The organism is Oxobacter pfennigii, from assembly GCF_001317355.1.
Lineage (GTDB): Bacteria > Bacillota > Clostridia > Clostridiales > Oxobacteraceae > Oxobacter > Oxobacter pfennigii.
The window spans coordinates 173,014-230,684 of the sequence record NZ_LKET01000021.1 but is presented as its reverse complement, the minus strand read 5'-3'; the positions used below and the strand labels follow the sequence as shown (position 1 = coordinate 230,684).

Genomic DNA, 57,671 nt, shown 5'->3' with positions numbered 1-57,671 from the left:
CTGTTCCAGGCCAACAGGATCTCCGCTTGGCATTTTTTGCAGCACAAACCAGAACAGCGCGCCTTCAATAGCCGCCATGGCCGTAAACAGCCCCAGTATCTTGTATATCGTACTCCTTGCTGCCAACATCAATACTGATAAATGTCGTTTCATATTCATAGCTCCTCGTCTATTATTGCCACAGTTTATCGACCAGCGAAATCGCTTCTTCTTTAGAAACGCCCATTTTTTTCATGGCATTTATAATGGCCCTTGCGTCGCTCTCCAACAGCTGCCTGCGTATACTCTCCACCTTCGCCTCATCCAGCACCGCATAACTTTTCGCGCCGGAATGAGATTCGATTATGGCTTCCTCTTCCAATAACCGGTACGCCTTTTGTACTGTGTTGGGGTTGACGCCTAAGAGCGCCGAAAGGACGCGCCGGGATGGCAGTTCCTCCCCATCCTGGATGCTTCCGGCGATGATGCCCTGCTTGATGTGCCGGACGATCTGCATATAGATGGGAGTGCCATCTTCTATAATGAATTGTTCGAAAGAAATCATGGCACACGCCCCTCGGTCTTAAAATCAAACCGTATTACTCATATAATACAGCTTATGACTGTATTATATGAGTAATACGGTTAATTTGTCAAGCAGATATATTAATTTCCTGATATTCATGCAGAGCTTTTAAACCTCTTCATAGAGAGGATTGGGGTTGGCGAGTGAGAGGAAGGGATACTTCAGAACAGTGGGGCAAAAGATTGTCATCACTACCGTGACATCGGAGTCACCAGCGCTTTCGCAAAAGAAGATGAAAAAATAACCAATAACGGCAAAGGCAGGCAGCTTAATCTGCTGTCTGCCTTTGCCAAATACCACAGTTCATAAAATGTTCCTATGGTAAACCGCATAACTTCAGCGCCTTTTTATTATGGTATTATTAACCTACTTATTTTTCAAATCTTCAATTTCTTCTTCTACTTCTGCTGCGCCTTCTATGTAGAATTTTTCTTCTTCGGGATCCAACTCTTTTAACAGCCTTAAAAATTCTCCCGCATGAACCCTTTCTTCATCGGCAATATCCTTTAACACTTCTATTGCCAAAACATTATCTGTAGATTCTGCCAGCTGCATGTATAATTGTATAGCTTCATATTCAGCAGCTATCATAAATCTTATTGCTCTTATAAGCTCAGCTTCTGTCAGTTTCCTGTCTTTTGCGAGACCGGAAAAGGAATTTCCAAAATCAGGCATATGTGTCCCTCCTTTTAAAATAATTATGTTTTTAGCATATCATGACGATTGCACTATAATAGTATTATTATAGGTACATTTTGTCAACCGATGAGCCCAATAAAACAAAACACCTAATTTATTTTTTTATCCTCAACTTCCACCCTGCAGGAAGTATTGTAATGAGTAATTTTATAATCGATTTTTTTGAGATTCTGCTTTAATTCGTTAATTTGCTTCATAACTTCCTTACGGTGTTCTATAAGCATTTGCCTGCGTGCTTCCAGCGTCTCATCACCAACAAAGCACCATTGCACATATTTCTTTATTTGCTTTATTGACATGCCTGTATTCTTCAAGCAGCAAATAACTTCTAACCACTCCATATCGTTTTCGGTAAAAAACCGATTGCCGGAATTATCTCTCTTAATAAAAGGCAGTAGACCTTCTTTATCATAATAACGAAGCGTATGTATGGTAAGGCCTGCTTTTTTTGCTGCCTGCTTAATAGTATACCCCATATTACATAATCCTCCTTTTATTTTATAAAATAATATTAAATCATAAACAGACTTATAATTTATACATTTATCAGCAATACTTTTAGTACCTTGAGCTCCGATAAACTAATTATAAATATTGCTTGCCTTAGAGTAAACTCTATGGTGTATATTATATTCTATGAAATAGTAAAATTATTGTATTTTAATATCTTGGAGGTCAATACAATGGAAAAATCAAAGGTTTATTTTACCGACATGCATGTTACCTACAGGGAAAATTTGCAGGAAAAGCTTACCAGGCTTATTAAAACTGCCGGAATACAAAACATTGATTTCAACAAAAAATATACGGCAGTTAAAATACATTTCGGAGAACCGGGAAATCTGGCCTTCCTTCGCCCCAATTATGCCAAGACGGTTGTAGATATTGTAAAGGACTTAGGCGGCAGGCCCTTTCTTACAGATTGCAACACTTTGTATGTAGGCAGCAGAAAAGATGCATTGGAGCATTTAAGTTCTGCCTATTTAAACGGCTTCTCTCCCTTTTCCACCGGATGCCACATTCTTATAGGGGATGGATTGAAAGGAACCGATGAAGCTCTTATCCCCGTTAATAATGGTGAATATGTAAAGGAAGCCAAAATCGGCCGCGCCATTATGGATGCGGATGTATTCATTTCACTTAATCACTTTAAAGGCCATGAGTCGACGGGCTTCGGAGGTGCTTTAAAGAATATAGGAATGGGCTGCGGTTCCCGGGCAGGAAAAATGGAAATGCACAGCAGCGGAAAGCCCACAGTCGAACAGGCTTCATGTATAGGCTGCGGCATGTGCGCTAAAAGCTGTGCTCACAGTGCAATAACCATAACAAATAAAAAAGCATCAATAGACCATAGAAGATGCGTAGGCTGCGGAAGATGCTTAGGAGTCTGTCCTACGGATGCCGTTGAACCTGCTTCTGATGAATCCAACGGCATATTAAACAAGAAAATAGCTGAATACAGCTATGCAGTCCTTGAGGGACGCCCTCATTTTCATATAAGCCTGGTTATTGATGTATCACCATTTTGCGATTGCCATTCTGAAAATGATATACCCATAGTGCCGGATGTAGGAATGTTTGCTTCCTTTGACCCCGTTGCATTGGATATGGCCTGTGCTGAAGCAGTTAACCGCCAGCCTGTAGTGGAAGGAAGTCTGCTTTCAAAACAAAACCATAAGCATCATGACCATTTTACAAATCTGGCGCCTGACACCGATTGGAAGGTGGCAATTGACCACGCTGTAAAATTAGGTATAGGAAGCAAAGAATACGAGCTGATTACCATTTAGAATAGCTTTCTTCTTTAGGTTTTCCGGCCTCAACAAGGTCTTTGCTCATTATTAGAAAAAAGCTTTGCAGAAACAATAATATGCCGGTACCCGTCAAAATCCACTCGATAGGAATAAAATCGGCGGCAGGTCCGAATATAAGCATACCTAAAGGCATCATGGAGCTTGATATCATACCCATTATTCCGAATACCCTGCCTAAGAAATCAGGCTCCACCTTTTCCTGTAAAAGAACCGTCGATGGTGTATTGAATATAGGCACTGATATACCTGCAATTGCCATAATAATAAGGTATATTGAAAATAAAGGCACCACACCTAGTGCAATTACACAAAGTCCGGTAGTAAAACTTGACAGCACCATGGTGTGTATTTTATTTTTAAAGCCTCCCCAGGAAGCAATGAGAAGTCCGCCCAGGGTCATTCCCGTAGCGAAACCAATTTCTATGGCTGTCAATCGCCATACATCCTCCCCGAAACTCCTTGTGACCTGCAGTGGTGTTAAAAAGGCAACGGGAGCTATTAAGAAAAAGTAAAAAGCACAAAATACAAAGAAGGTCCTGACGAAAGGATGCTCTTTTATATATGCAATTCCTTTCTTTAAATCCGAAAAATAGCTTACCTGCTCTGTATTAAGAGCTTTATTGTGGGAAGGTACCTTGAGAAATAAAATAAGCACAAGTATAGCAATAGCAGCCGTTATGACATCGATGAAAAAAATAGATTCAATGGATGCCACACTTAAAAGTACACCGCTTAGCATGGGTGATACAAGCATGACTACCGACTGTATGCTTCCGTTTATACCCCCCACCTTTGTAAGCTTATCCTCTGGTACAATCTGAGGTATAAAGGCTCCGTTAGCCGGCATTTGAACACTGGCGCCCAACGACCTTAAAAAAGACATTAAAAACATGAGCCATATTGACCCATGTCCCATTAAAAACAATATTGCCATTACAAGGGTTGATACTGCTATAAATGCATCCGATAAAATTATAAGCATTTTGCGGTTATAACGATCAGCCCACACACCTGAAAAAGGTGATAAAAGAAAAGTAGGCAAAAACCCGCATATGATGGAAATAGTCATCATAAGTCCGGATTTTGTATTAAGTGTTATGTACCACATTATGGCATACTGAACCAGCGAGGAACCAAACAACGATATGGTCTGGCTTAATACAAACAAAACTATATCTTTTTTCCAATTATCTCTCATAAACAGGTTTCACTCCATTTCAAGCTTATCCATTTTTAAATACCAGTCTATTATAACATAAAATTTACCTGGTAAATTTCTTATTATTATAGCCTTATAGTATATAAAATAAGCGATATGCTCCTCCTTGTTTGGCCCCAGTCGGCATAGTCCAAGAAATAATTTGAATTCCAGTATTTCATCAAGGTTTGAGCTATATTCAATAGAAGCTCTTGATATGAGAATGAGTATTTCTATAATCTTGGTTCTTAAAATCTCAAGATCATAGGTACCACTTAGCAAAATATAGTCCAAAGTTTTATCTAATATTACTTTAGTTCCTGCTTTATCCCCGCATTTAATCCTAATTAAGAATTCATTTTCCATATCAACAAGATAGTCTTTTACTTACTACTCTTTATGGTATTGACAATAAATAATTATTTTTATTCCTCCATAAAAAATTTCAAGCTGTTGATATCACGTTCATGATCAACAGCCTGATCTAAACAACACAAAGGAGGTAGTGTTATGTTAGACAAATAACTTTTCTAAAACTAAAGCATATTTTTAATCATTTTTTATTGGCCCTATCTTGTTCTTACGGTATGCATTGGTAAAGTTCCTGCACAGCCTGTCCTGCCCCATTAATGCCTTAGTTGTTATAAGTGAAGTATACAAATCACGGTTAACAGGATCCATAATTGCTGAATCCATTCCAACAAACATTGCTATGGTTAAAAAATGCTGGTTTATAACTCTCCTTAACGGCATACCGAAGGATATATTGCTTAATCCCGATGTAATCTTAATCGTTGGATATAATTCTTTGATTTTTGTAAGAGCTTCTACAAAACTTGGCAATGATTTATTATCTGCTGACATCGCCATTACGAGTGGATCTACGTGAATCCTGTCCGGTGCAATATCATATTTGGCTGCCTTTTCTACTATCCTCTTTGTTATATCAACCCTTGTTCCGACATCGGATGGAATTCCCTTATTATCACATGTCAATGCTATAACCTGCCATCCTGTTCCCTTCATCAGAGGAAATATTACTTCACATTTATCTCCTTCTTCTGATACAGAATTTATTATACCGGGTTTTTTGGCATACTTAAAAACCTTTTCTATCATTCTTGGGTTAGGGCTGTCAATACATAGGGGTTTATCTACAGCATTCTGTATAATATCCATCATCCATTTGAGAGTTGCCACTTCAAGTTCCGGCACTGTGCTGGCACAAACATCGATATAGTCAGCTCCTGCCTCAGCCTGCATAATAGCAAGATTGCGGATAAATTCTTCATTTTTTTCTTCAATTGCTTTCTTTACACTTGGTATTGTCCCGTTAATTTTTTCTCCAATTACTATCATGTTTTATTCCTCCTTAAGTTAATTTTATTATTACGGCACAGCAATCTTTATAGAATAAAACTGCCGATAAATACTATATCAGCAGTTTTATCCGAGTGTATATATGAAATGATTATTATGGTGACTTTTTTACTTTATCCAATAGGCTATTTAACCCAACCCTGGCATATCTTTACACCTTCTGCAGCATTAGTTGTGAAGGCATCTGCGCCTATCTGAACACAAGCTTCTTTAGTTACAGGGTTTCCGCCTATGATTATTTTTACACTGTCCCTTAATCCTGCTTCCTTTAATGCATCAACCGTATCCTTCATAGCTTCCAGTGCCAGCGTTAATACACCGCTCATTCCAACTACTACAGGTTTTACTTCTTTAACTTTTTCAACAAATGAACTTGATGGCTGGTCGATGCCAAGGTCTACAACTGTAAAACCTGCTGCCTCAGCCATGCTTTTGAATATGTTCTTGCCTATATCGTGCAGGTCGCCGGCAACTGTTCCAAGTACTATTGTAACTACACTTGAACTATTATCAGTTCCCAATACAGGCTTTAATGTGTTGATAGCACTAGTTAAAAGCTCTCCTGCAAATATGAGATCACCTACAAAGTATTCGCCTTTTTCATAGAGGTCACCTACAATCGACATGCCGCTCTGGCAAGCTGCAACAACCTTTTGGGCTTCTTCTTCCGAAGGTTTTGCAGCCACAAAGTCATTGATCATTTCAAGAACCTTTTCTTCGTCCAGCTCTCCCACTGATTGTGTTAAGGTTTTTAAATCCATTACTTTATTCCTCCTTAAACTGCCTTATTTATATAGAAGATCTCATTTTTACAACAATAGATTCATGACAAACTGGAAAATAATATCTTCGGATTTCAGCATCTTATCTTTCATGGCTGCAATATTTCTTTCATCCGTATCGTTATTTTCTTCAACAATCTGTTCCCATGTCTTTAAGTATTTACTGTTCATAAGCTTCCCCTCCTTTTAATATGTAGCATTGTCACGTAAATAGTCTGATAATGCTATTATATTTTCACGCATATTGCCTTGACAGGTAATAGCACTCTTATCAAATTCAAAATAGTAACGGCCGCCAGGAGCCAGAATATCAACATATTCTTTTGCCTTTTCAATGACCTCTTCTTTAGTTCCAATTTGCAGTATGGATATAGGATATAATCCCGATATGATCTGTTTATCTCCTAATTTTTCCTTAATGATTTTAGGATCTCCGTATTCAAAACGCAGCCTTACATTTTCCGGTAAATCCCTCAGATGATCCAGATAACGCATCCAGTCACCTTCGCAGAAAATTCTTACACCCATACCAGATTCCACAAAGGTTTCTACCATCTTTTTGAAAGTAGGGTAATAAAATTTTTCAAAATCCTTTGTCCGCATAAAGCCCGGCATGTGGGTTGTAATGGAAGTCGTACCTAAATAATGAGGCTTTGATGGGGTAGCTTTTTTAATAAGAAGCTGCAAAACCGCATCGCAGGCTTCAAGCACTTGCTCAGGGTATCGCCTGACATCAGTCAGTATATTTCCAAAACCTCTTATAAAATCCGCCAGGAAATCAAAGGGACACTTAACACCACCGCTGTCAGAGTTAGCGGGCGGTTTTAAATAGCCATATTTTGCGATTGCATCACTTTTAATCTTTTTCATTACCGTTTGTTCTTCCCGATATGCAACAATGCCTTTTGCCATGTTAACCGATCTTGTTACAGGATCTGTATCAAGTGCAGGAAACAAAGTCGGCAAAATCTTTTCTAAGATAACATCAAAAGGAGACTTAATAAAAGCCTCATAATCCTCAGCTTCCATACCAGCCAATTCCGGATGCTGCATAAAACCGGTTTTACTCATCTTGTATGAACGTGAAGCCAATACCTGATAAGGATAAGGTATAATCGTAGATGCAACCGGCACAATATCCGTGAAGACCTGGGAACAAAATTCATCGCAAGCCTTTGACAACAGACCAGCCGTATCCCACTGGGATTCAAACAAATCATAGCCCGCAAACTGAATTGCAAATGGATTGTACACATAATGTCCTAATGGAACTCTCTTTGGTATCTGACCTGTATATAATTTGTCGAAAAGGTCATACCTCTCTTTTTGTAGTTTTTCTGCATTATTGACCATTTTATATCCCTCCTTAGTTTAATCTCAATATACATCACGCCATATTTTAATGTCTAATCAAACATTTGCTTATAACTATAAACATTTGTTTTTTTAAAAAATCTATTGTACATTTTGACAAATTCTATTATACTTTTTCTGAACTCCTTATAGATTCAAATCGCAATAAATACAATAACTATTCCTTTTTCATCCTTTTATTCTTCTTTGATAAATACGCAGTTAGAATTGAATTAAGGCTTTGTGTCATGCATTAGTTTTATCCTTGTAGTAATGCTTCGACTCTGAAATTGATTTTATATGGAGGGGATAAAATGTCTGGCCTTTTAGAAATTTATCAAAAGATTGGTGCAAGGAAAAAAATATCTACCAGCATTTATTTGACAATAGCTCAGGCTATTATAACGGGAATTTTGTCTCCGGAGCAAAAAATAGACGATATAAATATTGCACAGGAATTAGATGTAAGTCAAAATTCCGTCCGAGAGGCATTAAAGTTGTTAGAGTTTGATCACTATTTAAAGTTTTCTAAAGGTAAAGGATATGTAGTTGAAAATGTGACATTAGAAGATATTATAAAAATCAATGAAATGTTAAACGTCCTATCTTCAGCCTCTATAGAGTTAATCAACATACATGACCATATCTCTTCTATCATGCTGTCAGAAAGTTTAAACCGGGAGCAAGAGACAACAAACCACGAACTTGATAGAAAATTTCATATGACCTTAGCTCTTTGCACAAAAAATAATGAAGTTATGAAGGCAATGCGAAATGCCTTTGACAGGCTGATGTGGGGAATTAATGTATTGCAGCTTAATGATTTAAGCTCAATTATCATCGAAGATCATGGAAAAATCGTAGAATATTTTATCAACAACAAAAATGCCAGCAAAGAAATTTTATCCGATATTATGATAAAACATTATAATTTACATCTTGAAGACATATTTGCAAAAAATAGGGAGTGAGCTTAGCATGGAAAAAATAAAATCTGATTATCTTAAAAATGTAAAACAACTTCAAATAAGTGATGCTATCTATACTACCCTGAAGGAAAGTATCATCCAAAATCAGCTGGATTCTAACTTTCGATTGAAAGAAGAAGAGCTTGCTTCGATTTTAAATGTAAGCAGAACTCCAATTCGGGAGGCACTGCAGCTCCTGGAACAAAATGATTATATAATCTCTGATACCAAAAAAGGATATATAGTTAAAAACCTTTCAATTAATGAAACTATTGATATAATTGAATACCTTCGCTTTTTGCGCCGCTCTGCCGCAGAAATTACCGCACTCCAGATCACAAAGCAGCAATTGTTATTTTTGGAACAAAAAAGGCTGACTGATATGCAATTATATATGCTTAATGATCCTGAGCAAGTATCCAATGTATATAAATGCCATCAGGATTTCCATTTATCCATTGCCAGACTGACAAACAATAACTTTCTTTACAACGAAAGCTTACGCATGCATGAAAAATTATTGATGATTCATTACTATTACACAAATGATATGAAGAGTGATTTCCCTGCCAATACCCATTTGGAAGAACATAAAAAGCTCTTGGAAGCCTTTAGAAACCGCGATTCGAAAAAAGCCAGGGAAATTGCTAATGAGTATTCGAAAAATATATTTGTCATTAAAAGAATGTATAAACTAAAACGAAACTTTGATCATATAGAAGTGGTAAAGTAATTTGTAGCTGAAAATAATAACACTGAAATTATGCCTCCATCATAATAACTGCATATATACTTATAATTCCGAAAGTTTATAATCGGCTAAAGAAAAAAGAGCAATTTCTTTCCTTCAGCCGATTATATAAAGGCTTTATAAATATACGGCAATGTAAAGCCCGTTGAGAAGCAAAACTGTTATCAGAAGTAATGCTGTGCCCATTAATCCATATTTAAACATATCCTTGATAGCTAGCCCGCTCATAGCAAAAGTAGTCCCTGCGGCTGCGCCTGACCATGGGAACATAACTCCTATTCCTAAAATTGAAATACTCAATCCAAATATAAAAGGATTATATCCTTTTTCTACGATTACTGGTATCAATGATTGTACTATAATAAGGGTCGCGGCTGTTCCACTAAAATTGTTAGTCAGGGCAATCATAACAAGAAAAGCAAGCCCTATAATAAAGTAGACTGATAAACCGTAAAGCGGCAATGCTTTTAGTATTGTATTGAACACCCCATATTCACTTAATGCGTTTCCTAAAACTGCACCGCCTGTAGCTAACATGGCTACATTCCATTGTCCGTTATCCAAAAGCTCTTTCCATTCTAATACAAATTTCTTTTCTTTCAAATCAACAGGGATAGTAAACAATAAAATCAAGCCAATAATAGGAACTTCCCATAGAGATATGTTTTTCGGTGCAATTATCCAAAGTGCAATCATAAATAAGAATATAGCCAGAGTGGCTCTTTTTCCCCCTCTAAATCTATTAGTGTTATTAGTAGATTTCTGCTTTTCTTCTTCATGAATATTTAATGGGACATTGCTAATTTGTTTTAAAAATAAATTCCACATTAAAACAAAATTGATTAGTAACATAAACAGGGAGATAGGGAAGCCTATCTTAAACCAATCAATAAAGCTTACTGTTGTATATTTATCAATAATGGACAATGCTATGACATTATGCGGCGTACCCATTATTGTAGCCATTCCTCCGCTGATTGCTGAAAATAAGGTGCCTAAAACAATAGCTTTCCTAAAAGAGCTTTTCACATTTTGCGATTCTATCTCTGAAATTCCTTTATTATTGATTAAATTTACTAATGAAATACCAACGGGCAGCATTATCCCTATAACTGCTGTATCGCTTATAACTGTGGAAATTAGGTAAACCGATGCAAGGTATCCAAAAGCCAGATGCTTTGCCGATTTAAGAAAAAATTTATTCCTTTTTACAATTCGCACTAATGAATCTGTAAGTTCATATTTTTGAAAAGCATATCCCAATAAAACGATACTTGCAATCCAAAAAAATACCGGCTGTGCATATAGTACCAATGTTTCCTCCAATGTACTCATATTAGTCAGCGGAAACACTATTAATGGCAGCAATGATGTTATGGCATAAGGAACTACTTGAGTCATCCACCATATAATTACCCAGATAAATGTACCGGTAGCGATACTGCCTTCAATAGTCAGTATATTTTTCGTAATCAGGAATATCATAAAACCGGCTAAAGGTCCTAAACATAAGGCTAAGAGATTTTTAAGCAATATATTGCTTTCATATCGAACAGTACTTGCTTCCATTTATCATTATCCCTCCTTGCTTTTGTTTTAGTCGAACTGGCTTTTTGCAGCATAAAAAAATTCTTATACAAACTCCCTGTAAGTTTAGTAAATATTGTAAAAAGGGAGGAGAAATAATTCAACCTCCCTTTCATATGTTCACAATAAACTTGATTGAAGGCGCAAATAGCTTTTAAATCACTCCGACAATTTTAAACCATATAATCATAACAGGAATCATGACTATCCATATACCCATATACCATCCGCCAATTTTCATAAAATCATTTTGAGAGAATTGTCCATATCCATAAGCCACCAGCGAATGTGTCATCTGGTACATGAGGAAGTAGCCCCCGTAACCTAAGAAAAAAGCCAGCAGTCCAAACATAGGGTTCATGCCCATATTAGTATATACTGCCATAATTATTGGACCAAATGCCCCGATAGCAACTACCAGTGACGGAATGAAGATATGTACGACATATGCTATAAGTACCAGTATGAGTGCTGCTAAAAATACGTTACTATTGTACAGATATGGTCCTAAGATATTTCCTAAGAATTCGGCAAGGCCGGTTTTCTGAAGTATGGCGCCCAATGACATTGCACATGCCACAAAAACTAATGAACCCCAATCCAATCCTTTTAAGTCTTTTGTCCCGAGGACTTCTATTCCCGGAAGAAACATAATTGAAATTCCGACGAAGGCCACATTCATAAAATCAAGTTTAAATAAATCTCCGGTTAGCCAAAAGAACAGAACCGCGCCGATTAACACTGCCACTATCTTTCCTTGTTTGGTCATTGAACCGGCCTCATTCTTAAACTTCTCTTTGAGTTCCCTGGCTTCTTCTTCAGTGAGCTTAGTCTTCTCAGGGGGAAAGACCTTTGGAATTATTAACCATAGTAAGATCGCACCTATTATAACAAGAGGCAGTATATATGAAGTCCACTGAAAATAGGTAACTTTTATCCCTGCCTTCTCCAGGATGCCGATAGTGGCAACTGTCGAAGCTCCTGCTGTCATAAATGGACCTGATGAATGAAGAGCCAGTACTCCTATGCTGGAAAAAAAGCCTCTTCCGATATTGCTCATTTTATCAGTTGGCATTCCGAAAACCTTCAGCAGCATAGTACTGATTGTAGCTACAAGAACAAGCCTGGCTGTACCCGAAGGTACGATAGCAGCCAGAATTACCGGCAGCATTACAACCATAAACAAAAACACTTTATAGCTGGGGTTCACTTTTGACATTATCTTAAAGGCTAAAAACGTATGAAGGTTGGTTTTAGTAACGGCGTTAGCCATCAAAAATGCAAATATAAGAAATATTAAAGTAGAATCTGAAAAACCTGCAAAAGCTGTTTTCATATCTACTACACCGAACACCGTAAACATAACCATACCTACTAACCCTACCAATGCTCCGTCTATGACGTTTCCTATCCACCAGAAGACCATAAACAAAAATACGCCCAAAGCCCTTTGCGCCTCAGGACTTAATTCATTAACGCTCGGCATTAAGTACATTGGATATAAAAATCCAGCGACACCTAAAATTAAACAGGCCATCTTTTTTATCTGATTTCCATCCGTCTTTGGTTTTTTTTCTACCTGTGAAACCGTTGTTTCATTTACCATATTTTGTACCTCCCTTATATTTGAATATACTGTTGTCTATTCAATTTCAGCCTCATTTTAAATCCCCGGGGTATCCAGCTTAACATGGTTTTAATATACACTACATAATATTTTAATGTCTAATCAAACATTTGCTTATAGATTTAAACATTTGTTTTTTTTGAAATTTATTGTATATTTTCTGTAATTATATGTCGTGTTGTCCCTTCTCTCGTTTACATAAAAATGACACCAACCATCGATTATGGTTGGTGTCATTTAATGATTTTTATATTTTCCATTATCTGATTTCATGGTTCAAATCACAGAGCTTTTTAAGCCCATTTAATAATTTACTCAATCCATTTGGGATTGCAACCCTCACATACTTTATAACTTATATTCTTTTCAATATCCTAGGCTATAATAACCACACTTAAGAGCAATATCATGAAAGGAATAAAGTATGGTCTTATCATCAGGTCACGGGCTAAGAACGGCCCATTTTGCTTCATTAGGAGCGCTGTCACACTATCTATGGTAAAAAGAGTTCTTATGATTTTTTATTGCTTTTAAAGATATTGACTTCATTTACCTCTATCATCCGTCAAGCTCCCACTTCCTGTAACAGGGATAACCTCACCAAGAAATTTTGGTTTTGGCTTAATCAATTTCGCCGTAAAAAAGTCTTTGTTCCTCGCGGCAATTTCCCGCAGTTCATTTTTTAGCATAACCCCATTATAAATTCGCTTGTCCGCTGAAACTCCGTAGGCCTCAATACCCAGTTCCCTCGCAATAAATAGAGCTCTCATAAGGTGATATTTTTGAGTTACTATAATAATCTTTCTCACCTGAAAAATGTCCCGAGCCCGATAAAGGCTGTCGTAAGTGTTGAATCCTGCATGATCCATGAATATATCGTCACCGGGGATTCCTTTTGCCTTTAAGAAATCCTTCATGGTATTGACCTCATCATAATCCTTCCGGCCATGATCACCGCTTACAATTATCTTTTGAGCTTTTCCTTTTTCATAAAGCTCGTAGCCGGTGGTAAGCCTGTCTCTTAGCATTAAAGAAACATTTCCGTCCGGGAATACCAAGGCTCCAAGGACGATGATTGCATCCGCCTCCGGAACCTCCTCATGACTTAAAATATACTTACTTCCTCCATTTTTTATGTACTGATTAACAATAAGTACAAAGGCTGTCGAAATGACACAGGCTATGCTTAAATATATCAATAGTTTTTTTATTCTTTTTCTCACAGACATATCTCCGTTAGCCCCCTTTTATGAGTTTGTATATGATCAAAGAACCGTCCCTTGACACGCTCCCTTCACTATAGTAACATACTATGGCACAATTAAATATTCCAAAGTGACAACCTTTAAAAAAAGTTGTCACCGTCTCAAGGCTTGATGATACAAGTATCAGCGAAACAGAGACAAGAATGACAGTAATTATATACTTGTTTTTATTTATTCTTTCTTTTTATATATAAAAAGAAGTAAAAAAGCTGCCTTTCTTGTTTCTTGTCACTACTGTATATTTCAGCACCTAACAGACATTTATTCCGGTAACTTTCAGACAGTATATCGGAAGTTGTAGAAGATATAATAAGCATAATGACAGGCGATATGATTTTTGAGGGGGGAAACTTTCAAGTGTATTATGAAAATATAAAAATCATTATTGCACCAACTATCGATTATGGTTGACGTCATAATGATTTTATATTTTTCATTATCTTTTTTATAATCAACTCACAGAGCCTTTTTAAGCCGCTTAATAATTTACTCAATCCATTTGGGATTGTAACCTTCGCATACTTTATAACTTATATTCTTTTCAATATCCCAGGCCATAATAACCTGACACTTAAGAGTAATATCATGGAAAGAATAAAGTATTGTCTTATTATCCGGTGATGCATTATAATATGCCCATTTAACTTCAATGGGTGCACTGTCGGGAAGTTTTGGCACCGCTTCATACTTATTTATTTCTTTTATATTTCCGTCATTAATATTTACAAGATAATATAAATTTTTTGATGAATCTTCATAATAGGTTCTTGCAATGCATAAGGTATTATTACTAAACCACTTTTCTATTACCGCCCCGTATTCCCCTGTTCCCTTCATAAGCTCTTTATAGGTGTTATCTGAAGGATGGTATAGCCCTGAAGAATAAGTTTCACCATCCATAACTGGGGTATATTCATCACTGAACTCCCATAGTGATAATGCAAGTACATCTTGTCCGGGAGCCCATTTGAATTCTCTTGTTCCTTCTCTTAAATCCATGGAACCTGAGGTTATGTCCAGCCATTTCATATTTTTAATATCATATATTCTTAAAAACCCCATTGGGCTGGTGCCATATTCAACTGCAAGATATCTTCCCGAGGGAGAAAAAGCCACCTCTCTGGCATGGGTATTAGTATCCAGCGCCTGCCTTTCTTTTGTTAAAACATCATATATATAAACGTTATTGTCGAAGAATTCCTCACCGCTATACCTTATATAGGCGATTTTATTATTTTTTATATCAATGTCATATTCACCTACCTTAAAGTCTATAAGGGCGCGTTTCTCCTTGTTTTCCTTTATGTCTCTTATAATCAGATATCCTGAATTATTTATATATGCAATTGTCCGGTTGCTGACAGCCTCTAATCGGATGATTTCACCTGCCGGATATTTGTTATATATAATACCCTCCTGTGTGTCCCTTTGTCTTCTTGCCTCGCCTATAAGCTCATAGGCCTTTTCCCTAACCATGTCCTTGCCTTCATTATTTTCTTGGGTGTCTATTATATAATGAGGTACTTCCCCGTCAAAGGGCCTTAAATCCGGCACATCGGCACTTATAAACTTCGTAGGATAACTAAACCTTATACCGGTATTCTTTAACCTAATTTCTTCAATATCATCCATGTAGGAATACAATAATCTTTCTTCACTTCCAATCAACGTCCTTATACCGTTATGCTTTAATAATGCGCAAAGCTGTGCGGCTGCAGATGTACAGCCTGGATCCGTAAGCGTATAAAGATTGCCGCTAAAGGCTTTTAAAGAAGGTTCAAGTGAAGTTTTAAGGTCATCAAAACCTGGTGTTTGCCGGGATAAATAAAGCAGAGGTTTATTTATAAGATAGGTCAGTAAATAAGCGGCATGGTATGGATTTCTTCCGCTGTTTCCTCTTAAATCAAGGATGAGATTATGGATATTTTTATCTTTTATATCCAGAAAAGATTTATCTATGGTATCTTTAAATTCATCTATATCCATATCAAAGGATTTAACTTTTAAAACCGCAAAGTCCATTTCCAGATGGATTTCAAAGATTATATCTTTGGTATCGTTATCAGCTCTGAACTTTTTTTCATCAAGAGCCTCCATATCCAATGCATTATAATATAAATACCTTACCTTGCCGCTTTGAGAATCCACAAAAGTTACTTCATATATGTCCGCATTTTCAATAAATTTATAATACAGATTATTAAAATCAGAATTTATAATGTAATTTTTATAGGGCATATTACCGTTATCCGAGGATATATTCTCTTTGAGCGTATCTAAAATATCACGGCTGTCCCTGCCGTTTATAGATAATATCCTTGCATGCTTATACATATAATTGTTGCCGTGATCAGAATAAATTCCATCACCGGTGGTGTACATATACAAAGGAAAGTATTTTTTATGGTAATACCTTTTATCTTCAAGCTCGGCTGAATAATTTAAGACTGTATTTCCGCAATTGAGCCTTGATACAATGGGAGCTAATACCTTGTAAAACTCATACTCCGTCATATTTTCATTTATTGCCTTATATTGAGCTTCAAATATTTTATTAATTTTTTCTTTATCTGTAAAATCCATTGGATGCCTTAACTTTACGGTCTCCTCAAACTCTTTAAAATCCTTCCTTAGCTCAGACACTTCAAATATTTTATTACCCCACTCATCCGCAGTTATCTCTTTGTCCCCGGTTACATCACTGCATGAAACAAGTAAAATCATTCCCGTCAAAAGAAGTAATATAAGCCTTTTCATATAATACACTCCTAAACGAGTTTTGTTTTCTTCCTGATTATACCATGTTACTCATATATTGTTTTAGTTATTTTATAAAGTTACAAAAAACAAAGTATGGGATGACTTTATGCCATCCCAGCAAGTGAGAAGTTGAATTGTAAAAAAAGAAGCCTGATATATTTATATTCAACAAATTCGATATTAGTCTAAGATTAATGTGCCAGTTTTTTCTGCTGATTTCTTGCCACTACGGATAGCAGATAATTAGGAACAAAATAAGTGATGGCAATCAAGCTGAATATGGCAAATATCTGAGGTGTGGAATTATACCGGCCGATAATTATCATTCCTTTTCCCGTCAGCTCTTCGGTACCAACCGCCCATACAAAGGATGTATCCTTCACAATAGTAATAAACTGTGAGACCATTGGCGGTATCATATTTTTTATAGCCTGAGGAAGCACTATATGAACAAGGGTCATCCAGTAATTAAAGCCCTGGGATCTGGCTGCCTCCCACTGTCCTTTATCTATGGAGTTTAATCCTCCCCTGACTATTTCAGCTATTATCGCCGTTGTAAATACCGATATGGCCAGAACCCCTGAATAAATGGGTTTTAATGGAGTCATAAACCTTGCCATAAGTATAAACAATAAAAGCGGAATGTTACGGATTATATCTATATAAACCGCACTTAATCTTGCAAATATTTTATGGCCGGAATATCTGGCCACCCCGAATATTACACCTGTTATAGTGCTTATAACTATGGACATTACCGCTATATACAACGTTGTAAGCAAACCCTGGCCTAAGAATCGGAAAACCTCAGGTTTAAAAAGCTCTCTAATCATGCCGATACCTCAGACTTTCTCTCAAGTTTTCGTGCATACCGCGCAAGAGGCAAACAAATGGAAAGATACAACAAGCCTGTTACAACATATGCCGGACCATAGTATATATTATTGCTGGCCCAGGAATCGGAACGATACATTAAATCTCCTCCTGCTACCATGGCCAAAACCGAAGTGTTTTTTACAAGGTTTACCGCCTGGTTGGTAAGGGGAGGAAACACCGTCTTCATGGCCTGGGGAAGTATTATATACCTCATAGTCTCCCAAAAACTAAAGCCCTGGGAATAGGCAGCCTCTGTCTGGCCTTTTGAAACTGCCTGTATACCGGCACGCACTACTTCGGCAACATAGGCCCCGTGGTACATTCCCAATCCCAGTACTCCAATTGTAAAAACCGGAAGCATAATCCCAATATGGGGAAGTCCGTGATACAGGAAAAATACCTGTATCACCAGAGGTGTATTTTGTATAAATTCAACATATACACGGTTAACCCCTTTTGCTGCCTTTAAGTGGGAGGTACCCAGCACACCGAATATGGTACCTATGACCAAAGCCAGTACCAGCGCCAATGCCGAAGAGATCAAAGTTACTGAAAATCCGTCTAAAAAGATGCGCCAATCTTTAAATAATGCCTGCCATTTAAACCATGCAAAAGGACTTACCACTATTTAATCTCCCACTTTTCGATGAGCTTGTCTAATTCTCCTGAGCTCTTCATTTCATTTATTGTATCGTTTATTAGTTTAGCCAATCCATCGTTGCCCTTCTTTGAGGCAATACCGTATTCCTGCGGTGCAAAACGGTCGGGAAGGATTGTAGTTGTATCGTCAAGATATCCAAAGAGTATGGCGCCATCTACTGAGAAACAATCAACACGTCCGGCATCAAGAGCTGATTTTATTTCAGGATAAGTTGCAAATTCCAAAAATTCAACTTTTATTCCTAACTTATCTGCTTCTGCCTGAACAGCTGCTTTACTTGTTGCACTCTGGGCAACACCTATTTTCTTGCCGTCTAGTCCTTTTAAATCGGTTATTCCGGATGATTTTTTAACCATTAAAGCTACGCCGTCTACGAAATAAGGATCCGAGAAGTTATAGCTTAATTTTCTTTCTTCAGTAATTGTGAATGTAGCAGCTACTAAATCAAGCTCGCCGCTGTCAAGAAGAGGTCCGCGTGTTTTAGCGGTTACACCGTCTACCTGTATTTTTGTTTCATCGCCAAATATTTTCTTTGCTATAGCCCTTACCAGGTCGATTTCAAAACCGTCCACTTCATTTGTTGCCTGGTCTCTGTAACCGAACTTAGGCACGTCCACCTTTACGCCGGCTTTAAGTACTCCCCTGTCCTTTATGGCCTTGATATCAGCCGGATCAGAAGCCGCAGCCTGTGTCGGCGTTGCAGTTCCTGAACCGGAACCGCCGCAGCCTACAACTCCTATAGCTAAAATAAGAGTCACTAAAATGGTTAATAGTTTTTTCATGTTACTCCCTCCTAAATTCTTTTTTAATTATGATCTTAATATTTTGCTTAAAAATAATTTTGCTCTATCGTGTTCGGGATTTGTAAAGAAATGCTCCGGAGAACCCTGCTCCAGTATTTCTCCTTCGTCCATAAAAATTACCCTGTCAGCCACCTGCTTTGCAAATCCCATCTCATGGGTTACTACCACCATGGTTATTCCTTCACCGGCCAACCCGGCCATAACGTCCAAAACCTCCTGTATCATCTCGGGGTCCAATGCTGATGTAGGCTCATCAAAGAGCATGATTTTGGGTCTCATATTCAATGCTCTGGCAATTGCTACCCTTTGCTGCTGACCGCCTGATAACTGTGATGGATATACATTAGCTTTATTTTTAAGACCTACCCTGTCAAGGTACATCATAGCCGATTCTTCAGCCTCTGACTTTGCCACACCCTTTAAAAGTATAGGGGCAAGAGTAAGGTTTTCTAAAACAGTTTTATGATGATATAAATTAAACTGCTGGAATACCATGCCTATGGATTGCCTTACCTTGTTTACAGGGGCTTTATGAGCTGTAATTTCCACTCCGTCTACTATTACCCTTCCTTTAGAAGGCTTTTCGAGATGGTTTATGCACCTAATCAAGGTGCTTTTCCCCGAACCGCTGGGACCTATTATTACAAGCTTTTCCCCTGTCCCTACAGTCAGGCTGACATCCTTTAATACATGCAAGTGCCCGAAATGCTTGTCTATACTTTCCATAATAATCATTTTTTCATCTGCTGCCATTTCATCACCGTCCTTTCTTAGGTATTGCTGCTCAAATCACAACTAAAATTTTGAATAAAGTAAAATGCTTCATTGCGGTTTATTTATTTAAGAAAACACAACAAATCTTTAAACCCTCTAAATTCCCTCAGTGTCTTCTATATGTTTTTTGCATACTATGTACAAACTGCAAGTTTTTATTATGCAACTTTCATTTTATAATAAATATGTCTATAGAGCAATAAGTAAATTTATATTCGCATAAATAAAAAAAGCCGCAAACACACCTTCAGGAATGTTTACGACCCCATTGCCGTAAATTCTTTATCCACTTACTTACTGTAAAGAATTATACTATTTTATACCAGCTATGTCAATTGCATTTGAAACTATAACAGCGAGGAAAACAGCCTTGCACAGGCCTCCAAGAATCTTTCAATTTTAGACACCTTTTCAAAATCCTCGTATGTCATTAGGGTGCTGTCTTTGATATCTTCGATCATGATTTTCTCCAGGGTAATTGTAGTTTCTTCATCATATATTACGGCATTGACTTCATAATTAAGTTCAAAGCTCCTTATGTCCATATTTGCTGTGCCGATGTTTGATATTCTGCTGTCGATTGTTATAACCTTGGAATGCAAAAATGCATTCTTGTTGTAAAAGTATATTTTTGCTCCATACCTTGCAATCTCCTGAAGATAAGTCCTGGATGCATATTTAACCGTTATATGGTCAGTATTGGCCGGGAAGAGTATGACAACTTCAATACCGCTTAATAGAGCTATTTTCAATGCCTCCATAATGCTTTCGGAAGGAATGAAATAAGGAGTAGCAATGAATATATGATGCTTTGCCATAGTTATCATTTTAAATATGCTCTGCATTATGGAAGGGAATTCCGAGTTAGGACCGCTTTTTACAAGCTGCATGGTTTTTCCAGATTTATTTTTAAATTCCGGGCAATACTTATCCTGATCCTCACCGCTTAAAATATCCAAATTCGTATTGTGCTTGACAGTCCAGTAATCATCCAGAAAAACTGCCTGTAATCCCAATACAAAATCACCTTTGACCATTATGTGTATATCCCGCCAATAGCCTAATCTTCCTTTGCCAAGATACTCATCTCCTATGTTAATGCCTCCGACAAACCCTACCTTTCCGTCAATTACGACTATTTTTCTGTGGTTTCTGTAATTTATCTGGGTGTTTATGGTTCGCAATATTGGAGCAAGGAAATATGAATATACCCCTACGTCCACCCCGGCCTCTTTTAGTTCTCTTATATATTTCTTTTTAAGCCTTATGGACCCTACCCTGTCCATTATAAACCTTATTTTTACTCCTTCTTTGGCCTTTTTTATTAATATATCCTTTATTTCACTTCCGATTTCATCGCTGCTCACGATATAGTATTCAAGGTGTATGTGATGCTCCGCCTTCAAAAGTTCCTCTTTTAAGCATTTAAACTTTTCATTTCCGTCTTTGAATATGGTTATATCATTTTGTACGAAAAGAGGAGATTCGCTGTTATTGATTAAAAGCTCCACAAGGGGCACCAATTCATCAGTTTCCATGCTTTTTATCATTTGCGGTATGTATTTTCCTGCATTATCGGAAGAACTATTACCCAGTATGTTTCTTTTTCGCTTCCAGTTTCTTCCCAAGAACAGATATAGAATGAGTCCCAGGGGAGGAAGTAAAATAAAAATTAAAATCCAGGCTATGGATTTTTCCGGTCTCTTCCTTTCAAGGGCTATCACCACAATTGAAACAATTGCATTTATGGCAAATAACACAGATATAACATTTAATTCAGTGAAGATATTCATTCTTCCACCTCTTAAGTAAATAATGGCTAATATAATTATTGACAACAACTATAGCATAAATATCCGAAGCCTGTCTCAATTTTAACTCATCATAAAATCAGGAATAATATAGTGAAAAAGTGGCATATACTTCCGCCCAGCACAAAAATATGCCATATGGCATGATGAAATTTCATTTTGCGCCATATATAAAATATGGTTCCTACGGTATATAACCCTCCGCCTACGGCAAGAAAAGCAGTACTTATAAAGGGCATAGACTGAATAAGAGGCTTTAATACAAATATTACCATCCATCCCATAAATATATATAAAAGAGTAGACAATATGACGAATTTTTTGACCCAAAATATTTTAAATACTATCCCTGCAATGCTTACACCCCAGACTATAGCGAAAACGGTCCAGCCGATAGGTCCGCGAAGTGAAATAAGGGCAAGGGGCGTGTATGTGCCGGCTATCAATAAATATATAGAACAGTGGTCGATTATTTCAAATATATCCTTGACCTTACCCTTAGGAAAGCTATGAAAAAGGGTAGATGACAAATAGAGGATCACAAGAGTTGCTCCATAAACAGCAAAGCTTACAATATGCCATGCGTCACCATAAAAGCATGCAAAGATAATCAAAACGGATAAGGCCGCAATAGCCAATCCCGCGCCTATTCCATGCAATATGGCATTTGTTATTTCTTCTGCCCCTGTAAAGTTTTCTATATTATCCATAGTTTTCACCAGCCTTCAAACCAATTACTTTTTTTAATTTTATATAATATTATTCTATATTATATAAATATTAAAATCTACTTTCCGGCTATCCAAATATACATGCAGAGTTAAAGCGTTATTATAATGATATATTTTTATCATTGTAATATGCGGTTAACTTCCATTGATTCATGTGATAAAATTATATCATATAAAGTTAAATTATTATCAAAATACAAATTTACATTTAAAGAAGACAGCTGGTATCCGCATTGTTGATTAATAAGATGAGGGGGAAAATCATATGAGAATTGGTGAATTTGCCCGGAAGCATGGCATTACTCAAGACACTATAAGGCATTATCTGGAGATGGGGCTTTTGGTGACTGAGAAAAACGGCGGCCACCTCAGATTTACTGAAGATGACAGCAAGGATATGGAAATGATAATTGAGTTAAAGCAATTGGATTTTTCACTGGCGGAAATCCGAAAAATATTAGGCTTTCAAAGGCTCTCAGGCCCTAAGACATACGAATACAGGAATCATTACCTTTCATTCCTGGAAGATAAGAATCGGCAAATTGCAAAAGAATTACGGAAATATACCAAGATGAGTTCCTATTTAAATAATAAGATCAAGGCATTTAAAATGGATGAAGCAAAAACGGCCAAAAGGCTGGGATTCCCTATGCCATCTATAGGCTTATTGAGGTGCCCCGATTGTAATGGGCCATTAAATTTATCTGACGGGACAATAGAAAAAAATATGATTACGGCTGCAAATGTTAATTGTAAATGCGGTTACAGCGCCGTCATTCAAAATGGCATATATGTGGATGAAAAGGCAGTAAGAAAAAGGACCATAAACGGTAAACCCATGCCATCCAAGAAAGAATATCTAGAAGCAGCTTCACCAAATTATATAAATTTTCTTTACAAAGGAATATCCATGATAATAGATAATATACAAAAATATGAGAAAGAACCCGGCTATATTATGGAATTGGAGGCCTGTGTAGGATTTTTTCTGATGCAGTATATAAAACATTTACCTAAGAATTCCACTTATATTCTTATCGATTATGATAAAGACAGGATAATTGATTTAAAAAGGAATTTAGAAGTTTATCATGAACATAAAAATTTTATTTTCTTGTGCTGTGATTATGATAGGCTGCCTCTTGCAAATTCCTGTATTGATATAATGATTGATTTTTGGATGACAAACAGTTTCGCCCGGTCAAATAATCAACTTATATTTGATATAGTACTGCCGTTTTTAAAGGAAGGAGGCCTTCTCACCGGAGCATTTCCTTTTCTTAATTCTAAATCCAAAGATTTTATAAGTATTGAACCGGAATTAAAAGATTATTTCAATAAGGACAGGATGATAGGAAAATTGGAGGCTTCCGGCATTGCAGAAATAGATTCAACGGATATAGGCCCGGTTTTCGAAAACAATCAATATAATTTGTATATTAAAGATAAGGAACTGTATCAGGAAATTTATAAAGGTCAAAAAAGAGATGTTTTAGCATCGAAGTCCATCGACATAAGGTCAAAACTTAAAAAAACGCAAGCTTTTAAAGCTGCATGCGGGCGCAAAACCATATGAAATTAAAATAAAAGCATTAAAACCTGGGGTTAACCCCAGGTTTTAATGCTTTTATCACTTAATAATCGACAATACAAACTTGACATGGTGATAACCCAAGGATATAAAATATGGATTGTAAAATATAGTTAGATATTTAACAAACAATATTAAATGTCAGGTAATTTCAGCAGCCCCGCTGCTGTTTATTGCACACAAAATATAACAAGGAGGAGATTTCTATTGAAAAAAATAAGAAAGATTTTGGTACTATTGCTTTGTACTGCATTATTATTGAGTATAGTTGGCTGCAGCAGCCAACCGGCAGGAAAATATAAAGCCGGCACGTATACTGCATCTGCAAAAGGCATTGGCGGAGATGTAAAGGTCTCAGTTGAATTTTCCGATAACGATATACTGGAAGTTAAAGTCCTGGAACACAAGGAAACACCGGGTATCAGTGACCAGGCAATTGAGAAAATTCCACAAAAGGTCGTGGCTGGACAAACGCTGGCCGTAGATTTGATAGCAGGAGCTTCTGTGACATCCAAAGCTCTCCTAGATGCCATAGAGGATTGTGCCAAGCAGGCCGGCGGAGATATCAATGCACTTAAAACGGCATCTCCTGCCAACAATACCGCCAAAACTGAAACCAAACTTACCTGCGACGTTGTCATAGTCGGCGGAGGAGGAACCGGTCTTGTTGCTGCGGCATCCGCCTATGAAAATGGGGCAAACGTTATATTAATTGAAAAACAGGCCTCTGTCGGGGGATCCACCGCCCTTTCAGGCGGGGGTATAGCTGCTACCGATACTCGTTTCCAGCGTGAAAAAGGCATCAAGGATACCAAGGAAGACTGGATGAACCTTTGGAAGGAAAGGCAAAACACCAGCAGCCCCGGCAGCAAGTATCCGGATTATAACCGTGTAAGCCAGTTTATGGACGAAGCCGTAAAGACAACGGAATGGCTGGTGGACTATGTACAGCACTTCTATGCAAGAATTGAAGGTTTTGGTCTTGATCCCGTTGCCAGGCTTCACTTTGCTGAAAACGGCGGCGCCGGTTTAATTAAAAATATTGAGAACTTTATACGCGGTAAGGGGGTAAAAATTATAACTGAAACCAGGGTAACCGAGCTTATTACTGATGAAAACGGCGATGTAACCGGAGTAATTGCAGAAGGCGCGGAAGGAAAGGTCACTGTAGATGCCAAAAAGGTAATCTTGGCTTCCGGTGGATTCGCAAGGAGCGAAGAACTTATGAAGCGCTTTGTGCCTGAATTATCAGATTATGTGGATTTAACAGCTGCAGCAGCAGGCAGCATGGGGGATGGCATAATGATGGCAGAAGCCGTCGGAGCAGAGCTATATGAAGATCCGTGGGTAATCGGCCTGGGTATGACAAGCCGTGTTCCGGAATTAAACGCAGCAAAAAATCCTTTTGACTGGGATTGGAGTAAAATATTAGTCAATAAAGAAGGAAAGCGTTTCATGAATGAAGAAGAGCATTATGCCGTTGTTACCAATAAAATTACCGAAGCCCTTCCTGTATGGATGATAGTTGACTCATCCAACAAGGATGTGGCAGCATTGCTGGCATCTGTAAAGACAAGCAGCGAATTCTCATCCGGCCAGACTATTGAAGAACTGGCAAAAGCCATGGGAGTACCCCCGGATAATCTTAAAGATACCATCGATACTTATAACAACGGCGCTGCTACAGGCAAGGATGAATTCGGAAAATCAAAAAATTTCATTATACCGGTAACAACTGCACCATTCTATGCAATAAAATATTATCCCAAGACCATGGGTACATTTGGCGGTGTCAAGACTAATGACAACTATCAGGTTCTCCGCAAAGACGGTTCTGTAATAAACAACCTGTATGCAGGCGGAGAGTGCGCTAACCGCGTTATGTACAATCAGGTTTACATGTCAGGCAGCGCAGTCCAATTTGCGCTTACAAGCGGACGTATAAGCGGCAAGCATGCTGCACTGGCCATAAAAGAGGGAAAATAAATAATTTGGTGAAAATCATATATTATAAAACACCTGCTAATTAAACCGGCAGGTGTTGATGTAAAGAGGAGATAGTGATGCCCTTAACTTCACTATCTCCTTTTTTATTAATTGGCTTTTAATATGCTGACCAGCCTGAATCAGCAACTAAGGTTATTCCATTTACAAAACTGGACTCATCCGATGCCAAAAATAATGCCACATTTGCAATTTCTTCCGGAGACCCGGACCTTGGATTGGCTGCCATACCAGCCGTAGCCCTTTCTATTCCAAAAGCACTGGGTTTGGTTATTCCGACACCTATCTCAGTATCTACACCGCCGGGACAAATAGCGTTGCATCTTATACCTTTTTTTGCATATTGAAATCCTATATTTTTAGTCAATCCGACCAGCCCAAACTTTGATGCCGTATATGCCGCTCCTGCTCTCGAACCCTGCAATCCTCCAATTGATGCCACGTTAATTATGTTGCCAGAGCCCTGAGTAAGCATAACGTTTATAGCCTTTCTGCAGGAATATAAGGGGCCAGTTAAATTTACACTGATTACTTTATCCCACATTTCATCGGTAACCTCTCCTGCAGGCATCATTTCATCCATAACGCCTGCATTGTTAACCAATATGTCTATTTTTCCAAGTTTTTCTACAGTAAAATCTATCATGTTTTCCATGTCTTCTTTTTTTGAAACATCGCCTTGAAAAGCAAGTATTGTACCTCCTGCCTCTTGTGCTTTCTGAGTAATTTCAGCCAATCTTTCTTTTCTCCTTGCTACTGCAACCACTGAAGCTCCTTCATTTGCAAAAAGAAGCGCTATTGCTCTTCCCATCCCTGAACTGGCTCCCGTTACAACTGCTACTTTACCTTTTAATCTCATGTTTACCACCCTCCGTAATAAATATGATTCTTTCAAATTAGGTTTGCCTATAAACTGAATAATATAAAACTTTTAATTTAGATCCTTATACCTGTCAATATCAGTATATATTTTACATACCACAGTATCTATAATAATAATAGCTTTTTTTGTTAATTATATATCATTATTAAAAGTATTTTTAATTATTGAAACAGCTATTCTAGTTTATGCATTTGACATATATTAATCCATAATATGTATTGAAAAACATGGAAGTATAGTTAATAATATAACATATAATCATTAACGTATTTGCCCCAGTCAAAAACAAAAATACAGCTTAAAAGATGGTGAAGGTGACATTTCTATGAATGAGCAGTTGACAAAACGCAAAATTCAAGCTGAAGGCACAAAACGTAGGATATATGAAACCTCCATATATCTTATAAAACAAAACGGATACAATAATGTATCCATTGATGAGATATGTATGAAGTGCGGAATTACAAAAGGTGCGTTTTACCACCATTTTAACTCCAAGGAAGACATTATAGTTGGTATAGGAACAGATATGAATTATGATATGCAGGATTACTATGAAAATATATTGTATGAAAAAGATAATATAAGCAAAATATTGGCTTTAACGAAATATTATTTTAAATTCATATCTGCTATTGGGCTTGATATTTCACGTCAGTTGAATAAAATCATAGTTGACGGTAAGCACGGCTATTTCATCTCCGGAGATAAAAATATTGAGAAAATACTATGGGATTCCATCATTGCCGGCCAAAAATCCGGAGAAATAAAGAAGCACCTTTCTGTTGAAAACATAACTTTTTTCATACACAGCCTTGTGCTGGGTATTTCAATGGATTGGTGTGCCAATGAAGGAGATTATGATATTGAAGAAAAAGGCTGCAAAGCTTTTTGTGAATTGATTTCTATAATCAAAGCATAAATTTTTAATATACTATTATGGTTTTTAGGATATGCAAGAATTGTATATCCTTATAATTTTCCCATATTAATATGAGCTTTCTCCCTGTATTTTTTCAGCAATCCACCGAAAGTAATAATATATATGTTGTAGTATAATATAAATACGTACACAGTAATGAAACTCAGGGACTTATACAAATCATTAAAAAATATTATTAATTTTGGATGTGATAACTTTGTTTGAACCTTATTTCAAAAATGATACTTATGATACCCTTGAAAATGCCAAGCGCTCATTTCTTGATATTATTTCATTAGGCAGCCGCTGGTATTTCGTATCCAGGTATGTGGATGTTATTGTTAAGGCCCGTTCCCTCTCGCTGAAGGGATTATATGATGACAAAGCATGGGCTCAATCATCATATAATGTATTAAAATCCGTAGAAGCCTGCGGCGGCAAGGTTCATATTATGGGACTTAATAATCTTCGCTCCATAACACAGCCGGTAGTATTTATAAGCAATCATATGAGCGTACTGGAAACTTTTTTGTTCCCTTGCATGATTGCTCCCTTAATAAAGGTTACATATGTGGTTAAAGACAGTCTGATTACCCATCCGCTCTTCGGACCGGTAATGAAATCACGTGACCCTATTGTTGTTTCAAGGACTAATCCAAGGGAGGATTTTATAACCGTAATGACTCAAGGCAAGGAGCTGTTGGATAAAGGAATTTCCGTCATTATCTTTCCTCAGAGCACCAGAACAGCGGAATTCATTCCCGAGCAATTCAATTCAATGGGCATAAAGCTGGCTAAAGAAGCAAATGTACCTGTTGTGCCCATTGCTATAAAAACTGACTTTTGGGAAAACGGCAAAATAATTAAGGATGTTGGACCTATAAAAAGAAAACAGCCTATATATGTTAAGTTTTCACAGCCAATTACAATTAATGGAGCCGGAAAGGCCGAGCATAAGGCAATAATAGATTTTATATCAGAAAATCTTAAGCGCTGGAATGAACAAACATCTATATAGAAAGTTAAAAGGAGGCAAATATGAAGTGGGATTCAGCTTTATATGATGATAAACACGATTTTGTATCAAAATACGGCCAAGCCCTTATAGATTCCGTCAATACCGCTAAAGGGCAGGTAATTTTGGACTTAGGCTGCGGAACAGGAAAACTCACTGTAGAGCTTGCCAAAAATGGTGCCCAGGTTATAGGAATTGACATGTCTGAGGAAATGATAAGAAAGGCCAAAACCAATTATCCATATCTGAACTTTCATATTGAAGATGCAACAGAGTTAAAATATGAGAATTGTTTCGATACCATTTTTTCAAATGCCGTGCTTCATTGGATAAAGGATCAGAAAAAATTATTGTCTTCAATATATAAGGCTTTAAAAAAAGGCGGGAAACTCATATGTGAATTCGGAGCAAAGGGCTGTGCCTATAATGTGCAAAAAGTCTTCAGTGAGGAATATGAAGCTTTAGGTTATACATACACGAACCCCTTTTTCTTTCCTCCAAATCAAGAATTTGAAAAGCTTTTGATACAGGCGGGATTTAAAATTGAAAGAATAATTGATTTTGACAGGCCTACGCCATTAAATGACGGTGATACGGGCCTAAAAAATTGGATAAATCAATTTTATTTCTCTAACCTGGCAATCATGAAGGATGAAGACAGAGAAAAAGTACTTTCATCTTCTGAAGAGCGCTTGAAGCCATTACTATATAAAAAAGGTACATGGATTGTAGACTACAGGCGTATTCAGGTTGAGGCAATAAAATAATATGTAAAAAAAGGCTGTGTCAAATTTTTATTTTAACACAGCTCTCTTTTTATTATTTATTTAACTATTATTTTAAGATTATTTCTTCTCTTGCTTCCCAAGCTTCAAGTAAAGCTGAAATGAAGTGAGAATGGGGATCCTGAAGTGACATTGTAGCGCTAGTTGTAACATCTACTAACATAGCTTTTTCTTCAGCTGTAAAGCTAGCTGTTGCTGCTTTATCAGCATCGGTCAATTTTTCAGGATAAGCGAATTTGTATGGTCTGCCGTTAGCGTCAGTATACTTGTCAAACCAAGTTTTAACTTCTGCAGCAGTCTTGCCTCTGAAGAATGCTTCAAAGTAATCGAGCTGTTCAAACCATTCTTTCTTAGTTAAGTTGTCAGCTACGCCGTTTGCTTTTAAGTGAGTCATGTCATAGTCGTAGCCTTCTTCTCTCTTAGTTTCCCAAACGCCGTCAATTCCTGCAACAAATGCATTTTTGGCAGCCTGGTCAAGAGTTGTATCAAGCCAGCCCGGGAAAAGTGAAGGCATGATTTCCATAACATCCCATGTCAAGTCAATGATTTTGCCGTTCTCGTCGAATATAACGCTTGCTGTAGTGATGTTAAGGTTGTCGTTATTGCCGTTTCTAACCCTGTAGTTTGCTATTTCGCCAAATCCGTGATAAAGCTTTTTAGCTGCTGCAGGTGTTGTTGCCGCAGGTGCTGTCGCTGCAGGTGTTGTTGCCACAGCTGCTGAATCAGCTTTAACTGTCAATTTGTCGCCGGGATATATCCTGTTTATGTCTGTTATCTGGGGGTTTAGTTTTGCCAATGCATCAATTGTTAAACCATGCTGTTTAGCAATTCTCCAGAAAACGTCTCCACTTACTACTACATATGCTTGTCCTGCAATTGCTTGTGCTCTACCTCCAACAGGAGCTGCAACAGAAGCTTTTGGAGCTGCCGGTGCTGCCGGAGCAGGTGTTGCTGGTGCTGCAGGTGCCGGTGCTGCTGGAGCAGGTGCCGGAGCCGCAGGTGCTGGTGTTTCTTCCTGGCTTGCTGAAGAAACAGTATCAACACCGTATGTAGGTACCGCTGTCATTGTCAGCAAAAGTACTAGGGTTAATAAGAGCGCTGAAATTTTCCTTTTCATTTCTATCCTCCCATATATTATTTATTTAGATAATGTTCTAATTATGTTCATTAAAACATTACTATCTTGTCTATATTTTAACATGATAGTAAATAATATTCAATTGTTTTGTTAAAAAATTATGAAACAGTTAAAATTTTCTTTGGAATTGATATCCTTATTGAATGCTTATTCATTGGGTATATTATATTATATGTATGTAGTGTAATTTAAGGGGTTACAAATTACGATATATATTTGCATTTTATATATAAATATTGCAATAATTTTATACAGCACTTATACTAAAAGTAGACAATATGCAGCAGAAATATTTAGCCCTACTTAAGTAGGACTTTATATAATTATTATAATAAATGTAGCAGTACAACTTTAAAGGAGGTAATTGCATGTTAACCACAAGACAGAACCTTTTAGAGGTAATAAAAGGTGGGAATCCCGACAGATTCATCAAACAGTATGAAGCATTTAAAATAGTAGGAGGAGACCCAGTAGGAGCCAACAACCCAAGGGCTACAAAAGGCGGCCCAAATATCATAGATAACTGGGGCGTTACAAGAAGTTTCCCTGCAAACGTTCCTGCTGCCTTCCCTGTACATGATGAAGAACACAAAGTAGTTAAAGATGTTACTAAATGGAAGGAAGTAGTTAAAGCTCCTAAACTTGATTATCCTGAATCAGATTGGCAAACTCTTAAAGCCAATGCCGAAGCAGTAGATCGCAACGAATATTTCTGCACAGTATTCCGTGCGCCTGGTATATTCGAACAGCTCCATCATTTAATGGGTATAGACAGTGCATTGATGAACTTCTATGAAGAACCTGAAGCAATGCATGAACTTATAGATTACATAGTTGACTGGATGCTGAGATACGCTGAACTTATCGTTAAGTATGCTCATCCTGACGCTATTTTCCATCATGATGACTGGGGCAGCCAGATAAGCTCCTTCATGTCACCGGAAATGTTCCAGGAATTCATAGTTCCAGGATTCAAGAAAGTATACGGATATTACAAAGCTAACGGAGTTCAGTTAATCGTTCACCACAGCGACTCCTATGCTGCAAACCTTGTTCCCTATATGATAGAAATGGGTATAGATATCTGGCAGGGAGCTATGTCAACAAACGATATTCCTGCTCTCATTAAGCAATATGGCAGCCAGATTACATTCATGGGAGATATCGACAACGGTATAGTGGACAGAGAAGACTGGACATATGAAAAAATCAAAGAAGAAGTTGCAAAATCCTGCAAGAGATGCGGAAAATTATACTTCATCCCAAGTACAACTATGGGATTGCCTGAGTCTTTATACAAAGGCGTTTACGATGCTGTAAATGACGCAATAGATGAAATGTCAAAGGAAATGTTTTAAAAATTAAAAAACTTATTTAAAAAAGTCCGTCAAACTTGACGGGCTTTTTCCTTAATATATAAATATGGCTCATACAAAACATTGTATATGCTAAAATTATGTGTTAGCATTTTATTGATGCATGAAGCTGCATCAATATTTAAGTATATTGCTTATATTTTATTTTGCGAGGTACATATGTGCACCATACTTTTTGCATTTAAAGCTCATCCCAAATATGATTTGATTTTCCTGGGAAACAGGGATGAATTTAAAAACAGGCCTTCTTTAAAGGTACATTTTTGGGAGTCCAATCCTTCAATACTTGCAGGAATGGACTTGGAAAAGGGCGGCACATGGACGGGTATAACAAAGAGTGGCCGGATATCCTTTGTGACCAATTACCGAAATGCCATGCACAGCTCTTTAATCAAATCCAGAGGCTATTTGACACAGCATTTTTTAGATACTGATGCAACACCTTTAGAATACCTTGAAAAAATAAAGCTCCAGCGCGACCAATACGGCCCTTTCAATCTGGTGGTGGGAACATTTAAGGAATTATGGTTTTATTCAAATATGGAAGATAAAATATTTTCATTAAACCCCGGAGTTTACGGCTTAAGCAATGCTTATTTGGATACTCCCTGGTTTAAGCTTAAAAGGGCAAAGAACTTTTTTTTAAATGTGTTAAATACTGATTTTATCGTCGATGACCTTTTTAAAATCTTAGATGATAAGGTAACTCCTCCCGACGAAGAGCTTCCTAATACCGGTGTGTCCTTAGAAGCTGAGCGCATGCTGTCTTCCGTTTACATTGATACCCCCGAATACGGCACCATGTTTAAAACTGTCATCCTTGCAAGTTCGTCTGGACAAGTGGAATTTTATGAAAAGTCCCTGGACAAGAAAAGTAACTGGAGTATGACTTCTTTTAATTTCAAATGCGACTTAAACAGACTATAATCTACATTTATCAATTGTTTACATTCTGTTTTATATGCATATTTTTTTATTAACATTGACAAGGATTAATTACAGGAATTATACTAAAATGAGAGGAATGCGTAAATTTATTTGTCTTCAAGACACTTCATTCTTATTTTTTTGTTAACACCTTATGTCTACTTATCTGTCGCACATTTTACTGATCATTCACTATAACATACGCAGAAATTATTTGCCGCCATTGTTCAGACTTAATTATTATTTTTAATATTAAGTATACGTATCAAAAGGAGGTAATTGTATGTTAACCAAGAGACAAAATCTTTTAGAAACCATCAAAGGCGGAAATCCCGACAGATTTGTCAATCAGTGGGAAGCATTTGCGATGATTGCCGGAGACCCAATTTCTGCTCAAAGCCCACGTGCCGTCCAAGGCCAACCACCCATAGTGGATGCCTGGGGAGTTACAAGGAGTTTTCCTGCAAATGTGCCCGGACCATTTCCTGTTCATGATCATGAACACAAAGTAATAAAAGACATTACCAAGTGGAAAGAGCAAGTTACAAAAACCCCTAATCTGGATGTTCCGGCGGAAGCTTGGGATAATATTAAGGCTCAGGCTGCTAAAATTGACCGCAATGAATACTTTGTATCCATGCTGGTCGCGCCTGGAGTATTTGAACAAGCTCATTACCTTACAGGTATTGATGATTGCTTATTATACCTATTTGAAGAACCCGAAGCCATGCATGAACTCATTGACTTCATCACCGAATGGAAGCTGGGATATGCTAAACTTGTTTGTGAACATGTTAAGCCGGAAGTTATAATCCATCATGATGACTGGGGCAGCCAGCTCAATTCCTTTATGTCTCCTGATATGTTTGCGGAATTTATAGTTCCTGCATTCAAGAAAATTTATGGATATTACAAATCCCATGGTGTCCAGCTAATAGTACACCACAGCGATTCATACGGTGCCAATCTGGTTCCTCATATGATAGAAATGGGCATCGATATATGGCAAGGCTGTATGCAAGCAAATAATACACCTGAACTCATAAAGAAATATGGCGGTCAGATTTCATTCATGGGAGATATCAATAATGGTGTAGTTGATACTCCTGACTGGTCACGTGAAGTAATAAGAAGAGAAGTAGAAAGAGCCTGCAGAAACTGCGGAAAACATTACTTCATACCGAACACAACAATGGGTGGTCCCAACAGCGTATATCCCGAAGTATACGGTGTTGTAAGCGAAGAGATAGACAGGATAAGCAAGATATTGTTCTAAAATCTTAATAATAATATTTTGGACAAACTTTACTTAACTTTATAAATATAATAAAGGGAGGAAATTAAAGTGTCAAAAATTGATGAAATCAAAGCTGGCGTAGCAGCCGGTAAGACTAAGGTGGTTCCTGGCTTGGTACAGGAAGCATTAAATGAAGGACTTGAGGCAACTGCCATACTCGAAGCTATGGTTGCCGCAATGGGAGTAGTTGGTGACAAGTTCTCATCAGGAGAAATATTTGTTCCTGAAATGCTTGTTGCAGGAAAAGCTATGCAAAAAGGCGTAGAAGTTCTTAAACCCGTTCTTGCAAGTGCAGGTTCAGTTTCCCTTGGAAAATGTGTAATCGGAACTGTTTCAGGAGACCTTCATGACATCGGTAAGAACCTTGTTGCTCTTATGATAGGCAGCGCAGGCTTCGATGTTATCGATCTCGGCGTTGACGTTCCAAAAGAAAAATTCATCGAAACAATAAAAGCAAATCCTGATGTTAAAGTTGTTGCTTGCTCAGCACTTTTAACAACAACTATGCCGGCTATGAAAGAAACTGTAGAAGCTATAAAATCAAGCGGCTTGACCGGATTCAAGGTTATAGTAGGCGGAGCACCTATCACTCCTGAATTCGCATCCTCAATCGGAGCTGACGCCTATGCCCGTGACGCAGGCGGAGCTGCTGTTAAAGCTAAGGAATTAGTATAATACATAAAGATAAACTCACCATAACCGGTGAGTTTATCTTTTTAAATATAGGGGTGTGAAATTTAATGAAATATCAGCTTCTTTTATTTGATTTGGGAGGAGTACTAGCTGAAGTTTCTCATATTCCCGAATTCTTGTCCTTAATAGGCTGGAGTGAGAAAGCTGAAGAGTTCTGGAAAAAATGGGTTTCTTCCCAATATTCAAAGGATTTTGAATCAGGGAAAATGGACACTGCTGTCTTTGCAGAAACTATAATAAGAGAATTCAATCTGCCAGTAGATTCACCTTTTTTGATTTCTTGCTTTGGCAAATTCATAAAGGGCTTTTATCCTAATGCCCTTGAAGTATTATGTTCCATACCATCCGCTTACAGAAAAGCAATATTGTCTAATACCAACCCAATCCACTGGGATATGGTATCAGGTGAGTTATATGGAAAAAGCGGTATAGGCGATTATTTCCTGTCCTTTGAAACGGGTTTTTTAAAGCCGGACAAAGAAGCCTATCTTGACGTAATTGAGAAGACAGGCTGTAACCCAGGTGAAATATTATTTTTTGACGATAATGATAAAAATATTGAAGCTGCAAAAGCTCTTGGAATTAATGCTGTTAAAGTAACAAGCCCAGCTGAATTAAAAAAGGCATTAATTGAACACGGTATATTGTAATTTTATTTCTCGCTGTCCAGCATCTTCATCTGGTATAGGCTGTAACGCTCACCAAAAACAGAGTTTATAGGTATGGCAGCTTCGATTTCTCTTATATCCTCTGTGCTTAAATCAATATCCAAAGCACCTAAAGTATCCTTCAATTGAGAGATTTTTCTTGAACCAATTACAGGAATTATATTTTGCCCACGGGATAATACCCAAGCAATGGCAAGCTGTGAAACCGTAGCTTGCTTTTTTTGTGCAATATTCCGTAAATCTTCTATCAGAGCAAGATTCTTGTTAAGGTTTTCTCCCGAAAAACGGGGATAATTATTGCGTACATCATTAGCAATCAAAGCCCTGTTTTTATCCCAGGCACCGCCTAGCAATCCACGGGATAATACGCCATAAGCGCTTAGAGAAATTCCAAGTTCTCTTATGCAAGGCAAGATCTCCTTCTCAATACCTCTGCTGAAAAGTGAATACTCAATTTGAAGCCAGCTTATAGGATGGACCTTATGTGCTCTTTTTACAGTTTCAGCACTCATTTCCGACAGACCTATGTAACGTACATATCCTGCCTTAACCATGTCGGCAATTGCTCCTATGGTATCCTCTATAGGTACGGTAGGGTCCAGCCGCGCAGGATAATATATGTCAATATAGTCTACTCCCAGACGCTGCAGAGTATAAGCAAGAAAATTTTTCACCGCTTCCGGACGGCAGTCAGGACTGGTGTATCCTCCGTCAGGGGTCCTCATATGACCGAATTTTACAGAAATAGTTATGTCCTCTCGCTTATAACCCGTAAATGCCTCTCTTAAAAGCAATTCATTATGCCCCGAACCATAAAAATCCCCGGTATCAAAAATATTGATACCCTCATCAAGGGCTTTGTGAATAGTTGCAATGCATTCTTTTAGGTCTGCAGCTCCATAAATACCGGACATACCCATGCACCCCAATCCTACCGCTGAAACCAATGGTCCATCTTGTCCTATTTTTCTTTTTCTCATGAGCCTATGCCTCCCTTTATAATTATTATTAAAGTTCAGTTTATTTACAAATGTAATGTAAGTACCATTTATGGCAATTTTTATTATGATTATAATTTATTTTACACTTACTTGAAAATATAGTATATTGTATAATAGTTAAAAAAATTCCGTGACAAAATATCAATTAAAATATCGGATAAAAACAAGTAAAGGAGGGGCATTCATGAACAATTTCGCTGAATCCGCCAACTGCCCAACGGAAGAAATTCAACTTTCTATTTATGATTCTGAAGTTGTTTATTACGGTGGAGACCAGCATTGGTTTCCAAGTGAGCAGCATCAAAGAAGCGGCTGCGGGCCTGTTGCGGCTGCTAACATAACCGCATATTTAGCTCAAGCCTTTCCGGAAAAATACGGAAACTTGTATCATCCAAAGGGTATTATAAATAAAAAAGATTTCATTGAACACATGGTCGAAGTTCGTGAATATGTAATTCCGGGGCATCGCGGCCTTACCTCCGTTGTTCAGTTTACTGAAAATGTTATGTCATTTTCTGAGAGCAGAGGTGTGATTCTGACTCCTCATATACTTGATGAAAATGCAAAGGAGATGGGCGATGCCATAAACTTTATTTCAGAAGCCCTGTATCAGAAGCTCCCGGTGGCCATATTGGTTTTAAGGCATCCCGCCGCCGAGCTGGATGAATTTACCTGGCATTGGATGACCATAACCCGCCTTCATTTCGATCCTGAACATTGCAAATACTATATTTCGGTGTCAACCTACGGTGAGCATAAAGAAATCGATTTTGACCTGTTATGGAATCACAGGGGCGATGATCCTGAGCATATTATAAGATTGGCTTATTTTAAATGATTATATGAATTTGATATTTTAATATATGGAAAGGCCATTGAAACACTAATTTGACTTAACTTGTCCAGATATAGTAAAATAATGTATATACATCAAATTATTGGTTTTATCACAGTTTGATACTGTATTTATGCAGCAACAATCGAAGCTTCATATCAAGTTAAGTCATAATAAAAAAATTAAATAAAAGGGAGTGTAGAAAATGGCTGTTCCTAAGTTTGACGAGAAAGAACTTAAAGTTGTAGGTGAAGTACCTAACCGATTCGGAGGCCCCCCCACACCTTTGTATGACTTTCCTGTATCACGCAAAGAAGCTTACATTGCAGCACTAAAGAGAGAACCTGTCTGGCAGATTACTACCATAGAAACCCGTATGTTTTCCCCCAAAGCAAATCCCGATAACGTAGCAAGAGCCTTTGTAATCGAAGATGAAATGATGCCACCGGATTTAGGCGGCGGAAAAGATATGTTCGGTATTGAATGGGTGTATGTACCTGTAGCCGGCGGTTCAATGGTAAAACCGGGTAACCCTTTCCTTAAAAACGCAAATGAATGGGAAGAAAAATTAGTATGGCCCGACTTGGATAAATGGGATTGGAAAGTAAGTGAAAAAGCCATTAACCTTTCTCCTGATGTCTACAACATACCCACTGTTTTAAACGGATGGTTCGAAAGGCTAATTTCTTTTATGGATTTTGATAATGCAGTCATAGCATTAATCGATGATGAACAAAAGGATGCAGTAAAAGCATTATTTGATAAACTTTCCGATCTTTATATAAAGCTCGTGGACAAGTATCTTGAGCATTTTCCCGGAATTGACGGATTTAATTTCCATGACGACTGGGGTGCACAAAAAGATACTTTCTTCTCACCCGCAACCTGCAATGAAATGATAGTTCCTGCCATGAGAAAGCTTACGGATTATATCCACTCGAAGGGAATGTTTGCTGATTTCCACTGCTGCGGACAGGATGAAAAGCAGGTACCGAATATGATAGCTGCAGGATGGGATTCCTGGAGCGGACAGCCTATGAATGATACCCATATGCTTTATGAAAAATACGGAGATAAAATAATCTTAGGCATCATCCCTGATCCCTTAAACCCCGATGCTTCTGAGGAGGAGCAGAGGGCTGCAGCAGCCAAATATGTTGAAAAGTTCTGCCAGCCAGGCAAACCTTCACTTTTAGGCTTCTATGCTGCACCAATGCTGACACCTGCCTTTAGAGAAGAAGTATATAAACTATCAAGAATCAGGTACGGCGGCAAATAAACATATTAGTTTTATTCAAGCATTTGCCTAAAACATGTATTAATGTAAAAAACTGCATTAATACATGTTTTTATATTGCACAAACATAGGCTCCCGGGACCCGCTATAGCAATCTTTGATTGCTACATATGATGACTGGGTTCTTATTGTGCAACAACAAGGTTCCCGGGACCCGCTAGCAATCTTTGATTGCTATAGCGGGTGGGGTTCTTACATTTCATACAATATGGTAAATAAAACCAGCACGCTTTATCATCTTGGTAAATTGAATTAAATATGTAAAAATGATAAAATAAAAAAGGTTTTTATTTACAGACTAACGGTTGAAAGGAGACTACAATTGAGACGAAGATTTGTAAAATTATTTACACTACATATAATACTAATTTTGACTGAATTCTTCCTGTCGCCATATACACTTTCTGCTGTTAGGGCATCGGATACAATAACGAAACCATCGATAGATGCACAAGGCGCTATACTCATAGAGGCTCACAGCGGCAAGGTGCTGTATCAAAAGAATGAGGATGAAAAATTATACCCTGCCAGCACCACAAAAATATTAACTGCCTTAATAGCTCTTGAAATGGGCGACTTGGAGGATATTATAACTGTCGGCAAAGAAGTAATGATGGTACCCTGGGATTCAAGTAAAGCCTACTTAAAAGAAGGGGAAGAGATTTCTTTAAGGGAGCTTTTACTTGGACTTATGCTTCCTTCGGGCAATGACGCTGCTGCAGTCATAGCAGTTTACATAGGCCGTTTGAGGGCAAATGATATGTCCCTTGATGAAACCGCATCAATGGATAAGTTTTCAGAGCTTATGAATAAAAGAGCAAAAGAGCTTGGTGCAAATAACTCAAATTTTGTAAACCCCCATGGATATCATGATAAAAACCATTATACTACTGCCCACGACCTTGCTCTTATTACCATGGAAGCGATGAAAATAGATTTTTTCAGGGAGGCTGTAAATACTTTTAAATATAATACAGAAGCTACTCCTGTTTTCAGCAATGGACAGATAGTCGAAACTATTGACCATTCCTGGCGAAATTCCAATGAACTTATTAATGAAACAGGCAAGGATTTTTATGAATATGCTACAGGTGTTAAGACAGGATACACCACCCCTGCAGGATTTTGTGTTGTATCTTCTGCTTCAAAGGATGGCATGGACCTTATTGCCGTAACTTTAAATTCCACGAGCCAGGCGAGGTGGGAGGATTCACAAAAGCTTCTGGAATATGGATTTTATAACTTCGGGTATTATGAAGGTGCTGTTAAAGATAAGCCAATTTACACATTAAATGTTGAGAACTCCTCACCCAACAGCCCGGAAGACCTGATAGCACTGCCGGATGAGGATTTTGCAGAGACCTATGTAATGGAAGAATACCTTAAAATGCAAAAAGAATTTTTATGGGATGAAACCCTTATATCCATTGTGGACAAGGAAAATGATATTGTATCCCTTAAGTCGTCCATTAAGGCAGATCAGATTATAGGGAAGGCAGTTTTCACCCTTAATGGAGCTGTAGTAAAAGAAGTCAATTTAAAAGCCATGGAGGAAGTGAAAAAGAAAAATATCATAAATTCCGTTTCTCAAAAAATTGATACAGGAAACATAGTCTGGTTCTTATCAGGTACGATATTCGGCGCTTTTGGAATTCTCGTGCTTTTAAGAAATGCTGCCGTAAAGAGAAGACGTTTAAGGATGGGAATAAATCAATAAAATAAATCCCTGTGGACAATCCCCAGGGATTTATCTTTTTATGTGGATATTGAGGATAATGTATTATTCAAGCATACATTACTTATATACAGTTTTGCTTAATTTCAGTGCTTCATCTGCTATCCAGCCGTTTACTTCCATAACTTTAGGATCAGCCCTGTCCAGTGTCTTTAACATTCCGCTGAAAATATATCCGCCGTTTGGAGCGAGTTTTACGAAGGTATCACGAACAGCCTGACGCACTTCCTCTTCATCGATTACCGGCCAGGTTATGGGTACATTGAGTTCAAATCCCCCATTAATTGCAAGCTTGCGTCCGAATTTTTTCTTTACCGCCACTAAATCATTTTCTACCTGGGCAGGATCCCACACACCTACTCCTATTTCAACCATTGAAGGCATTAAATCTTCACATCTGCCGCAATTATGATAAAAAATAGGCAGTCCTGCATCTCTTGCAATGTCCAGACATTTTTTATAACGGGGAACAAAAAGCTCTTCGAAGAGTTCGGGGGAAATGAAGGGATGAAGCTTTGAGGCTGAATCATCTAATAAATAATAGCCATCAGGTTTATAATAATGAATGACGTTCTTGGTGATGTAAAGTGAATGTTCAAGCATGTAATCCAACAGCTCTTCTACTTCTTCTTTTTCCTCGTATATGGCGCACAAACCTTCCGTAAAGCCCATGAACCCTATAAACTGCTGGAATAAGTCTGCATAGCCGCTTATAACAAATGCTGTATTTTCGGGGTCTTGTACAAATTTTTCCCTGTCTTTTTTAGCTGCTGCTTCCCAGTCAAAACCTGAGTAATCCGGCGCTTTGATTACATCTCTCCATTTTGTTACATCTGTCAGGATGAAATCATTCGGTTTCGGAAGCGCCGCAAAGTTGGTTTCCGCATTGGTTACAAAAGTAACTCCCCACGGGTCTTTTCCGCCTTCCGGACCTCTGAAACTTCCTAAAATGCATGGGTCTGCCATTGTCATAAGCGGTGCAGCTCCCGGCCTGCCGAATGTTGATACAGGTACGTATTCCGGCATTTCACCGCGAGCGACGCGTAAAAAATTTTCTTTCTGGGTTAAATGTGCCGTCATGCATAAACCTCCTTTATTATTTATGATTTTTAAACATTTAGCGGAAAATAATAGTATATATGCTAATTATATCATTTATACACCCCGTATAAAAATGATAGGTTATATAAAATTGCAACGAATGAGTTGGAGTTGTTATATGCCGATGCATATACTTTTTAATTTATCCGTTTTATGATATTATTGTTTATGATACCATAATCTACAATAAACGATAAAACATGCAATTATAAGTTTCATGAAATTGAGATCTTTCATATTTCATGATTGGAGGTGCGATATATGAACGAAAGAGAATATCAAAACGAAATTTTTAACAGTTATAATAACTTGATACCTTATCTTATTCATTTCTTCCGGGATGATGTGAATTTTTCAATTTGCGATACCGCGAAATATATTAAAGTAGTAAATGGTACAAGCACTAAAACCAATTTAAAGGTAGGCGACCCTATACAACCCGGAAGCGTGGCTTACGAGTGTATGAAGGCAGGAAAACCTGTCACCAAAATAGTGCCTAAAGAGGTTTTAGGGGTAGATGTGAGAGCTACTGGAATACCGGTATTTGATGAAGAAGGCAATATAGAAGGCTGCCTTGTGTTGGGAAAAAGCCTGGAGCGTGAGAATAAAATACATGACCTTTCCAAAACTCTGTCTAATGCCCTTTCGCAGATATCTACTGTTGTAGGGCAGGTTTCTGCAGAAGTTCTGAACCTGGCCGGAGAAAATACCATAATTCTTGAAAAGGCAAATGGTGCTGCCAAAGAAACGGAAAGTACTAATGAAATAATAGAATTTGTTAAAAGCATTTCCGCTCAGACCAATCTCTTAGGTTTAAATGCCGCTATTGAAGCAGCAAGAGCAGGTGAGGCAGGAAGAGGCTTTAATATTGTAGCTCAGGAAATCAGAAAGCTATCCAATTCCAGTGGTGAATCAATTGCTCAGATAAATGACATAATACAAAAAATTAAAGAATCCATTGAGGATATAACAAATGGTGTAAGCAAAGTAAATGGGTCTTTTCAGGATCAGGCGGCAGCTTTCGAAGAAATTACCGCTTCCATAGAAGAATTGAACAAGAATGCCCATGTACTTGAACAGCTGGCCGAAAATCTTTAATATACGCATAAATGATTTTATCCCCCCGAATTAAGCCCGGGGGGATATATATTTATTTTCTTTTTCAGAAACTAAAACATGCACAAGTACTCATTTTATGTTTTATACATAAAATGTCAATAATCTTAAAATTCCTATTTAAAAATCTCCCGTAGTGACACCGGCTGTTTCAAAGGTAGCCATCTCATCGGCAATTTTAATTGCAGCTTCTGCTATCGGGAACATTAATGCGGCTCCTGTCCCCTCTCCTAATCTCATATGAAAATCCAATCTTGGTCCTAAACCCATCTGTTTTAAGGCCAAGCGCTGTCCTTGCTCTTCCGAGCTATGGGATGAAATCATATAAGAAGCAGATAGCCGTGCGATTTTTGCTGCTGTCAGCGCTGCCGCCACTGAAATAATGCCGTCCAAAATAACAGGCACATTCTGATAGGAAGCTTCCAATATTGCTCCTGTAAGGGCTGCAATCTCCAATCCTCCCACCTTTGAAATTACATCTATGGGGTCGTCAACATCGGGCTGGTTGACTTCTATTGCGCGTTTTATAACTTCCTGTTTATGCTTTAAGGCATCATCTTTGACCCCTGTTCCGCGTCCTGTGACTTCCTCAACAGAATGGCCTGTGAAAACTGAAATAAGAGCAGAGCTTGGTGTCGTATTGCCAATACCAACCTCACCTGTTGCCAGAATGTTCACTCCTGATTTAATAGCATCAGCCGCAACCTTTGCCCCGGTTAAGATTGCCATCAGAGCATCCTTCCTTGACATTGCAGGCCCATGCATCATATTATCCGTTCCACTTTTTACTCTGTTTATCATAAGCTCAGGAGGATTAAGCAGCGGCGCAATTCCTACATCTGTACAAATAACCTCTGCTCCCGCATGGCAGGCTAAAATATTAATACCTGCATTTCCATTTAAGTAGCTGTAAAACATTTGGGCCGTTATCTCCTGGGGAGCGGCGCTTACCCCTTCTGCCACAACGCCATGGTCCCCGGCCATAAGAAGAACTGCCTTGCCTGCAATTTTAGGATGAGAAGTCCTCATTATGCCTGCAATCTGCTCGGCAATATCTTCCAGAACACCCAAGCTCCTTAAAGGCTTAATTTTTGCATTCAGCCTTTCTCTCATTGCCATAATAGCTGCTTCGTCTAATCCTTCAATTCCCGATACGAGCTCCTTAAGTGCAGCTTCAAGCTCTTTCATTTCCGCCTCTTTGATATTGGCCACGCCGTGATATGCAGTCACATTTTTTGATACAGTCATTTTAATCGCCTCCACTTTATTTTTTATAAAAAAATAAAGTCCCGCCACAAATTAATTGTGGTCGGGACTTTGCCGTCATCTCCGCCGCTTTTCCTTTATTAAAGAAAAGACTTTTTTCATCTCAGGCAGGTCTCCTGACTTAAGACTCAAACGCATCATTGCCCCTTCCCAGCATAAGCCAGTGGATCGGCAAGAGCTCGTCCTTACAGTGGTGGGTCCGTACCGGATTCTTACCGGTTTCCCTATTCTCCCCGAAAATCGGGGCACCTAAGATAATTTTATAATATTTTAATAAAATTTTATCATAAATGCTGAAAAAGTCAAGCTATATGCCATCCACCCTTTTAGGGTTTATATAAACCTCATAAAATGATCAGGAGCTAAAATCATAAGGAGAATTTAAATATATTGCCTTACAGGTATAAGTTTTTGACTGTCTGAATCATCATCAATTTTGGAATAATAAAAAAATTAACTTATATGCACAATCATAATATGTAAAAATTATTTCAAATTATTATAATTTCAAAACATGTTAAATGATGGTAATATTTATAATAGTATATATAAATATTTTTTAAGGGGGATTAATATGTTCGATCTTACAGGGAGGCTTACACCCAGAGAAAACTATTTAAGACTGCTTAAAGGAGGCCATCCGGATTATATTTGCCATGTTTCCGAAATTACAAAAGGAATGTTCTTTGATCCTTTGGCCATGGCTTACATGAACAGGGTCCCGGGAGCCATATCAAAAGACAGATGGGGTATATCATGGAAGTGGCTTGAAGGACATCCGGCTGCCAACCCCTATGTAACGGAAGAAACAAAAGTGATAAAAGATATCCGGCATTGGGATAAGTACATAGATGTTCCCTGGCCTTCCAAATTCAATGTTGACTGGACAGAAGCAGAAAAAAGAGCCCAGGAATTTGACCGGCAAAATTATCTTCTCATGGGATGCTGTTTTACCGGCCTCTTTGAACTGACGCATATGCTGATGGGCTTTGAAGACGCCCTCATGAACTATATTGAAGAACCTGAAGCCATGGGAGAGCTCTTAGATGTTTTATGCGAATTCAAGCTTGCATATCTTAAAGAACTGATAGACCATATCAAGCCTGACATGATTCACATCCATGATGACTGGGGAAACAAAAAGGATCTGTTCATGCACCCCGATACCTGGAGGGCTCTTTTAAAACCCCGCTGGGCAAAAATATATGAATATATGAAATCAAGAGGAGTGTTGATACAGCATCATGCCGACTGTGTATGCGAACCGATTGTTCAGGATATGTCCGAGATAGGAATTGACGTATGGCAGGGTGTAATACCTCAGAATAACATACATGAAATTCAAAAGACTCTCAACGGTTCAATGGCACTTCAGGGCGGTATTGACGGCGTTGTATTTGACAAAGCAGACTGGACAGAAGCTGAAGTGAGAAAAGAAGTTAGAAGAGCCTGCGATGAATATGTACCCCAGGGATATTTCATACCCGAAATACCTAACGGTCAGCCATTAACGCCTGGTATTAACGATATAGTAATAGATGAACTCAATTCCTACGGAGAGCATTTCTTTAAGAAGCAGAAAATATAATAGCACAGGGGCTCCAGAATTATGAACAACGTAAATGAGCATTGTGAGAGTTCTTTAAAAGTTCTTGGTGACGCCGCCTCATAACTTTTGATTGTTTGAGCGATTAGCGAGTTATCAAAAATTCTTGCATTTTCAAGGCAGGGAGCCTTAAAACTTACAGAACCCGAATACGAATGGAGTGTTCATAATTCTGGATCCCCTATTTTTAAGATACTTATTTTATGTAATAACCTCTGCCGTATAAATAAGCTTCGCTCTTAATCCATGAGTTGATCTTTGCAATGTCAGGATCTCCTATTCTCCCCAAAGCATTGGCGGCTATTGCAAAACCTCCGCCGGGTGCGTATTTATCAATCGCATCCCGTACGCCCTGCCTCGTTTCCTCCTCATCTGCATCCGGCCATGTGTCTGGTACAACCCATTCATAGCATCCTGCTACAGCAAGTTTGCCTTTATATTTTTCTTTTATGCTTAAAAGGTCATTTGTGGGCTGTGCCGGATCCCATACCCTGACTCCCAATTCAACCATATCATCTAAAAAGTCTTCACATCTCCCACAGTTATGCAGCTGTATGGGAATGCCCCTTTCGTTCACAGGTTTCAATATCCTTTCATAAACAGGCTTAAATATGTCTCTGAACATTTCAACAGACATGAAGGGATTTAGCTTTGCTGCCGTATCATCAGCAAAATAAACCAGGTCCGGTTTATAATACTCCACGGATTTTTCAATAACAGGCAAATAAAAATCTGCCATATAATTGAGCAATTCCTTGCAGTATTCCGGCTCCTCATATAATGCGCAGAGTCCGCTGTTAAAGCCCATAAAGGCAATAAGCTGTTGAAATGGCATAAATCCTACGTTTATGCATGCAGCCGATTCGTCGAGGTTTATTTTGGCAAATTCGTAATTTTTCTTTGCCTGCTGTTCCCAATCCACCTCCGGCATTTTTGGAGCTTTTATAACCTGGTGCCATTTGGTAATATCCTCCAAAATAAAATTGTTAGGCTCAGGAATACCTCCATAACCCGTTTCTTCATTGGCAACATAATGCACTCCCCATATATCGTATCTTCCTTCAGGCGGTGTCATTGCAGGCATTCCGAATATAAAAGGTCCTACATTCTTATATACCGGTTCACCCTTCCATGGTGGATTTCCCATTGTGAATACAGGAACATATTCCGGCATTTCTCCTTTTAAGATACGCATATAATTTTCTTTCGGAGTCAGCTTTGATTTATACATTGTGTGCCTCCTTTTATTAATATTATAGAAGGCATGAATATGCCTTCTATAATTAATGTGATTAATTCCTCACTTATTATTTTATATAATAATCTCTTGTGTAATAGTAAACTTCACTTTGAAGGATTTCATTAACCTTGGCAATGTCAGGATCGCCGAATTTGCCAAGGGCATTAGCTCTTGCCGCATATCCGCCGCCAGGTGCGTATTTGTCAATGGCATCCCTTACGCTCTGCCTAAGTTCTTCTTCATTATATTCCGGCCATGTTAATGGAACCTTCCAGTCATAGCATCCGCAGACAGTAAGTTTACCTTTAAACTTTTCTTTAATGCTCAAAAGATTATTTGCAGTCTGTGCCGGGTCCCAGGCTCTGACTCCCAACTTAACCATATCATCTAAAAAGTCTTCGCATCTTCCGCAGTTATGAAGCTGTATTGGAATGCCTCTGTCGTTTGCGGGTTTTAAAAGTCTTGCATAGGCGGGTACAAATATATCCTGAAAAATGTCGAGAGAAATGAAGGGATTTAGTTTGGCAGCAGTATCATCAAGGATATAAACCATATCAGGTTTATAAACATCAACTGCTTTTTCAATGAAGGGCATATAATAGTCAATCATAAAATTGATCAGTTCCTTGCAGGATTCCGGTTCTTCCAGCAATGCGCAAAGACCGTTGTTAAAGCCCATCAAAGCTATCAGCTGCTGGAAAGGCATCAAAGGAATGTTCATCATCGCCGCTGATTGAGTGGTATCGATGTTTGAAAACTCATAGTCCTTTTTCATCTGTGCATCCCAGTCTATTTCATCTACGGCAGGAGTTTCAGGAGCTTTTACAACTTCATGCCATTTTGTCACATCTTCAAGTATGAAATTGTTTGGTTCAGGAATGCCGCCATAGTTCGTCTCTTCATTGGCTACATAATGTACACCCCAGATATCTGTTCTTCCATCTTTAGATGGTGCGCCGGGAGTTCCCCAGATATTAGGCCCTACCATCTTCCAGGCTGTTTCACCATTGTAGCCCGGTAATCCCATGGTATGTATAGGTACCCAATCAGGTATTTCCCCTCTTACAACCTTCAGATAATTTTCCTTTGGTGTCAATTTTGATTTTGACATTAGGTTTACCCTCCTTTTTATAATTAACTAATTTAAAATTAGTTAAAAACAATCCGTTATAAAAATAACATTATATATTTAATATTAATACCTTTTACATAAATTTACAACCATTCCGTTTTTGACCTTTTCGACTTTGTTCTGATATGTTGATAAGTTCTTTTTATGATGGATATGATTGAATTGCCACGGAAATTGGCAGGATAATTAAGAGATGCTTTATACCTAAAATATAAGGGGCACTTTTATAAGTGCCCCTTATATTTTTATTATGCCAGCACTGTTATTCGCAGTTTATATGCGGAATAGATGTCTACAATTTAGAACATTACTTTACTCATTCTGTCTATCTCTGCAGTTACAGTTTCATAAACGCCTGTATATAAACTGTTGGCTCCGCCCATTGTTGTATTGGGTATAAAATATAATTTACCGCAGTTTGTACAAGCTCTTTCTACTTCTCTTCTTATTACTTCAAGTGACCAGTCTTCCCGGTCTACTACACCATTATCGATATCACCCATAAATGTAATCTGGCCGCCGTATTTTTTAATCAATTCAGGTGTATTGTTGGTAGTCATAACTCCCTGCCATATGTCTATTCCCATTTCGATCATATACGGAACCAAATTTGCCGCATATGAATCGCTGTGATGAACGATTAACTCTACTCCATGGGATTTGTAATATCCGTATATCTTCTTGAAACCAGGAACGATAAATTCGGCAAACATATCAGGGGACATAAAAGAATTGAGCTGGCTGCCCCAGTCATCATGATGAATAATTACTTCGGGCTTTACTATGTCACAAACAAGCTGTGCGTACTGCAATTTCCAATCCACGATGTAATCGATTAATTCATGCAATGCTTCAGGCTCTTCATAAAAATACATCAGGCAATCGTCTATTCCGGTTAAGTAATGAACCTGTTCAAAAATTCCCGGTGTAACAAGCATGGATAGAAACTGCTCATTTCTGTCAACCTTGGCAGCTTGAGCAAGAATGTTATCCCAGGCTCCTTCGGCATAATCAAATGTAGGACCCTTCACTACCTCTTTCCACTTGGTAATATCATTTACTACCTTGTGTGCCGGGTCATGAAGGGGAAAGGCAGCCGGTACATTTGGGGGAAATCTTCTTACAACTCCCCATCCATCTGTTACATCCGGCCCTCCTTTAACTGTAGGCCTGGGATTTTTTGCAGTAATTGGGTCTCCGGCGACCATTGCAAAAGCCTCCCATTGGTTTACAAATCTGTCGGGGTGTCCGCCTCTAATAGTCTCTAAAAGGTTCTGTCTTTTGGTTAACATATACATACCTCCTTTTAATGAATGACTATTTAACTGCAAAATCAAGTGCTTGTCCCTTATAATGATTAAATAATAGATAATGCTATGATATTTTCATAGTGAGTCTACTATAACAATATTACAAAAAATATCATTATATTACTATTTAAATATAACATTTACTGTTCCTATTTACCATCCCTGATATAATAAATTTACAGTTTATTTTCTTCTAGAGAAATTTCAAAACCATAATTTATTACTACACCGAAAACATTTCGTGCATTCTTATTTGTATTTATTCTAAGTTCTTTCAATATCATCAGTTATCAATAAGACGCTCCATGACTTCAAGAATATGCTCCTGCCTGTCTGCTTTAAGCCTGTTAAAGTACCTTTTAAGGTATATTCGCAGTACCCGTTCATCTTCGGACAAATCCACAGCCTGAATAAAAGTTTGAAACGGATGTCTTTTAATTAATGCAGCAATCTCACCATTTCCAAGGATATCAAAGACGTATAGCATCTCTTCCTGGCTTAATTTGCCATCAAGCAATAAATCTTCAAAATCACCAAAGGATTTTACTTTTTCTTTTATAAGCTCAGACTTATCAGATGAATACCGGCATTCGTGCAACTCACCTATAAACTTCCTGTAATCTTCATCCCTCATCTTGGCACCGGATGAAAATCTCACCTTAGGCCTCATGTCGGGATTAACAGGGCATACAAATACTTTATCAAGAGTATCTTCTCTGACTGCGTTTATTATAGTTGCTGTGATTTGAGGCAGGCATATTTTAATATATCTTTGAAGGGGGATACTTGATATATCCGCCTCTTTAAAGATCTTCTCTGCTGCATTATGAATTTTAAAAATAAGCAAGTTGTCGTCATCTTTACACAGCTCACTATATAGCTGTTCAACTTCCTGCCCTGAAATATCCAGCTTCAAAACGCTTCGGTTTGCAAGCACACATCCTAATGCCGCTGCCAATACCTGCTCAAATATATTAATTAGCAGGTCCTTGTAACCTTCATCATATCCGCAGAGCAGATGATGTATATCCTCCGCGGCAAAATTTCTGCAAAACTGGTTTTCAAGAAAAATATTTTCAAGATATTTTAAAATATATTCAACGCCCGCCAAACCTGTAATAGTATTGCAAATCTGATAATCGATGGATGCAATAGTTTCATGGGCTTCATATTCCGGATTATATAATTCAAAAAAACTTCCTACGCCATTATGGCTTACCGTTGCGTTATAGGCGTAGTTTATGGTAGTCAATTTATTGCCTTGAATCATCCTATAGATATGCTTTGCTGCATGAATTTTCGCGTTAATTAATTTCCTGCCTTTTTGATATATTAAAGAAACCGGCGATGTTTTTATTTGGCTCACAGCATGTCCGGTATCCTGCAGAGATTTCAAATACACCCCCATCGTGTAAAAGTTGGATTTCATAATACTCTCGGCAGTTTCCACTCTTATAGAACTGCTGTCGCCGCTGTTGTATCTCTCAACTTTATATGCCAAAAGCTCAATACACTGTAATTGAATATTTGTCATATCTGAATCTTCTAAAAGGCCGAGTTTACGGGATTCCTTAAGGAGCAAAGAGAAGTAATGCTCGCTGCTTAAATTTTTATCGTCAATAATGCACCTTTTATCAATATCTGCCATCTTCATCTTCCTCATCATCCAGGATATCCTCCAAGTGGTCCGGAGCATGCCCGCATTTTAAATTTCGCGCCATGTTGGAAAGCTCCCGCCCTGAGAGCAGTTCCAATGACCCCTGGCATTTATCATCAAAGCTTTTTTTCATGAATTTTATCAATTCATCGTCACTCATTAAATCAAGGGTTTCATTCTTATAAAAATAAAACATTTCAATAAGTTCATGAAGTGTTTCGGCATAATTATGCATAGATATATAAGGAGAATCGCAGAATTCTCTGATTATTTTGTCAATAACACCTCCTCCAAATTCAATCCGCCCGTTTTTTTTCAACGCGGCAGTACGCGTTTCAATAAGTTTTACAGCATCCAAACGGGATAAGGTCAATCCAAATTGCTTGGTCAGTTCGTTGCACTTTTCAATTTCAACCACCGCTGGTTTTTGTATAAGCCATGAAGATACATCGATAATTTCAAATGACAATATAAGGCACCTCCATATAAATAATGTAAATGACCTTTCAAAATCTATTGACGCATAATTAAAAGTGTGATATGATATTATTGAGTTATTATAATATGATATTAAAAACTCCACTTTCTATACTACCACTTAAAAGTTTATAAATCAATAGATATGCAAACAGCGAACATAAGTGTTCGCTGTTATTTTATGGAATATTTTAAAACTTAATTGTTAGACGCTTGATGATTCATTACGGTATTGAGAAATTTCGAATGCATAAGTGGCACAGCTTATTTTATTTGGCCCGAGTTTGTTTGTAAGCGCATAAATATATGCTCTTCATGAGGATTGCGGTTGTGACAGCACCAACACCGTTTACAGCAGGAGTGCAAGCCTTTGCCTTGTCTTTTACGCTGTCTAAATTCACATCACCGCACAATTTACCTTCCTCATCCACGTTAATGCCAACATCAATAATAACAGCATCTTTTTTTATGAATTTTTCATCTACAAATTTTGGCACGCCAATAGCAACAACCAAAATATCAGCCCGGCTGGTTATCTCGTGAGTATTTACAGTTTTTGCATGGCACACGGTTACGGTGGCATCTCTGTTCATAAGCATTTCAGATACAGGTTTTCCTACCTTATTGCTTTTTCCCATAACTGCCACATTGGCACCCTCTAAGTTTATGTTCATATAATCTAAAATGGCTATTACCGCTTCTGCCGTACAGGGGTACATATCACCCTTGCCTGTTATGTTATCAACGTCCTTGCCCGAATGAATAAAAGTAATGGCATCGGTAGTGGAATTCTTCGGTATAAGAACCATTATTCCATGAATACTTTCATTCCTGTTCAAATTTTTTATAAGATCCAGATATCTTGAGGATGATCTCTCTTCCACCTTGTCATATTCATATAGCTTATATTGTATCTCCATGGATTCGCACTTTTTTATTATACTTTTTTGATAGGATATATTGCCTTCGTCATCACCTATCCTTATGATTGCTACGGTAGGGATTACACCTGCCTCTTTCAATTTGTGAATATTCACCAATGTATTTTCCTCAATAGAGAGTGCGACTTGCTTGCAATTTATAATTTCCATATTTTCAACAACCTTTTCTTAATGTTTTTTTTAAGCTCTATCAAATTATATTATTAATTATATGTTTTCACAATAAGAAGTAATTATTATGTTATTTTTTATACTTTTTATCAAAGCTATTGACCAAAACTTAGGATAAAGAGTTATAATTATATAAATATACTTTAATTACGTTATATAATTTTAAAATAAATAAAACACGGGGGGATAATAATGGCATATTTGGGTGAAAACATTCCAAAACTGGGATTTGGGTTGATGCGGCTTCCGATGATTGGACAGGATATTGATATCGAACAGACAAAGCAAATGGTGGACTTATTTTTAGAAAAAGGATTTACTTATTTTGATACAGCTTACGGCTATAATAACGGTAAATCGGAAGCAGCCATCAAAGAAGCTTTGGTAGACCGCTATCCAAGGGATAAATTCCAGCTTGCAACCAAGCTTCCTGCATGGGCAGGCCCAAAGACCGCAGAAGAAGCACAGAACATGTTCTGGACTTCTTTAGAAAGAACTGGAGCAGGATATTTTGATTTTTATCTTTTGCATAACCTGGGAGATAATCGCACACAGTCTTTTTATGATTATAATATCTGGGGGTTCCTTGCCGAGCAGAAGGAAAAAGGCCTGATTAAGCATTTAGGCTTCTCTTTCCATGACAAGGCTGACGTTCTTGATGATTTATTGAACAGGCATCCGGATATGGAGTTTGTGCAGCTGCAAATAAATTATGCAGACTGGGAAAGTGATTCCGTGCAATCAAGAAAATGCTACGAAGTGGCAAGAAAGCACAATAAGCCTGTTATAATTATGGAGCCGGTAAAAGGCGGATCATTGGCAAGCATTCCTGACAGCATAGCGGGAATATTCAAAGAAGCAAATCCAAATACTTCAGTGGCATCATGGGCTGTACGCTTTGCCGCATCATTGGATGGAATAATAGCAGTGCTTAGCGGTATGTCCAATTTAGATCAGATGAAGGATAATCTATCCTACATGCAGGATTTCAAGCCATTAACCGATGATGAACGCAAGGTTATAGCAAAAGTTCAGAAAGCGCTGGAGGATGTTCCAAGAATTCCCTGTACCAATTGCCAGTATTGCACAAAGGGATGTCCTGCAAACATAGCAATTCCCAATATATTAAATGCCCTGAATACTTATTTGGTATATAATAATTTACAGGGAGCAAGGCACAATTATATGTTTGCAACCCGAGGAAGCGGAAAAGCCTCAACATGTTATACCTGCGGCCAGTGCGAAGGTGCATGTCCACAGCATATTGAAATCATGGAACACCTTAAAAAAGCTGCAGAATTGATTGAAGCATAAAATAAGATTTAATTAAAATCAGCCAATCAAATAAATTGATTGGCTGATTTTTATATGGAGTAGTGTAAAATGCTGATATAGTATTTGTACAGTCTATTGAATAAGCTTTTCTGCTGCTGTATATTCAAGGTTAAGGCTGTCTGCCACTGGCTTATTGGTTATAAAACCTTTGTAAGTGTTTAGCCCCAGCATAATGCCTTTATCGCTTAACATGGCACCTTCGGCTCCCTTATCGGCTATGGCCAAAAGATAGGGAAGAGTTGCTCCTGTCAGTGCATAGGTAGAGGTTCTTGGAACTGCTCCCGGCATATTGGCGACGGAGTAGTGAATAACTCCATACTTTTCATAGCTTGGGTTATCGTGAGTTGTCACCCTGTCTATAGTCTCGATGGAACCTCCCTGATCTATGGCAACATCTACTATTACAGATCCCTTTTTCATGGCTTTTACCATTTCTTCACTTACAATCTTAGGTGCTTTTTCTCCTACTACAAGTACTGCTCCTATGAGAAGGTCGGCTTTTTTAACCATCTCTGCTGCGTTATATTCATTATATATTAAAGTAGTAAGACGTCCGCCAAACATATCGTCAAGATAAGATAATCTGTTTCTGTTTATATCCATTATGGTTACTCTGGCACCAAGACCAACTGCCATTTTAGCAGCGTTGGTTCCCACTGTACCCCCGCCTATTATGACGACTTCAGCTTGTGGAACACCCGGAACTCCTCCTAATAAAACACCCAAACCTCCCGAATATTTCAAAAGGAGATTGGCCCCTACCTGTACCGACATTCTTCCTGCCACCTCGCTCATGGGAGCAAGAAGAGGAAGAGAGCCGTTTGATAACTGCACCGTCTCGTAAGCTATTCCCGTAATCCTCTTCTTTAATAGTGCTTGGGTAAGTGCCGGATTAGGCGCAAGATGGAGATAAGTGAATAATGTCTGGCTTTCTTTGAATAATTCATACTCACTCTCCAAAGGTTCCTTTACCTTTACGATAATGTCCGAATCATTATAGATATCTATATTACTATTATATATTTTTGCACCAACAGATGCATATTCATCATCGTTTATACCGCTGCCCTGCCCTGCTGATTTTTCAATTAAAACTTTATGACCATTTTTAACAAGAGCGTGAGCTCCTCCCGGTGTAATTCCCACCCTGTTTTCATTATTTTTTATTTCCTTAGGAACTCCGATTATCATAATCTACTCCTCCAACATTTATAAATTGTCCTCTTCCGCCTTGACGGAATATATATTCTTTATTGTTGATAAGGCAACTATTGTCCTTGTTTTCTGTACCCCTCTTATGCTCTTGATATTTTTAAGAAGAGCTTCAAGGGTAAAAGTGTTCTGAGTTATTATTTTGAGTATGTAATCATATTCTCCGGCCAAATAATAACACTCTATTATTTCATTTTCCGATTGTATGAACTGTAAAAAACCTTCAGAATATTTGGGACTCTCTAAATTCAAAAACATGGTTGCAGTTAACAGCTTTCCAACCTTTACAGGATTTATTATGGTGGTATATTGCTCTATTATTCCTGAGGACTCAAGCTTTTTTAACCTTTCACTTACAGCAGAAATTGAAAGGTTAATCTGACTGCTAATCTCTGAAATAGAGATTCTGGAGTTTTCCTGAAGTAATTTGAGTATACTTGTATCAATGCTATCCATAACCGTCAACTTCTTTCGAAAGGATTTATTAATTTAATTATATAAAACAACTTTAATAATTCATACATTCAGTATAAAATTACGTAATTTTTATCGTTTTTATCAAATTATCCAAAACTATTCCGGCGGCAATAAATATTTTATATATTTTACCATAATTTTTTCGGATTAACTTTTCATATGGACAAAATTAATAATATAAAGTACAGTTATTGTGCCGAAATTAATTAATAAAAAATTTTTGAAGGGAAACAAAACAATATTATGAAAATTTACATGGCACCAATGGAAGGCTTGACAGGATATATTTACAGAAAAGCACACAACGCCTGTTTTAATAATATAGATAAATATTTTTCTCCTTTTATATCCACAAATCAAAGCTCAAAATTAAAAACCAGGGAATTGAATGATATTCTGCCTGAAAATAATGAAGGCCTATACTTGATTCCACAATTGCTTTCCAATAATTCAAAGGATTTTATCAGTATGGCAAACAAAATAAACCAATTTGGCTATGAGGAAATAAATCTGAACTTAGGCTGTCCCTTTGGTACCGTTGTTTCAAAAAACAAGGGATCCGGATTTTTGGCAAAAACACAAGAGCTTGATGTATTTTTGGATGAAGTTTTTTCTCAATGTAAAGCTAAAATCTCCGTAAAGACCAGGTTGGGAAAAGATGCCCCGGAGGAATTTTATACTTTGATTGATATATTCAATAAGTACCCCATATATGAGCTTACAATCCACCCAAGGATTCAAAAGGATTTTTATAAAAACAAACCCAACTTAAGAATTTTTAAGGAAGCTCTTAAATTAAGCAAAAATCCAATTTGCTACAACGGCGATATATTTACCCTCAAGGATTATAATACCTTCAAGGAGAATTTCCCCGATATAAACTCTGTCATGCTAGGCAGAGGGGTATTATCCAACCCTTGTCTCACAAGAGAGATAAATCAAAACATCAAAATCCAAAAGCAAAAGCTTAAAGAATTTCATGATAAACTATATGATGACTATAAAAGCATACTTTCAGGGGATATAAATGTTCTTTTTAAAATGAAAGGCCTGTGGTTTTATATGATTTGCCTGTTTTCCAACAACGAAAAATACGCAAAAAGAATTAAAAAATCAGTAAAGCTTAGAGATTACGAGGAGGCTGTATCAATCCTTTTCAATGAGCAGGATATATTGGAGGATTATCAAGACAATTTGGTTTATAAGGAAATTTAAGGGTTTTAAACCCTTTTTTATTTTGCAACCTGTTTATAACAATAAATTTAAATAGAATTTATGCCTGTTAAGTGACATAAAATGTACTAGCAAACGGGGGTGAAAATGGTGCTGAACATATTTTTCTCTTATAGCGGATTGGATTTGGATACTATTGAAATCATCCTTAATAACATTGATATAAATCCCTCTCAGCATAATTTATGCCATTATAAGCAGGATAACAGTGCCAATGACACCATGGAAAAGGTGATAAAAAGCCTGGTAAATATAGATTTATTCTTTTTAATCACCACCCAAAATTCACTGGCAAGCCCTAATGTGCAGCGGGAATTAAAAGAAGCCATAAGGCTTGTAAAGATGGGGCAGATAAAAGAAATATGCCCGGTTCTTATGGATGAAAATATAGATACAAAAATAGATTCAAGGATTCCCGAATACATTAGAAGCAAATTTATTTGCCACATACAGTCACCCTTGGGTGCAGCACAAATAATTCAAAGTATTATAAAAAAATATGAGTGTATGTATGAAAGGTAGAAAGCTATGGATTTGAATAATAATTGCAAAGCTTTGGAGTACCTTGTGGAAAACTATAAGTATTATGATGAAAAGTCCATTATATATAAAAGGAATTATTATATACTCACTGTATCCAGCATTGTATTGTCTGCATTGATACCATTGATTAGCCTGTTTATTGAAATATATCCTTTTTTTAAATATCTCATCGCTTTCTTAGGCTCTGCAGCGTCTATTATGACGGCCTTGAATGCCCATTACAGATTTCATGAAAAATGGATTGAATACCGTTCTGCCGCAGAAGATTTGAAGTGCCACAAA

55 protein-coding genes and 1 riboswitch (1 of these 56 running past the window's edge) are annotated in these 57,671 nt (G+C 37.7%); of the genes, 22 read left to right on the top strand and 33 right to left on the bottom strand.

Annotated elements, in window-relative coordinates; all coding sequences use genetic code 11:
* Positions 1-172: 172 nt before the first annotated feature.
* From OXPF_RS04225 to OXPF_RS04215, 4 genes are all read right to left on the bottom strand, one after another.
* Entirely contained in the window at positions 173-544 is a 372-nt protein-coding gene (locus OXPF_RS04225; protein WP_054873959.1) for a GntR family transcriptional regulator, read from the bottom strand.
* Between the two features lie 212 nt (positions 545-756).
* A complete protein-coding gene (locus OXPF_RS22330) occupies positions 757-897 on the bottom strand; it encodes a hypothetical protein (RefSeq protein WP_160317146.1) in 141 nt (46 codons plus the stop codon).
* Positions 898-931: 34 nt separating this feature from the next.
* Positions 932-1,240 carry a ferritin family protein gene (locus tag OXPF_RS04220; RefSeq protein WP_054873958.1) on the bottom strand — a complete coding sequence of 103 codons (309 nt, stop codon included), beginning with the start codon at positions 1,238-1,240 and terminating at the stop codon, positions 932-934.
* Between the two features lie 113 nt (positions 1,241-1,353).
* Positions 1,354-1,740 (bottom strand): MerR family transcriptional regulator, encoded by a 387-nt coding sequence (locus tag OXPF_RS04215; RefSeq protein WP_054873957.1) that lies wholly within the window; start codon positions 1,738-1,740, stop codon positions 1,354-1,356.
* 207 nt (positions 1,741-1,947) lie between these two features.
* Between OXPF_RS04215 and OXPF_RS04210 the strand changes: the two genes are divergently transcribed.
* On the top strand, positions 1,948-3,054 hold the full coding sequence (locus OXPF_RS04210) for a DUF362 domain-containing protein (protein WP_054873956.1): 1,107 nt from the start codon (positions 1,948-1,950) through the stop codon (positions 3,052-3,054).
* On the opposite strand, the gene OXPF_RS04205 is transcribed toward OXPF_RS04210, so the two are convergent.
* The 6 genes from OXPF_RS04205 to OXPF_RS04185 all read right to left on the bottom strand — a co-directional run bounded on the left by OXPF_RS04205 (position 3,044) and on the right by OXPF_RS04185 (position 7,791).
* A complete protein-coding gene (locus OXPF_RS04205) occupies positions 3,044-4,276 on the bottom strand; it encodes an MFS transporter (RefSeq protein WP_054873955.1) in 1,233 nt (410 codons plus the stop codon). The two genes, OXPF_RS04210 and OXPF_RS04205, sit on opposite strands and share 11 nt — an antisense overlap.
* 9 nt (positions 4,277-4,285) lie before the next feature.
* Entirely contained in the window at positions 4,286-4,642 is a 357-nt protein-coding gene (locus OXPF_RS04200) for a hypothetical protein (RefSeq protein WP_054873954.1), read from the bottom strand.
* A 183-nt stretch (positions 4,643-4,825) separates the two neighbouring features.
* A complete protein-coding gene (locus OXPF_RS04195; protein WP_054873953.1) occupies positions 4,826-5,635 on the bottom strand; it encodes a methyltetrahydrofolate cobalamin methyltransferase in 810 nt (269 codons plus the stop codon).
* Positions 5,636-5,781: 146 nt separating this feature from the next.
* Positions 5,782-6,417, bottom strand: a complete 636-nt coding sequence (locus tag OXPF_RS04190) for a cobalamin B12-binding domain-containing protein (RefSeq protein WP_054873952.1) — start codon at positions 6,415-6,417, stop codon at positions 5,782-5,784.
* A gap of 48 nt (positions 6,418-6,465) precedes the next feature.
* The gene (locus OXPF_RS22325) at positions 6,466-6,609 is read right to left on the bottom strand and encodes a hypothetical protein (RefSeq protein ID WP_160317145.1); all 144 of its coding nucleotides are present in this window, start codon (positions 6,607-6,609) and stop codon (positions 6,466-6,468) included.
* 15 nt (positions 6,610-6,624) lie between these two features.
* Positions 6,625-7,791 (bottom strand): uroporphyrinogen decarboxylase family protein, encoded by a 1,167-nt coding sequence (locus OXPF_RS04185; RefSeq protein WP_054873951.1) that lies wholly within the window; start codon positions 7,789-7,791, stop codon positions 6,625-6,627.
* A gap of 314 nt (positions 7,792-8,105) precedes the next feature.
* Between OXPF_RS04185 and OXPF_RS04180 the strand changes: the two genes are divergently transcribed.
* Both OXPF_RS04180 and OXPF_RS04175 read left to right on the top strand, forming a co-directional pair.
* The gene (locus OXPF_RS04180; protein ID WP_054873950.1) at positions 8,106-8,762 is read left to right on the top strand and encodes a GntR family transcriptional regulator; all 657 of its coding nucleotides are present in this window, start codon (positions 8,106-8,108) and stop codon (positions 8,760-8,762) included.
* 7 nt (positions 8,763-8,769) lie between these two features.
* On the top strand, positions 8,770-9,492 hold the full coding sequence (locus tag OXPF_RS04175; protein WP_054873949.1) for a GntR family transcriptional regulator: 723 nt from the start codon (positions 8,770-8,772) through the stop codon (positions 9,490-9,492).
* Between the two features lie 135 nt (positions 9,493-9,627).
* Here OXPF_RS04175 and OXPF_RS04170 read toward each other — a convergent pair whose 3' ends face one another.
* From OXPF_RS04170 to trhA, 10 genes are all read right to left on the bottom strand, one after another.
* Positions 9,628-10,995 (bottom strand): SLC13 family permease, encoded by a 1,368-nt coding sequence (locus OXPF_RS04170; protein ID WP_242854324.1) that lies wholly within the window; start codon positions 10,993-10,995, stop codon positions 9,628-9,630.
* A 256-nt stretch (positions 10,996-11,251) separates the two neighbouring features.
* Entirely contained in the window at positions 11,252-12,703 is a 1,452-nt protein-coding gene (locus OXPF_RS04165; RefSeq protein WP_054873947.1) for an SLC13 family permease, read from the bottom strand.
* A 566-nt stretch (positions 12,704-13,269) separates the two neighbouring features.
* On the bottom strand, positions 13,270-13,953 hold the full coding sequence (locus OXPF_RS04160; RefSeq protein ID WP_423230555.1) for a SanA/YdcF family protein: 684 nt from the start codon (positions 13,951-13,953) through the stop codon (positions 13,270-13,272).
* 522 nt (positions 13,954-14,475) lie between these two features.
* Positions 14,476-16,746 carry a S41 family peptidase gene (locus tag OXPF_RS04155; RefSeq protein ID WP_054873946.1) on the bottom strand — a complete coding sequence of 757 codons (2,271 nt, stop codon included), beginning with the start codon at positions 16,744-16,746 and terminating at the stop codon, positions 14,476-14,478.
* A gap of 194 nt (positions 16,747-16,940) precedes the next feature.
* A complete protein-coding gene (locus OXPF_RS04150) occupies positions 16,941-17,582 on the bottom strand; it encodes an amino acid ABC transporter permease (protein ID WP_054873945.1) in 642 nt (213 codons plus the stop codon).
* Positions 17,579-18,250 (bottom strand): amino acid ABC transporter permease, encoded by a 672-nt coding sequence (locus OXPF_RS04145; protein ID WP_054873944.1) that lies wholly within the window; start codon positions 18,248-18,250, stop codon positions 17,579-17,581. Before OXPF_RS04145 ends, OXPF_RS04150 begins: the two co-directional genes overlap by 4 nt.
* A complete protein-coding gene (locus tag OXPF_RS04140) occupies positions 18,250-19,068 on the bottom strand; it encodes a transporter substrate-binding domain-containing protein (protein ID WP_054873943.1) in 819 nt (272 codons plus the stop codon). Before OXPF_RS04140 ends, OXPF_RS04145 begins: the two co-directional genes overlap by 1 nt.
* 27 nt (positions 19,069-19,095) lie before the next feature.
* Positions 19,096-19,824 carry an amino acid ABC transporter ATP-binding protein gene (locus OXPF_RS04135; protein WP_054874121.1) on the bottom strand — a complete coding sequence of 243 codons (729 nt, stop codon included), beginning with the start codon at positions 19,822-19,824 and terminating at the stop codon, positions 19,096-19,098.
* A gap of 386 nt (positions 19,825-20,210) precedes the next feature.
* Positions 20,211-21,656 (bottom strand): cardiolipin synthase, encoded by a 1,446-nt coding sequence (gene cls / locus OXPF_RS04130; protein WP_054873942.1) that lies wholly within the window; start codon positions 21,654-21,656, stop codon positions 20,211-20,213.
* Between the two features lie 89 nt (positions 21,657-21,745).
* The gene (gene trhA, locus OXPF_RS04125; RefSeq protein WP_054873941.1) at positions 21,746-22,384 is read right to left on the bottom strand and encodes a PAQR family membrane homeostasis protein TrhA; all 639 of its coding nucleotides are present in this window, start codon (positions 22,382-22,384) and stop codon (positions 21,746-21,748) included.
* A gap of 286 nt (positions 22,385-22,670) precedes the next feature.
* Here trhA and OXPF_RS04120 point away from each other — a divergent pair, with 286 nt between their 5' ends.
* A complete protein-coding gene (locus OXPF_RS04120; protein WP_054873940.1) occupies positions 22,671-23,981 on the top strand; it encodes a MerR family transcriptional regulator in 1,311 nt (436 codons plus the stop codon).
* Positions 23,982-24,203: 222 nt separating this feature from the next.
* Complete coding sequence (locus tag OXPF_RS04115) at positions 24,204-25,982, top strand: FAD-dependent oxidoreductase (protein WP_242854313.1); 1,779 nt, start codon at positions 24,204-24,206, stop codon at positions 25,980-25,982.
* Positions 25,983-26,100: 118 nt separating this feature from the next.
* On the opposite strand, the gene OXPF_RS04110 is transcribed toward OXPF_RS04115, so the two are convergent.
* Complete coding sequence (locus OXPF_RS04110; protein WP_054873939.1) at positions 26,101-26,859, bottom strand: SDR family oxidoreductase; 759 nt, start codon at positions 26,857-26,859, stop codon at positions 26,101-26,103.
* Positions 26,860-27,208: 349 nt separating this feature from the next.
* Between OXPF_RS04110 and OXPF_RS04105 the strand changes: the two genes are divergently transcribed.
* The 3 genes from OXPF_RS04105 (at position 27,209) to OXPF_RS04095 (ending at position 29,587) form a co-directional block, all read left to right on the top strand.
* Complete coding sequence (locus OXPF_RS04105; protein ID WP_054873938.1) at positions 27,209-27,805, top strand: TetR/AcrR family transcriptional regulator; 597 nt, start codon at positions 27,209-27,211, stop codon at positions 27,803-27,805.
* 208 nt (positions 27,806-28,013) lie between these two features.
* A complete protein-coding gene (locus OXPF_RS04100) occupies positions 28,014-28,823 on the top strand; it encodes a lysophospholipid acyltransferase family protein (RefSeq protein WP_341441970.1) in 810 nt (269 codons plus the stop codon).
* Positions 28,824-28,843: 20 nt separating this feature from the next.
* Positions 28,844-29,587 (top strand): class I SAM-dependent methyltransferase, encoded by a 744-nt coding sequence (locus tag OXPF_RS04095; protein ID WP_054873936.1) that lies wholly within the window; start codon positions 28,844-28,846, stop codon positions 29,585-29,587.
* A 67-nt stretch (positions 29,588-29,654) separates the two neighbouring features.
* Here OXPF_RS04095 and OXPF_RS04090 read toward each other — a convergent pair whose 3' ends face one another.
* Positions 29,655-30,671, bottom strand: a complete 1,017-nt coding sequence (locus tag OXPF_RS04090; RefSeq protein WP_242854323.1) for a LysM peptidoglycan-binding domain-containing protein — start codon at positions 30,669-30,671, stop codon at positions 29,655-29,657.
* A 440-nt stretch (positions 30,672-31,111) separates the two neighbouring features.
* Here OXPF_RS04090 and OXPF_RS04085 point away from each other — a divergent pair, with 440 nt between their 5' ends.
* The 5 genes from OXPF_RS04085 to OXPF_RS04065 all read left to right on the top strand — a co-directional run bounded on the left by OXPF_RS04085 (position 31,112) and on the right by OXPF_RS04065 (position 35,686).
* Positions 31,112-32,101 carry a uroporphyrinogen decarboxylase family protein gene (locus tag OXPF_RS04085; protein ID WP_054873934.1) on the top strand — a complete coding sequence of 330 codons (990 nt, stop codon included), beginning with the start codon at positions 31,112-31,114 and terminating at the stop codon, positions 32,099-32,101.
* Positions 32,102-32,278: 177 nt separating this feature from the next.
* Positions 32,279-33,046: an NRDE family protein gene (locus tag OXPF_RS04080; protein WP_054873933.1), complete on the top strand. Its 768-nt coding sequence runs from the start codon at positions 32,279-32,281 to the stop codon at positions 33,044-33,046.
* A 283-nt stretch (positions 33,047-33,329) separates the two neighbouring features.
* Positions 33,330-34,322, top strand: coding sequence for a uroporphyrinogen decarboxylase family protein (locus tag OXPF_RS04075; RefSeq protein WP_054873932.1), 993 nt, complete (start codon positions 33,330-33,332; stop codon positions 34,320-34,322).
* 69 nt (positions 34,323-34,391) lie between these two features.
* Positions 34,392-35,018 carry a corrinoid protein gene (locus OXPF_RS04070; RefSeq protein ID WP_054873931.1) on the top strand — a complete coding sequence of 209 codons (627 nt, stop codon included), beginning with the start codon at positions 34,392-34,394 and terminating at the stop codon, positions 35,016-35,018.
* A gap of 65 nt (positions 35,019-35,083) precedes the next feature.
* The gene (locus tag OXPF_RS04065) at positions 35,084-35,686 is read left to right on the top strand and encodes an HAD-IA family hydrolase (protein WP_054873930.1); all 603 of its coding nucleotides are present in this window, start codon (positions 35,084-35,086) and stop codon (positions 35,684-35,686) included.
* 2 nt (positions 35,687-35,688) lie between these two features.
* On the opposite strand, the gene OXPF_RS04060 is transcribed toward OXPF_RS04065, so the two are convergent.
* Positions 35,689-36,684: an aldo/keto reductase gene (locus OXPF_RS04060; protein WP_054873929.1), complete on the bottom strand. Its 996-nt coding sequence runs from the start codon at positions 36,682-36,684 to the stop codon at positions 35,689-35,691.
* Between the two features lie 205 nt (positions 36,685-36,889).
* Between OXPF_RS04060 and OXPF_RS04055 the strand changes: the two genes are divergently transcribed.
* From OXPF_RS04055 to OXPF_RS04045, 3 genes are all read left to right on the top strand, one after another.
* Positions 36,890-37,543: a hypothetical protein gene (locus OXPF_RS04055; RefSeq protein WP_054873928.1), complete on the top strand. Its 654-nt coding sequence runs from the start codon at positions 36,890-36,892 to the stop codon at positions 37,541-37,543.
* Between the two features lie 202 nt (positions 37,544-37,745).
* Positions 37,746-38,819: a uroporphyrinogen decarboxylase/cobalamine-independent methonine synthase family protein gene (locus OXPF_RS04050; protein WP_054873927.1), complete on the top strand. Its 1,074-nt coding sequence runs from the start codon at positions 37,746-37,748 to the stop codon at positions 38,817-38,819.
* 340 nt (positions 38,820-39,159) lie between these two features.
* Positions 39,160-40,554 carry a D-alanyl-D-alanine carboxypeptidase family protein gene (locus tag OXPF_RS04045; protein WP_054873926.1) on the top strand — a complete coding sequence of 465 codons (1,395 nt, stop codon included), beginning with the start codon at positions 39,160-39,162 and terminating at the stop codon, positions 40,552-40,554.
* A gap of 78 nt (positions 40,555-40,632) precedes the next feature.
* On the opposite strand, the gene OXPF_RS04040 is transcribed toward OXPF_RS04045, so the two are convergent.
* Positions 40,633-41,652: a uroporphyrinogen decarboxylase family protein gene (locus OXPF_RS04040; protein WP_054873925.1), complete on the bottom strand. Its 1,020-nt coding sequence runs from the start codon at positions 41,650-41,652 to the stop codon at positions 40,633-40,635.
* Between the two features lie 282 nt (positions 41,653-41,934).
* Between OXPF_RS04040 and OXPF_RS04035 the strand changes: the two genes are divergently transcribed.
* A complete protein-coding gene (locus OXPF_RS04035) occupies positions 41,935-42,771 on the top strand; it encodes a methyl-accepting chemotaxis protein (RefSeq protein WP_054873924.1) in 837 nt (278 codons plus the stop codon).
* Positions 42,772-42,909: 138 nt separating this feature from the next.
* Here the strand turns inward: OXPF_RS04035 and cobT are convergent, their stop codons facing one another.
* A complete protein-coding gene (gene cobT, locus OXPF_RS04030; RefSeq protein WP_054873923.1) occupies positions 42,910-44,037 on the bottom strand; it encodes a nicotinate-nucleotide--dimethylbenzimidazole phosphoribosyltransferase in 1,128 nt (375 codons plus the stop codon).
* 107 nt (positions 44,038-44,144) lie between these two features.
* A riboswitch (cobalamin riboswitch) is annotated at positions 44,145-44,323 on the bottom strand.
* A gap of 306 nt (positions 44,324-44,629) precedes the next feature.
* On the opposite strand from cobT, the gene OXPF_RS04025 reads away from it, so the two are divergent.
* Positions 44,630-45,643 (top strand): uroporphyrinogen decarboxylase family protein, encoded by a 1,014-nt coding sequence (locus OXPF_RS04025; protein ID WP_054873922.1) that lies wholly within the window; start codon positions 44,630-44,632, stop codon positions 45,641-45,643.
* A gap of 214 nt (positions 45,644-45,857) precedes the next feature.
* Here OXPF_RS04025 and OXPF_RS04020 read toward each other — a convergent pair whose 3' ends face one another.
* The 6 genes from OXPF_RS04020 to OXPF_RS03995 form a co-directional block, all read right to left on the bottom strand.
* Positions 45,858-46,892, bottom strand: a complete 1,035-nt coding sequence (locus OXPF_RS04020; RefSeq protein ID WP_054873921.1) for a uroporphyrinogen decarboxylase family protein — start codon at positions 46,890-46,892, stop codon at positions 45,858-45,860.
* A gap of 76 nt (positions 46,893-46,968) precedes the next feature.
* Positions 46,969-48,012, bottom strand: a complete 1,044-nt coding sequence (locus tag OXPF_RS04015; protein ID WP_054873920.1) for a uroporphyrinogen decarboxylase family protein — start codon at positions 48,010-48,012, stop codon at positions 46,969-46,971.
* A 320-nt stretch (positions 48,013-48,332) separates the two neighbouring features.
* Complete coding sequence (locus tag OXPF_RS04010; RefSeq protein ID WP_054873919.1) at positions 48,333-49,325, bottom strand: uroporphyrinogen decarboxylase family protein; 993 nt, start codon at positions 49,323-49,325, stop codon at positions 48,333-48,335.
* A gap of 301 nt (positions 49,326-49,626) precedes the next feature.
* On the bottom strand, positions 49,627-51,009 hold the full coding sequence (locus tag OXPF_RS04005) for a DUF6179 domain-containing protein (RefSeq protein WP_242854311.1): 1,383 nt from the start codon (positions 51,007-51,009) through the stop codon (positions 49,627-49,629).
* A complete protein-coding gene (locus tag OXPF_RS04000) occupies positions 50,978-51,469 on the bottom strand; it encodes a DUF6323 family protein (RefSeq protein WP_054873918.1) in 492 nt (163 codons plus the stop codon). Before OXPF_RS04000 ends, OXPF_RS04005 begins: the two co-directional genes overlap by 32 nt.
* A gap of 277 nt (positions 51,470-51,746) precedes the next feature.
* Entirely contained in the window at positions 51,747-52,568 is an 822-nt protein-coding gene (locus OXPF_RS03995) for a bifunctional 5,10-methylenetetrahydrofolate dehydrogenase/5,10-methenyltetrahydrofolate cyclohydrolase (RefSeq protein WP_054873917.1), read from the bottom strand.
* A 213-nt stretch (positions 52,569-52,781) separates the two neighbouring features.
* Between OXPF_RS03995 and OXPF_RS03990 the strand changes: the two genes are divergently transcribed.
* Positions 52,782-53,903 carry an aldo/keto reductase gene (locus OXPF_RS03990; RefSeq protein WP_054873916.1) on the top strand — a complete coding sequence of 374 codons (1,122 nt, stop codon included), beginning with the start codon at positions 52,782-52,784 and terminating at the stop codon, positions 53,901-53,903.
* 93 nt (positions 53,904-53,996) lie between these two features.
* Here the strand turns inward: OXPF_RS03990 and ald are convergent, their stop codons facing one another.
* Both ald and OXPF_RS03980 read right to left on the bottom strand, forming a co-directional pair.
* Positions 53,997-55,115 (bottom strand): alanine dehydrogenase, encoded by a 1,119-nt coding sequence (ald, locus tag OXPF_RS03985; protein WP_054873915.1) that lies wholly within the window; start codon positions 55,113-55,115, stop codon positions 53,997-53,999.
* 18 nt (positions 55,116-55,133) lie between these two features.
* Entirely contained in the window at positions 55,134-55,592 is a 459-nt protein-coding gene (locus OXPF_RS03980) for an Lrp/AsnC family transcriptional regulator (RefSeq protein ID WP_054873914.1), read from the bottom strand.
* 264 nt (positions 55,593-55,856) lie between these two features.
* Here OXPF_RS03980 and OXPF_RS03975 point away from each other — a divergent pair, with 264 nt between their 5' ends.
* The 3 genes from OXPF_RS03975 to OXPF_RS03965 form a co-directional block, all read left to right on the top strand.
* Positions 55,857-56,828 (top strand): tRNA dihydrouridine synthase, encoded by a 972-nt coding sequence (locus OXPF_RS03975; RefSeq protein WP_054873913.1) that lies wholly within the window; start codon positions 55,857-55,859, stop codon positions 56,826-56,828.
* 105 nt (positions 56,829-56,933) lie between these two features.
* Positions 56,934-57,368, top strand: a complete 435-nt coding sequence (locus OXPF_RS03970; RefSeq protein ID WP_054873912.1) for a TIR domain-containing protein — start codon at positions 56,934-56,936, stop codon at positions 57,366-57,368.
* Positions 57,369-57,374: 6 nt separating this feature from the next.
* Positions 57,375-57,671, top strand: partial view of a DUF4231 domain-containing protein gene (locus OXPF_RS03965; protein WP_054873911.1) — the 5' portion only. Its footprint extends 156 nt past the window's final position; 297 of the gene's 453 nt are visible here — the first part of the coding sequence; its start codon is at positions 57,375-57,377; its stop codon lies beyond the right edge, outside the window.

Bases quoted from the DNA above. Each gene is read 5' to 3' on its own strand.
- OXPF_RS04085 (WP_054873934.1), top strand. From the start codon at position 31,112: ATGTTAACCACAAGACAGAACCTTTTAGAGGTAATAAAAGGTGGGAAT.
- OXPF_RS04110 (WP_054873939.1), bottom strand. From the start codon at position 26,859: ATGAGATTAAAAGGTAAAGTAGCAGTTGTAACGGGAGCCAGTTCAGGG.
- OXPF_RS03980 (WP_054873914.1), bottom strand. From the start codon at position 55,592: ATGGATAGCATTGATACAAGTATACTCAAATTACTTCAGGAAAACTCC.
- OXPF_RS04095 (WP_054873936.1), top strand. From the start codon at position 28,844: ATGAAGTGGGATTCAGCTTTATATGATGATAAACACGATTTTGTATCA.
- OXPF_RS04165 (WP_054873947.1), bottom strand. From the start codon at position 12,703: ATGGTAAATGAAACAACGGTTTCACAGGTAGAAAAAAAACCAAAGACG.
- OXPF_RS04015 (WP_054873920.1), bottom strand. From the start codon at position 48,012: ATGTCAAAATCAAAATTGACACCAAAGGAAAATTATCTGAAGGTTGTA.
- OXPF_RS04185 (WP_054873951.1), bottom strand. From the start codon at position 7,791: ATGGTCAATAATGCAGAAAAACTACAAAAAGAGAGGTATGACCTTTTC.
- OXPF_RS04140 (WP_054873943.1), bottom strand. From the start codon at position 19,068: ATGAAAAAACTATTAACCATTTTAGTGACTCTTATTTTAGCTATAGGA.
- OXPF_RS04210 (WP_054873956.1), top strand. From the start codon at position 1,948: ATGGAAAAATCAAAGGTTTATTTTACCGACATGCATGTTACCTACAGG.
- OXPF_RS03990 (WP_054873916.1), top strand. From the start codon at position 52,782: ATGGCATATTTGGGTGAAAACATTCCAAAACTGGGATTTGGGTTGATG.
- OXPF_RS04190 (WP_054873952.1), bottom strand. From the start codon at position 6,417: ATGGATTTAAAAACCTTAACACAATCAGTGGGAGAGCTGGACGAAGAA.
- OXPF_RS04180 (WP_054873950.1), top strand. From the start codon at position 8,106: ATGTCTGGCCTTTTAGAAATTTATCAAAAGATTGGTGCAAGGAAAAAA.
- OXPF_RS04035 (WP_054873924.1), top strand. From the start codon at position 41,935: ATGAACGAAAGAGAATATCAAAACGAAATTTTTAACAGTTATAATAAC.
- OXPF_RS04005 (WP_242854311.1), bottom strand. From the start codon at position 51,009: ATGATGAGGAAGATGAAGATGGCAGATATTGATAAAAGGTGCATTATT.
- OXPF_RS03970 (WP_054873912.1), top strand. From the start codon at position 56,934: ATGGTGCTGAACATATTTTTCTCTTATAGCGGATTGGATTTGGATACT.
- OXPF_RS04025 (WP_054873922.1), top strand. From the start codon at position 44,630: ATGTTCGATCTTACAGGGAGGCTTACACCCAGAGAAAACTATTTAAGA.
- OXPF_RS04200 (WP_054873954.1), bottom strand. From the start codon at position 4,642: ATGGAAAATGAATTCTTAATTAGGATTAAATGCGGGGATAAAGCAGGA.
- OXPF_RS04225 (WP_054873959.1), bottom strand. From the start codon at position 544: ATGATTTCTTTCGAACAATTCATTATAGAAGATGGCACTCCCATCTAT.
- OXPF_RS22330 (WP_160317146.1), bottom strand. From the start codon at position 897: ATGCGGTTTACCATAGGAACATTTTATGAACTGTGGTATTTGGCAAAG.
- OXPF_RS04175 (WP_054873949.1), top strand. From the start codon at position 8,770: ATGGAAAAAATAAAATCTGATTATCTTAAAAATGTAAAACAACTTCAA.
- cls (WP_054873942.1), bottom strand. From the start codon at position 21,656: ATGAATATCTTCACTGAATTAAATGTTATATCTGTGTTATTTGCCATA.
- OXPF_RS04155 (WP_054873946.1), bottom strand. From the start codon at position 16,746: ATGAAAAGGCTTATATTACTTCTTTTGACGGGAATGATTTTACTTGTT.
- OXPF_RS03995 (WP_054873917.1), bottom strand. From the start codon at position 52,568: ATGGAAATTATAAATTGCAAGCAAGTCGCACTCTCTATTGAGGAAAAT.
- OXPF_RS04215 (WP_054873957.1), bottom strand. From the start codon at position 1,740: ATGGGGTATACTATTAAGCAGGCAGCAAAAAAAGCAGGCCTTACCATA.
- OXPF_RS03975 (WP_054873913.1), top strand. From the start codon at position 55,857: ATGAAAATTTACATGGCACCAATGGAAGGCTTGACAGGATATATTTAC.
- OXPF_RS04195 (WP_054873953.1), bottom strand. From the start codon at position 5,635: ATGATAGTAATTGGAGAAAAAATTAACGGGACAATACCAAGTGTAAAG.
- OXPF_RS04075 (WP_054873932.1), top strand. From the start codon at position 33,330: ATGTTAACCAAGAGACAAAATCTTTTAGAAACCATCAAAGGCGGAAAT.
- cobT (WP_054873923.1), bottom strand. From the start codon at position 44,037: ATGACTGTATCAAAAAATGTGACTGCATATCACGGCGTGGCCAATATC.
- OXPF_RS04205 (WP_054873955.1), bottom strand. From the start codon at position 4,276: ATGAGAGATAATTGGAAAAAAGATATAGTTTTGTTTGTATTAAGCCAG.
- OXPF_RS04020 (WP_054873921.1), bottom strand. From the start codon at position 46,892: ATGTATAAATCAAAGCTGACTCCGAAAGAAAATTATATGCGTATCTTA.
- OXPF_RS04050 (WP_054873927.1), top strand. From the start codon at position 37,746: ATGGCTGTTCCTAAGTTTGACGAGAAAGAACTTAAAGTTGTAGGTGAA.
- OXPF_RS04170 (WP_242854324.1), bottom strand. From the start codon at position 10,995: ATGATATTCCTGATTACGAAAAATATACTGACTATTGAAGGCAGTATC.
- OXPF_RS04060 (WP_054873929.1), bottom strand. From the start codon at position 36,684: ATGAGAAAAAGAAAAATAGGACAAGATGGACCATTGGTTTCAGCGGTA.
- OXPF_RS04080 (WP_054873933.1), top strand. From the start codon at position 32,279: ATGTGCACCATACTTTTTGCATTTAAAGCTCATCCCAAATATGATTTG.
- ald (WP_054873915.1), bottom strand. From the start codon at position 55,115: ATGATAATCGGAGTTCCTAAGGAAATAAAAAATAATGAAAACAGGGTG.
- OXPF_RS04105 (WP_054873938.1), top strand. From the start codon at position 27,209: ATGAATGAGCAGTTGACAAAACGCAAAATTCAAGCTGAAGGCACAAAA.
- trhA (WP_054873941.1), bottom strand. From the start codon at position 22,384: ATGGATAATATAGAAAACTTTACAGGGGCAGAAGAAATAACAAATGCC.
- OXPF_RS04090 (WP_242854323.1), bottom strand. From the start codon at position 30,671: ATGACAGCGGTACCTACATACGGTGTTGATACTGTTTCTTCAGCAAGC.
- OXPF_RS04150 (WP_054873945.1), bottom strand. From the start codon at position 17,582: ATGATTAGAGAGCTTTTTAAACCTGAGGTTTTCCGATTCTTAGGCCAG.
- OXPF_RS04135 (WP_054874121.1), bottom strand. From the start codon at position 19,824: ATGATTATTATGGAAAGTATAGACAAGCATTTCGGGCACTTGCATGTA.
- OXPF_RS04010 (WP_054873919.1), bottom strand. From the start codon at position 49,325: ATGTTAACCAAAAGACAGAACCTTTTAGAGACTATTAGAGGCGGACAC.
- OXPF_RS04160 (WP_423230555.1), bottom strand. From the start codon at position 13,953: ATGTCTGTGAGAAAAAGAATAAAAAAACTATTGATATATTTAAGCATA.
- OXPF_RS04040 (WP_054873925.1), bottom strand. From the start codon at position 41,652: ATGACGGCACATTTAACCCAGAAAGAAAATTTTTTACGCGTCGCTCGC.
- OXPF_RS04065 (WP_054873930.1), top strand. From the start codon at position 35,084: ATGAAATATCAGCTTCTTTTATTTGATTTGGGAGGAGTACTAGCTGAA.
- OXPF_RS04120 (WP_054873940.1), top strand. From the start codon at position 22,671: ATGAGAATTGGTGAATTTGCCCGGAAGCATGGCATTACTCAAGACACT.
- OXPF_RS04055 (WP_054873928.1), top strand. From the start codon at position 36,890: ATGAACAATTTCGCTGAATCCGCCAACTGCCCAACGGAAGAAATTCAA.
- OXPF_RS22325 (WP_160317145.1), bottom strand. From the start codon at position 6,609: ATGAACAGTAAATACTTAAAGACATGGGAACAGATTGTTGAAGAAAAT.
- OXPF_RS04220 (WP_054873958.1), bottom strand. From the start codon at position 1,240: ATGCCTGATTTTGGAAATTCCTTTTCCGGTCTCGCAAAAGACAGGAAA.